A 57671-nucleotide genomic window follows, 5' to 3' on the forward strand; every position below is an offset into this window, starting at 1 on the left:
CGACTGGACCTCCTGGTGGGCCAGCGAACAGGACTCCCACCCCACCGCCCGGCTGCGCTACCGCCAGGAGGCGCTGGACTGGTACACCGCCTTCCTCGACCTCGGCGTACGGGTCGACGTACTCCCGGTCGCCGCCCCGCTCGACGGGTACGACGTGGTGGTCGCGCCGGTGCTGCACGTCGTGCCGGCCGACCTGGCCAAGCGGCTGACCATGTACGTCGAGGGTGGCGGCCACCTGGTCACCACGTACTTCTCCGGCATCGTCGACGAGAACGACCACGTCTGGCTCGGCGGCTACCCCGGTGCCCTGCGTGACCTGCTCGGCATCCGGATCGAGGAGTTCGGGCCGCTGCTCGACAACGAGCGGGTGGAACTGGACAACGGCACCACCGGCACGGTCTGGACCGACCGGATCGACGTCACCGGAAGCGACGTCGAGGTGCTCGCCCGCTACCGCACCGGCACCCTCGCCGGACGGCCGGCGCTCACCCGCCGGGCCACCGACACCGGTTCGGCGAGTTACCTCTCGACCCGACTCGGCCCGGCCGGGCTGCGTCCGGTGCTGGCCGGGCTGCTCGACGCGGCCGGTGTGGGCAGCGAACTGCCCGAGGCGCTTCGTGGCCGGGTCGAGCTGACGGTTCGCGGCGGCGACGAGGCCGAGTTCTGGTTCCTGGTCAACCGGACCGACGAGCCGGTCGAGCTGTCGCAGGTCGACGGCGAGGCGGTGGGCGTACCGGACGACGCGGTGACCCCACCGGTCCTCGCGGCACGGTCGGTCGCCGTGCTGCGCCGACCGGCCAGCTAGGCCGGGCGCCGCGCGACGACGGACCATCCGTCGCCGCGCGGCCTTGTCCGGGTCGGGCGGGCCGGCGGCAGCGGGGTCGTCACAGCGCGCGGCCGACGGCCAGGGCGACCGTACGGACGGCCGGACCCATCGCGCGCAGGTCCAGCCGGCCGACCGGCCCGGAGAGGCAGATCGCCGCTGCCGCCGCCCGGTCGGCGCGTAGTACCGGGCTGGCGACGGAACCGAAACCGGCTTGGCACTCCTCGTCCTCGTAGGCCAGTCCGGACTCCCGGATCCGAGCGAGCTGCCGCCGTAGCAGGTCGGGCGCGGTGACCGTGCGGGGGCCGACCGCCTCCAGCGGCCGACCGCAGACGAGCGCGACGGCGGCCTCGCCGCCGTACGCCAGCAGTGCCTTGCCGGCCGCGCAGGCGTGCGCGGGCAACCGGCCGTCCACGTGGGACGGCTCGGGCCGCGCGTCGTGAGCGCGTACGGTCTCCAGGTAGACCACCTCGGTTCCGCGCAGGACGGCGAGGTGCGCGGTCCGGGTCGTCGCCGCGCACAGGTCCGCCAGGTACGGCCGCGCGACCGCCCGCAGGTCGCGCCCCCGGACGGCGAGCTCGCCGAACTCGACCAGGCGGCCCCCCACCCGAAGCAGCGGCCCGTCCCGTTCCAACAGGCCGTACGTCACCAGGTCGGCGACCAGTCGGGAGGTTGTCGACTTCGGCAGCCCGGCGCGGCGGGCGAGTTCGCAGACCCGTAACTCGCGATGTTGCTCGTCGAACGCGTCGAGCAGCGCGGACACCCGGGCGACGGCCATGTGGGGGATGTTCCGCTCAGCGGTACGCACGGTCGTTACTCCTTGACAGGTTCACGGCGTCGTAGCTTACTAACGTACCAGTTCGTACATTAACCGTCGTGGATCACGCGGGTGAGCGGACAGGGACGGGAGCTCACGACCATGCAACCTTGTCGTTACGGCCTGATCGGTGCGGGCATCGGGGCGTCGCTCTCACCGGCGCTGCACGAGGCCGAGGGGCGCCACCACGGCCTCGACCTCTCCTACCGGCTGATCGACGTCACCGAACCGGGAACGCCGACCGACCTGGACCGGCTGCTCGACGACGCGCAGGCCGAGGGGCTGGTCGGCCTGAACATCACCCACCCGTTCAAGCAGCGGGTGGTCGACCTGCTCGACGGCCTCTCCACCCAGGCACGCGACATCGGCGCGGTCAACACCGTCGTGTTCCGCGACGGCAGGCGCCTCGGGTTCAACACCGACGCCTACGGCTTCGCCGAGTCGTTCCGCCGGAGCCTGCCGGACGCGGCGGTCGACCGGGTGGTGCAACTCGGTGCCGGCGGCGCGGGCGCGGCCTGCGCGTACGCCCAACTCGACGCGGGCGTCGGACACCTGACCGTGGTCGATCCCGACACCGAGCGGCGCGGCGCGCTGGGGGAGGCGCTGGGCACCCGGTTCGAGATCGACCGGGTCGCCGTCGCCTCCCCCGACGAACTGGCCGAGCTGCTCGAACACGCCGACGGGCTGGTCAACGCCAGTCCGGTCGGCATGCGCGCCAACCCGGGGCTGCCGCTGCCGGCCGGAATGCTGCGACCGGGCCTGTGGCTGGTGGACGTGATCTACATGCCGGTCGAGACCGAACTACTGCTCGCCGCGCGGGCGAGGGGCGTACGCGCCGTCGGCGGCGCGGCGATGTGCGTGTTCCAGGCAGCGGCGGCGTTCGAACTCTTCACCGGCCGGACCCCGGACACCGAACGGATGCTCGGGCACCTCGACCGGTTGCTCACCGCCCGCTAGCGCGCGCCGCCCACCTGCCCGGGTAGCGCACGGCCAACCGCCGGTCGGCCGCCTACACCACCCGCACCGCCCCGGCGCCGGTCACCCCCGACCCATCGGCCGGCACCGGGGATCCGTCCAACCACCACCCCCCGATGGAGCACCCCATGAGTCAACCAGCGACAAGAGCGGACCGGACCGTCCCGCCCGGCGGCGCGCTCACCAGGGACCTACCCGAACCCATGCCGCTGCGGCGGATGGTCGGCCCCGGCGTCGTCGCCGTCGGCATCGGCCTGGCCGCGGGCGAGATCATCCTCTGGCCGTACCTCACCGCGATCGGCGGGCTCGGCCTGCTCTGGCTGGCGTTCGCCACCCTCGCCGTCCAGTTCGTCATCAACATGGAGATCGAGCGCTACACCCTCGCCACCGGCCAGAGCGTCGTCGCCGGCTTCTCCCGGTGGTGGAAGGGCTGGGGCGTCATCATCTGCCTGGCCGGCGCGTTCCAGTACGTCTGGCCGGGCTGGGCCACCGGCGGTTCGACCGTCTTCACCTACCTCGTCGGCGGCGGCGACGCGGTCTGGATCACCGTCGCGGTCCTCGTTGTCATCGGTGTGCTGCTGTCGCTGTCCCGCGTCATCTACCAGACCGTCGAGCGGGTCGAGGTCGTGAAGGTCGCCCTCACCCTGTTCTTCCTCGTGGTCGTCGTGCTCTTTGTCATCTCCGCCGGGAGCTGGGGCGAGGGCGCCCGGCAGACCGTCGTCGGGTTCGGCCAGATCCCCGCCGGCATCACCTTCACCATGCTGCTCAGCGCGATCGGCGCGGCCGGTGCCGGCGGCGTGCACAACCTGGTCCTGAGCAACTGGATCCGGGACAAGCGGTACGGCATGGGCGCGCACGTGCCACGCCTGATCTCGCCGATCACCGGGCGGGAGGAGGCCAGCGGTGGCGACCGCTACACCTTCCCCCAGGACGAGCCGAATCTCGGCCGGTGGCGGATCTGGTGGAAGCGGGCCAACGTGGAGCACTTCTTCGCGTTCCTGCTGGTCTGCTTCGTCACCATCACGATCATGAGCCTGCTCGCGTACGACACGCTGTTCGGCCGCGACGACCTGAAGTCCGACCCCTCCTTCCTGCTGATCGAGGGCGACATCCTCGCGTCCCAGGTCGGCGAGTGGCTCAAGCTGCTCTTCTTCGCGGTCGCCGCGGTCTCCCTCTGGGCCGCCGCGATGGGACTGCTCGACGTCATCGGTCGGGTCGCCAGCGACTTCCTGCGCCGTAACTACCTGGCCGACTCCGCCCGCTGGACCGAGGCCCGGCTCTACCTGGTGGTGGTCTGGGGCGAGATCGTGCTCGGCTCGGTGATCCTGCTCGCCGGCTTCACCCAGCCGATCGCCCTGCTGCTGGTCAGCACCTGTGCCGCGTCCGTGGTGACGCTGCTCTACAGCGTCCTGCTCATCCGGCTCAACGTCCGCGACCTGCCGGCCGCGATCCGGATGCGTGGGTGGCGGCTCGGCGGCATGGTGGCGGCGGTCGCCTTCTACGGGTTCTTCGCCGTCGCCATGGTGGTGACCCAGATCCAGAAGCTCTGACCCCACCCTGACCGGCCGGGGCGCACCGCGACCGGCCGGGACCGACGACGTCGGCCCCGGCCGGTCAGCCGTTGGCGAGCCGAAGGTGGCGGTGGGCGGCCATCCGGACCGGCGCGTTGGTCTCGCCGAAACCGTCGTGTCCGCCGACGCGCTGCACGATCTCGAAGAACACCCGCCCGCCGTAGACCGGGGTGTAGAGATGCAGCAACTCGCCGCCGTGCTGGTCCCGGTCGTAGAGGATGCCGTGCCGGCGCAGGCGTTCGGCCAGCGGCTCCGGCAGGGCGAAGCGGGCGACCAGGTCGGCGTAGTAGTTGTCCGGTACGTGCAGCGTCGCGCCGCCGAGCCGGACGATCGCCGCCGTGGTGGCGAAGATGTCCTCGGTGCGGAACGCCACGTGTTGCGGCTCGACCACCGCCGGGGCCCAGTCGCCGCGACGCAGCAGGGCGACGGTCAACGCGAGCCGTACGCTGCGCTCCGGGTTGGCGTACGCGCGCGAGCGCATCAGCCCGAACGGGGCGGCGTACTCCTCGGTGGCCAGCCGGTCGAGACCGAGCACCGAGCGGTAGAAGAGCCCCGCCTCGTCGAAGTGGTCGAAGGGCTGGGTCAGTCCGACGTGGTCGGTCCCGGTCAGCCCGGTGCCGGCGCCGGGCGCCGAGCCGGTCGGCAGGAAGTCGGCCCGCCAGTCGTCGTCGACCCGGCTGAAGAACACCGACGTGCCGTCCGGGGCGGCGACGGCGGCGAGGTCGGCCTCCCGTACCCCACGGGCGCGCGGCAGGACCGGTGCGAGCAGCGCCTCGGCGCGTACCCTGGATCGCCGCGGATCGGCGGTGGTGAGCGCGAGGGCGCCGATGGCCGCGGTTCCCGCCGGGTGCGGCGCGGTGACCGCGCTGTTGAGCAGCACCCGGCACGAGCCCTGTTCCCAGAGCGCCACCGGCTTGGACCGGTGCTGACCGGTGTGGGCGAAACCGAGTCCGTGCAGCGCGGCCCGCAGCGCCGGCCCGGACTGCCCGTCCACGACGAACTCGCTGAACGCGTGCCCGGAGAGCGCGGGCGCCTCGGGCAGCCGGCGGACGGCGACCGACGGCTCGACCGCCGGCCGCAGCCCGTCCTCCAGCAGGATCAGCGAGCGCATCGCGTCGACCGCCGTACGCGCCGGATCGGCCTGACGGAAGACGTCGTTGAACACCTCCAGGGAGAGCGGACCCTGGTATCCGGTGGCGAGCACCCGGCGGACGAAGTCGGTGAGATCGAACGATCCCTGCCCGGGGAAGAGTCGATGGTGTCGGCTCCACTGGAGTACGTCCATGCTCAGGTGCGGTGCGTCGGCGAGCTGGAGGTAGAAGATTTTGCCCGGGGTGATGTCGGCGATCCCCTCGGGGGAGACCTCCCGGGACAGCACGTGGAACGAGTCGAGGCAGAGCCCGAGCGCCGGGTGACCGGCCCGCTCGACCAGGCGCCAGGAGTGGTCCCAGGTGGAGACGTGGCGTCCCCAGGCCAACGCCTCGTACGCGATCCGCATCCCCCGTGCCTGCGCGCGGTCGGCGAGCAGGGCGAGTTGTTCGGCGGCGAGGTCGTCGTCGTCGATCGCCAGCGGGGAGACCGACGAGCAGACCAGCATCGTGTCGACGCCCAGCTCCGCCATCACGTCGAACTTGCGCTCCGCCCGGGCCAGGTTTGCCGCCAGCACCTCTGGCGGCACCGCCTCGAAGTCACGAAACGGCTGGTAGAGGTCGATGCCCAGGCCGAGGTCGGCGCACCTGGCCCGGATCTCGGCCGGTGACCAGAGCGCCACCACGAGGTCGTTCTCGAACAGTTCGATGCCGTCGAAGCCGGCGCCGGCCGCCGCCGCGATCTTGTTGTCCAGGGTCCCGGAGACGCAAACCGTCGCGATCGACCGGCGCGGCCCGCTGCCCGGGCTCGGGGAACCGCTCATGACTCACCCTCCTCGGCTCGCGTCAACGTCGACCGAGGTAGCCGACAACCATCTCGGCGAGCATGGTCCGGTAGTGCGCGCGGGAGCCCGGGTCGAGCAGGTCGCGGTCGAACAGCGCGTTGAAGGTGTGCCGGTTGGCCACCCGGAAGAAGCAGAAGGCGCTGATCATCATGTGGATGTCGAGGGCGTCGACGTCGTCGCGGAAGGTGCCCTCGCGCCGTCCCCGGGCCAGCACGCCGCGCAGCACGTCGACCGCGGAACTGTTCAGGTCGACCAGCCGGGCGACGTGGGTCATGTGCGCGGCCTGCTGCGCGTTCTCGACGCCGACCAGCTTGATGAAGGCCGGGTGCGCCTCGTGGTGGTCGAAGGTCACGTCCGCGATCCGGCGGATGGCCGCGACCGGGTCGAGCTGGTCGACCTCGACGCCGCGTTCGGCCGCCCGGATCTCGGCGTACGCGCGTTCGAGAACGGCGAGGTAGAGCTGCTCCTTGCCGCCGAAGTAGTAGTAGATCATCCGTTTCGTGGTGCGGGTCCGGGCCGCGATCTCGTCCACCCGCGCCCCGCCGTACCCCCGGTTGGCGAACTCCTCGGTGGCCACGTCGAGGATGTCGGCCCTGGTGCGCTCCGCGTCCCGTCGGCGGTCGACCTCGGCTCGCGCTGGCGCCTGCCCGGTCATGGAGCCTCTTCTCGGGTCGTCCGGTGCCGGCGCGTCGCTGGTGCCCGCCCCGGCTGTCCGCTCCAGGATAACGAACGTACTAGTCCGTACATCACCGTGGATGGATCGGTTCCGGGCCGGGGTGGGCCCTCGTCGGCTATCGCGTTACCGGTGCGCCCCAACCGTCGGGTGTGGCCAGACCGGCCGCGCGGCGGGCCAGCACGGCGGCACCCACCTGCGCGGCCAGGGCACCGAAGACCGAGGTACGCAGCTCCGGCGCGGACCGCCAGGCCAGCGACGCGCGCATGGTCTCGCGTACCGGGTCGAGCAGTTGCGCGCCGGCCTCGGCCAGCCCACCGCCGAGGATGATGCAGGCCGGGTCGAGGGTCAACGTGAGCGTGGTCAGGGCGATCCCCAGCGCGTCGGTGGCGGTGTCCCACACCGAACGGGCGATCGGGTCGGTCGAGGTGGCCTGGGCGATCGCCCGGCTGTCCAGCCCCGGCACGCCGCCCAACCGGGCGTAGCGGCGAGCGATGCCACCGGCCGACGCGTACACCTCGAGGCAGCCGCGCTGCCCGCAACCGCACTGCTCGCCACCGGGATGCACCGGTGTGTGGCCGACCTCCCCGGCCGACCAGGTGGCGCCGGGAACCGCCTCGCCGTTCAGCACCACCGTGGCGGCGATCCCCGTACCGAGCGGCAGGAGCAGGAAGTTCTCCAGACCGCGACCGGCACCGGCGACCGCCTCGGCGACGCCGGCCGCCCGCGCGTCGTGACCGATCGCCACCGGCAGGCCGAGGTCACCCGCGACCAGGTCCCGTAGCGGCACGTCGCGGAACCTGATGTTCGAGGCGTACCGCACCACCCCGGCGGCCTCGTCGACGATGCCCGGGGTGACCACCCCGATGCCGGCGGGTGTGCCGCCGAGCGCCACCGCGTCGTCCCGCAGCCGTAGGCAGAGGGCCCGGACCGCGTCGACCGGTTCGGTGCCGGCCGCCACCCGCGACGGTACGACCAGCGAGTGCAGGATCCGGCCGTCGTCGGCGACCACCGATCCCTTCATGGTGGTGCCGCCCACGTCGACCGCGAGCACACACCGGTCGGCGGAGCCGTTGTCCGGATTCACGCGATCACCCGGTCACCACGACGAGGTCGGCGGTGAAGTCCCGGTCCAGCGGGAAGATCGGCCGGACCAGGTTCCGGTACGGCAACCGCCCGAGGTCCTGGTCGACGCCGCCGGGGGTCAGCGCGAGCAGCCAGTCACCGGCCGCGTCGAACAGCTCGGGCTCCAGGTAGCCGATCTTCACCACCACCAGGTCGACCGAGTCGACCGCGATGCCCAGCCGGGCGTACGACTCCAGCAGGCGGTACTGCATCCGGCGGGAGGTGAGCAGGATGCTCAGCCCGCCGACCCGTACGCTCACGCAGCGTCCGCCGTCGGGGTCCTCGGCGACCGCCTCCAGCGTCCCCCGGACCGGCAGCGGTCCCGGGTCGCGCGGGTCGATCCGGCCGCCGACCCGCAGGTCGACCGGTGCGCCGATCGGCTGGTCGGCGACCTGCGCCACGGCCCGCGGGTCGACCAGTGACGCGTACACCGCCCGGACCGAGCCGTCCCGGATCTCGGGCCGGGCCAGCATCCGGTCGAGGGCGAAGGTGACGTCGTCGGCGCCGCCGGCCCCCGGGTTGTCCCCGGAGTCGCTGACGAAGAACGGGCGTCGGGCGGGGTCGGCCACCGCGACCAGGGCCGCGTCGAGGCACTCGTCCATGGTGCCGGTGGGCGCGACGAACGCGAACTCGTCCCGGGCGGCCCAGAAACGTTCACCGAGGTCACGGGCTGCCTGCTGGGCCGCCTCGGCGCTGGTGCCGGTGACCACCACGGCGGCGCGGCAGCGGGGCTGGTCGGCCCAGGCGAAGCCGATCCAGATCGCCGCGTCGATCACCCCGTCACGGGCCTCGACCTCGGTGATCCCCTCGTACAGGCCCCGGGCGGGCTCGACCCGGGTGCTGGTCATCTCGCCGGGCAGCAGGATCGGTACGTCCACCAGCGCCTTGTCCGGCCGCTGCCCCCGGCGCAGCGCGTCGACCAGGTTGCGGGCCGCCCGCTCGCGGGTCTCCCAGACGTCGACGTGCGGCGCGGTGCGGTAACAGGTGAGCAGGTCACAGCCGTGGAACAGGGTGGGGGAGACGTTGCCGTGCAGGTCCATCGCGGCGGAGACGAACGGCTCCGGCCCGATCACCGCCCGGACGGCGTCGATCAGGTCCCCTTCGGCGTCGTCGCGTCCGACCACGCTCATCGCGCCGTGGATATCGAGCAGCACGCCGTCCAGCGGACCGCTGCGGGCCAACCCGTCCACGATCTCGGCGGACCAGTTGTCGTACGTGGCGGCGTCGACGGCGCCGCCGGGCAGGGCGCGCGCGTGCAGGACGGGTATCCACTCGACGTCGGCCGCCCAGGGCTTTCCGGGGGAGAGCCAGTCGTAGCGGGCCAGCAGCGCGTCCCCACGGGTGACCTCGAAGTCGTCGGCCGTGCTCAGGTGGGGCGTGAAGGTGCTGGACTCGATGTGCAGGCCGCAGATGGCGATGCGGAGGGGACGGGGCACTGGTCGGGGCTCCTCAGGAGGGTCGGGCGTCGACGGCCGTACGCAGCAGGTGTCCGAGGCCGACCAGGGCGGCGTCCGGGCCGGCGATGCTGGCGTCGATGGAGAGTGACTGGGTCATGGAAGGTAGGCAGCGTTCGTAGAGCACCCCCCGGGCCGCGGCCACGTACACGTCGAGACTGGACAGCGCGCCGCCGATCACGACGGCGTCCGGGTTGAGGAAGTTGACCAGGCCGGAGAGGGCCACCCCGACCATTCCGCCGGCCCGGCGTACGGTGGTCACCGCGGTCGGTTCGGCGTTCTCCACCGCGGCGATGACGTCGCGGGTGCCGCTCGTGGGCAGCCCGCGCTCGGTCAACTGGTGGGCCAGGGCGGCGCCGCTGGCGACGGTCTCCAGGCAGCCACGGTTGCCGCAGGAGCAGTGGCGTTCGCCGCTGTCGGCGACGCGTACGTGGGTCACGTCGCCGCTGAGTCCCCGCCCGCCCCGGTAGATCTGGCCGTCGCTGACCAGGCAGCCGCCGATGCCGGTGCCGGCCTTGACGTAGATCATGTCGTCGGTGTCGCGGCCCCGGGTGGTGTACTCGCCGATCGCGGCCGCCTTGGCGTCGTTGTCGACGACCACCGGGACCTCGAAGCGTCGGGTCAGGTCGGCCTGCGCGTCGACGCCGCTCCAGCCGGGCATGCGGGCCGGGCCGACCAACCGTCCCCGGGGGAACTCGACCGGGCCGGGCAGGGCGACGCCGATGCCGAGCAGTGCCTGACCGGGCGTTGTGGTGGCCTGGAGCCGGGTGAACGTCCGGGCGACGGTGTCGAACACCTCCGTCGGGCCGGCGGCGATGTCGATGGCGACCTCCTCGGTCGCGAGCAACCGTCCGTCCGGCGAGCAGAGGCCGACCCGGGCGTGCTGGCCGCCGAGTTCGGAGACGGCGTAGACGCCCTCGGTCTCGCGCAGGCGCAGGATTCTCGGCCGTCGTCCACCGGTCGACCGGCCCACCCCCTCCTCCAGGACGGCGCCCTCTTCGAGCAGGCGCCGCACCACGCTGGTGACGGTCGAGGGGGCGACCCGCAGCGCCTCGACCAGATCGGCGCGGGAGGTTGCCGCACCACTGGCGAGCAGGCTGATGGTCTGCTCGCGCAGGGTGGCGGAGATCGACGGGTCGGACATACCTCTCCTTTTCCGGGCGGATCTTCCGGCGCCCCTGCTGGTACGGGGTCAGCGGTGGCTGGGCGCGCCACGCGAAGAGTATCGGAAGATGCTTCGCCGACTTCGATCGTAGCTTGACAGAAGTCCCCGAAGAAAGGAGGTTAATTTCGTTGACGTGAAACTTTACCCGCTATACATTCTCCGCATTGAGCGCTCGATGAGCACCATGCGGCCGGCACCACCCCCCTAGCGCCGACGACGCGGGGCCCGTGCCATCAATCGAGGAGACCCATGAGACGCAGATTCCACCGGCGTACCCTGCGCGACACCGTGGCCGTGGCCAGTGTGATCGTCATCGGGTTGGGAACGGCCGGCTGCACCGGCGGCGGTTCGTCCAAGGATGGCCAGGGCGGGAGCCAGGGCAAGGACACGGTCACCGTCGCCTTCCGTACCCCGAACTGGATCCTGCCGATCTCCGCGCCGGGGTTCACCCAGGGCGAGAACGCGATCTTCGGCGCGGCCCAGTACCGGCACCTGTACGAGTACAAGCTGGACGGAACGGCCACGGACAACATCGACCCGGACCGGTCGATGGCCCAACCGCCGCAGGTCAGCAACGGTGGCAAGACCATGACCATCACGCTGAAGGAGAACACCTGGTCCGACGGCAAGCCGGTGACCACCCGCGACGTGCGGTTCTGGTACGACCTGGTGTCGGCGAACAAGGACAAGTGGGCGTCGTACCGGGCCGGTGGCTTCCCGGACAACATCGCCGAGTTCGCGGTCAAGGACGACAAGACCTTCTCGCTCACGACGACGCAGGCGTACAACACCGCCTGGTTCGTGGGTAACCAGCTCAACCGCATCGTGCCGATGCCGCAGCACGCCTGGGACAAGGACTCCGCCACCGCGCAGCCGTCCGACCTCTCCACCACGCCGGCCGGCGCGCAGAAGGTGTTCGCCTTCCTCACCGAGGCGGCGAAGGACCCCAAGACGTACGCCACCAACGACCTCTGGAAGGTCAACAGTGGCGCCTGGAAGCTGGACAGGTACGTGCCCAACGGCGAGGTTGTCCTCACCGCCCAGCCGAACTACTCCGGCACCGACAAGCCGAAGCTGTCGAAGGTGGTGCTGCGGCCGTTCACCAGCGACGACGCCGAGTTCAACGTGCTGCGCGCGGGCGAGATCGACTACGGCTACGTACCGGCGTCCAACCTCTCCCAGCAGAGCTACCTCGAGTCCAAGGACTACCGGGTCTCGCCCTGGTACGGCTGGTCGATCACCTACCTCCAGCTCAACTACAACAACCCGAAGACCGGCGCGCTGTTCAAGCAGCCGTACCTGCGCCAGGCGATGCAGATGCTGGTCGACCAGCCGAGCATCAGCAAGGTGATCTGGTCCGGCATGGCCTCACCGACCTGCGGCCCGGTGCCGCCCAAGCCCGGCACCGACGGCGGCGCCGGCTGCGTCTACTCGTTCGACCCGGCCAAAGCCCGGCAACTGCTGGAGAGCCACGGTTGGAAGATCACCCCGGACGGGAAGACCACCTGCCAGAACGCCGGCACCGGTGCCGACCAGTGCGGTGACGGGATCGCCGCCGGCACCCCGCTGGCACTGACCGTGGTCAGCCAGACCGGCTTCGCCGCGACCACCAAGATGTTCGCCGAGATCAAGTCGCAGATGTCGAAGGTCGGCATCGACCTGACGATCAAGGAGGTGCCGGACTCGGTCGCGGTCACCCCGGCCTGCAAGCCGACCGACGCGACCTGCACCTGGGACATGTCCTTCTTCGGCTCGCAGGGAAGCTGGTACTACCCGGCCTTCGCCAGCGGCGAGCGGCTCTTCGCCACCGGCGCCCCGGTCAACCTCGGCAGCTACAGCAACCCCGAGGCGGACAAGCTAATCGAGGCGACCCAGTTCTCCGCCGACGACAGCGCGCTCAAGGCGTACAACGACCTGCTGGCCAAGGACCTGCCGGTGCTCTGGCTGCCCAACCCGGTCTTCCAGATCTCGGCCTACCGGTCCGGCCTGCAGGGGGTCGAGCCGCAGGACCCGATGAACAACATGTTCTTCCAGGACTGGTCCTGGAAGAACTGAGTCACTGACCGTCCCGGCTCCGGCGGCGCCCCCGCGCCGCCGGAGCCCCGACCAGGGAGGGAGTAGCCGGTGGTCAGGTACCTCGTCACACGCCTGGGCCAGGCCCTCGTTGTCGTCGTGCTCGTCACGGTGATCACTTTCATCATCCTGCACCTGCTGCCCGGCGGGGTGGCGCGGGCGACGCTGGGCAAGGAGGCGACGCTCGCGCAACTCGCGGCCTTCGACCACGAGAACGGCTACGACCGGTCCTGGATCGAGCAGTACGCGATGTACGTCCAGCGGCTGCTCCACGGCGACCTGGGCTACTCGTTCCAGCTCAACCAGTCCGTCACCGAGGCGATCGCCCAGCGGATACCGAAGACCATGGTGCTCTCGCTGCTGTCGACCCTGCTCGCCGTCGTGGTGGCCATCCCGCTCGGCGTCATCCAGGCGGTACGCCGCAACCGGTGGCCCGACTACGCGATCACGTCACTGTCGCTGCTCGCGTACGCCACCCCGATCTTCTTTCTCGGCCTGATGATGATCATCCTGTTCTCGCAGGTCTGGCCGATCCTGCCGCCCGAGGCGCCGCAGGGCTACACCCTGGGCGAGGTGCTCGCCGACCCGGCCGGGCTGGTCCTGCCCACCGTCACCCTGGCCATCGTCACCATCGCCGTCTACTCGCGCTACGTACGCTCCTCGATGGTCGACAACCTCAACGAGAACTACGTACGCACCGCGCGCAGCAAGGGCCTCTCCGAGCGGCGGGTGGTCGTCCTGCACACCCTGCGCAACGGGCTCTTCCCGGTCATCACCCTGCTCGGCATGTACCTGCCCGCGCTGTTCAGCGGCGCGCTGGTGGTGGAGTCGCTGTTCAACTTCCCCGGCATGGGGCAACTGTTCTGGCAGGCGGCACTCAAGCGCGACTTCCCGATCCTGCTCGGGGTCACCCTGATCATCTCGGTCGCCACCGTGGTCGGCGCGCTCCTCGCCGACCTGCTCTACGCCGCCGTCGACCCCCGGGTCCGACTTCGAGGGAGGGCGTCGTGACGACCCTGGACGAGACGCCCGGCACCCCCGAACCGGTCGTACCCGCACCCGTCGACGCCGACGACGCGCCCGTACGCGGACTCTGGCGCCAGGGCGTGGCCGTCTTCTGCGAGAACCGGCTGGCCCTGGTCGGGCTCGGGCTCTTCGTCGCGCTCGCCGCGATCTGCTTCCTCGGCCCGCTGCTGCACCGCACCGACCAGGTGCACACCGACCTCGCCGCCGTACACCTGGCACCCGGCACCGCCGGGCACCCGCTCGGCACCGACGGCGTCGGCTACGACCAGCTCGGCCGGCTCATGCTCGGCGGGCAGACCTCCATCATCGTCGGGCTGGCGGCCGGTATCCTCGCCACCGCGCTCGGCACGATCTGGGGCGCCGTCGCCGGCTTCGCCGGTGGCTGGGTCGACGCGGCGATGATGCGGGTGGTCGACGCGATGATGTCGATCCCGGCTCTGTTCCTGTTCATGCTCCTGGCCGCCATCGTCACCCCGAGCGTGCCGATGCTGATCGTCATCATCGGCGCCTTCGCCTGGCTGGGACCGGCCCGGCTGGTCCGGGGCGAGGCACTGAGCCTGCGCTCCCGGGAGTACATCCAGGCGATGCGGGCCATGGGTGGTGGCGGCGGCCGGGCGGTACGCCGGCACATCGTGCCGAACGCCATCGGCACCGTCATCGTCAACGCCACCTTCCAGGTCGCCGACGCCATCCTCTACGTCGCCTACCTGTCCTTCCTCGGCCTCGGCGTCCCGCCACCGGCGGCCAACTGGGGCGGCATGCTCTCCGACGGCCTCGCCGACACCTACAGCGGCCACTGGTGGCTGCTGTACCCGCCCGGAATCGCCATCATCCTCATCGTCCTCGCCTTCAACTTCATCGGCGACGGGCTCAGGGACGCCTTCGAGGTCCGCCTCCGGCGGCGTTAGCAGGAGCAGGAATATGAGCGCACAGACCGATCCGTCCGTCCGCCGCCCCGACGACCCCGCCGAGGGGCCCGGCGAGCCACTGCTGCGGCTGCGCCACGTCGACACCGACATCGCGCTGCGTCGCGGCACCGTACACGCCCTCGACGATGTCAACCTGGAGATCCGGCCGGGCGAGACCCTCGGCATCGTCGGCGAGTCGGGCAGTGGCAAGACCATGACCGCGCTGTCGGTGATGGGACTGCTGCCGGCGGGCGGCGAGGTGGTCCGTGGCCAGATCCTCTTCGAGGGCCGTGACCTGCTGGCCCTCCCACCCGACGAGGTACGGCGGATCCGGGGCGTCCGGATGGGCATGGTCTTCCAGGACCCGCTCACCAGCCTCAACCCGACGATGCGGATCGGCACCCAGGTCGCCGAGCCGCTCCGGGTCCACCAGGGCGTCGGCAAGGCCGAGGCGCGTACCCGGACCATCGAGATGCTGCGCCGGGTCGGCATGCCCCGCCCGGACCGGATCGTGGACAACTACCCGCACGAGCTCTCCGGCGGCATGCGCCAGCGGGTGGCCATCGCGATGGCGCTCGTCTGCTCGCCGCGTCTGCTCATCGCCGACGAGCCGACCACCGCGCTGGACGTCACCACCCAGCGGCAGATCCTCGAACTCATCGACGACCTGCGCGACGAGTTCGGCATGGCGGTCATCCTGGTCACGCACGACCTGGGGGTGATCGCCGGCCGCGCCGACCGGGTCGCGGTGATGTACGCCGGCCGGGTGGTCGAGACGGCCGCCACCGCCGAACTCTTCCGCTCACCCCGGCACCGCTACACCGAGGCACTGCTCGAAGCGCTGCCGGAGTCGGCGATGCGTGACGACAACAGCAGCGAGCGGCTCTACAGCATCCCCGGCCTGCCGCCGGACCTGTCCCGACCACTGACCGGGTGCCGGTTCGCCCCCCGCTGCCGGTTCGTCACCCCGGAGTGCCGCGCCACCGACGTACGACTCACCGACGACCCGCACCAGCACGCCTGCCTGCACCCGGCCCCGCCCTCGGCCCCGGTCACGGTGCAGGTGACCGTACCCGCCGCCCGCGTCCCCGCCGCCTCCGCTCCCGCGGCCCCTGTCCCTGTCGCCTCCGCTCCCGCGGCCCCTGTCCCTGCACCGGAGCCGCTGCTGTCGATCCGGGGGCTGGTCAAGAACTACGAGGCGACCGGCGGCGGCCTGCTGCGGCGGGTCACCGGCCAGGTCAGCGCGGTGGCCGGGGTATCGTTCGACGTCCGGCCCGGCGAGACGTTCGGGCTGGTGGGCGAGTCCGGCTGCGGCAAGTCCACCATCGGGCGGCTGATGGTCGGCCTGGAGCAACCCAGCGACGGGCAGATCGTCCTCGACGGCACCGACATCGCCGGCCTCGACCGGCGCGAACGCCGACGGATGCACCGGCAGGTCCAGTTGATGTTCCAGGACAGCTACGCCGCGATGAACCCGCGCATGCGGGTCGACGCCATCCTCACCGAACCCCTGGAGATCCAACGGGTCGGCGACGGCGCGGCCCGCCGGACCCGGGTCTCCCACCTGCTCGACCAGGTCGGACTCTCCCGGCGGGTGCTGGAGCGTTACCCGCACGAGTTCTCCGGCGGACAACTGCAACGGATCGGGCTGGCCCGGTCGCTGGCCCTGCAACCCCGCCTGATCGTCGGCGACGAGCCGGTCAGCGCCCTGGACGTCTCGATCCAGGCCCAGGTGCTCAACCTGATGCGGGACCTGCAACGCGAGCTGGGCCTGGCGTACGTCTTCATCAGCCACAACCTCTCCGTGGTCGACTACATGGCCGACCGGATCGGGGTCATGTACCTCGGCAAACTCGTCGAGGTCGGACCGGCCCACGACGTGGTACGAGCCGCCCGCCACCCGTACACCCAGGCACTGGTGGACGCCGTACCCACCGCGACCCCCGGCCCGGCGGCGGCCCGGGACAGCGTCACCATCCGGGGCGAACTGCCCAGCGCGGTCAACCCGCCCACCGGCTGCCGGTTCCGGACCCGCTGCCCCCTCGCCCAGCAGATCTGCGAGACGGAGCCCCCGCTCGCCGGTGACCTGCACCGGGTGGCCTGCCACTTCCCGCTGCGCCCGGAGCCGACCCCGGTGACCGTCCGGACCGGGGCCGCCGGATGAGTCCCACCGAGGGTCCGGCTTCCGCCGAAAGACCGACGACGGTGGAGATCTGCGTCGGGGACGTACCCAGCGCGCTGGTGGCCGAGGGCGCCGGTGCCGACCGGGTGGAGCTCTGTGCGGACCTCGGACAGGGCGGCACCACCCCCAGCATCGGTGCGGTCGCGGTGGCCCTGCGCACGCTGCACCGGGTCGGCGTACGGGTGATGGTCCGCCCGCGCGGTGGCGACTTCCGGGTCAGCGAGGCCGAGGAGCAGGTCATGCTCGCCGACATCGCGGCACTGCGGGCCCTGCCCAATCCGCACGACCTGGCCCTCGGGGTGGTCGTCGGCGCGCTGACCGAACAGGGCGACCTCGACCTGCCCCTGCTGCGGCGACTCGTCGACGCGGCGGGACCGCTGCCGGTGACCGTGCACAAGGCGTTCGACGAGGTAGCCGACCAGTTCGGGGCGTTGGAGGAGATCATCGCGCTCGGCGCCGACGCGGTTCTCACCTCCGGCGCGGCACCCACCGCGCTGGGCGGTGCCGACCGCCTCGCCGCGTTGACCGAACAGGCCGCGGGCCGGCTGCGGGTCATCGCCGGAGGCGGCGTCCGCGCCCATAACGTACGCGAGGTGGTCGCCCGTACCCGGGCCCGCGAGGTCCACCTCCGTGCCCCCCTCCACGTGGCCCGCCACGAGTCCACCGACCCCACCCAGATCCGCAACCTCATCACCGCCCTGACCTCCTGACCACGCGTCGATCTAGGGGAAATCAACGCGCCTTGCGGGCTTTGCAGGGGAAATATGCCCTAGATCGCGGATGGTGGCGGGCGGGAAGGGTTACTCGTTGTGTTTGGATCACGACGGGGGGTGGGTGCATTATGGACGGAGGTTCATCTGCGGGCCGCCGTTCGACGGGTCGGCATCGCCCCATCACGGGTGATTGGAGCATGCCACGACCGACGACGCGGGCACTCCGTACGACATCCCTGTGGCCGGCGACGACAGTTCGAGCGGTGCGTGGTCCGGTGGTCGGCAGGTGGATTCGTGTGTGCCAGAAAACGGCGAGTCCTCTCTGGACCATGACTGGCCACCCGAGACCGATCCGGACTGCTGCTGTGGCCGATGTGGCCTGACGTACGGGGAGTGGTCGCTGCGTTAGGTGCCCGGGGTGGCCGGTGGCTCGGGCCGGGGGGCGCGGCGGCGGATCGCGGCGAGCAGTGGTGGCGAGTCCCACCCCGGTTCCCCGCTGAACCAGCGTTGCAGTGCGGGGGATGGCGGGCGGACGCCGCCCAGCACGTACAGCGCGATCGCCAGCAGTGTTCCGCCAGCGGACACACCGAGGCAGATCCAGAGGGCCACCTGGATACCTTCTGCTGGAACATCGCTGACCGTCGCGGCGATGTAGAGCAGAATCGGCGCGATCATGAACGCCGCCACCGCCCGCAGCAGCTCGACGATCGCGAAGACCCGCTGAAGGGCGTTGTTGCGCAGTGAGAAGCCGGCGATGAACAGTGCCGGGGTGACCGAGGCGCCGACACCGATGCCGATCAGCCCCGTCGCGATCAGCGTACGGATGGTGGAGGGTGGGACGCTGGCCGCGACGAGCGCGATACCGGAGATGAGGCAGAGCATCCCCACCAGCGCGAAATAATGCAGCGCCCGGGTGGTGAACAGCCTCGAGAACACGATCGCCGCGACCACCGCCCCACCGAACTCGGGCAGGTAGAGCAGTCCCAGGTCGAGGGGGGAGTACCGGTCCCGGAGCGCGACGCCGGTCAACACGATCGCCGGCACGGAACTCGCGGCCGCCGACATGGCCACCACGATCCCCACCACCGGCATCGTGCTGGTGAGGGGACGCAGGATCAGTAGCGGGCGCTTGGCGTTGTACTGCTGGACCAGGAGGATGACGATCAGCGCCAAGCCGGCGGCCAGCGGTGCCAGCGTACCGGCGTCGAGAGACCGGTTGGGCAGGAACTGGGAGGCTCCGTAGAACGCGGCCACGCAGCCGGCGGTGGCCAGCGTGACGGCGACCGGGGAACGCGTGGCCGTGAGGTCGGCCGGTGGTATGTCGCGGAAAGTCAGCACCGACAACAGCAGCGCGACGATGGCGATCGCCGCGATCACCCAGAACAGCGGTCGCCAGTTGTTCGCCTCGATCTGGATGCCGGCGATCAGCGGGCCCAGCGCGACCCCTCCGAAGATCGACAGGTTCAGGATCACCGCCGTCGGGGTGAGCTTGGACGGGGGAAACCCGGTGACCAGCGGAGGCACCGCGGCGATCAGCAGGAGACTGGTGCACAGGCCCTGGAGTATGTGCCCGACGATGAACAGCACCGGTTCGGTCGCCGCCGCCGCGAACACCGAGCCGACCACGAGGAAAGTCGCGTAGATGACCAGCATCCGGCGCTGGGGCAGGTGCTGCGCGGCCTGTACGGAGAGCACCGTGCCGAGCGCGTACCCGGCGTTGGCCAGGCCCACCCCCAGGTTTGTCTCCGACTCGCTCATGCCGAGTTCGCGCGAGATGATCGGCATGAGCGGGTCCAACGCCACCGAGATCACCAGGTACGGGACCAGCGCCGTGACGACCATCGCCGCCACGGCGGGGTAATGACCGGCCAGTGGGCCTTTCCATGTCATCGCGGCAGCCTCGTCATCCCGGCGGCCTCGCCGACGAACATCGAGCCGGTTGTGCGCGGCTAGGTCGCGCGCCCCAGGCACTGTGATTCGCCAACGGTCCACGGGCAGGGCGAAGCGTCGCCCGACTCGGTGGAGGATGGAGGCCGCTGCACGTCGTTGATCCGTGCTGGCGGCACCGATCGTCCTCACCAAAGCTACCCGGCAAAAGGGTCCTCCGGGCGGAATTACGATCGAATCGACCGCGACCACCTCACGCCGGCGGGCGAGCCTCGGCGGGCATCGGCCGCGAACGAGCGATTGCCCGGGCCGAGTAGCCGACGCAGGATGTCGTGCAGCGCCCACCGCGCCGGCTGCTTCTGGCCCCACGGTGACGATCTAGGCTGTCGCGGTGAACGTGGACGAGTTCTGGTTTCTCCTCGAGGCATCACGTTCTGCTGGGGCGAAGCGGAAGGAGCGTGAGGCGTTCCTGCGGCAGCGCCTGTGGCGTGCCCCCCGTCCTCATCTGCTCGACTTCGTGCAGCACCTCTCCGGGACCCGTGAACCGGCCAACACGTACCGCTTGTGGCGTGCGGCCGACATCATCATGGGCGAGGGCTGCGGTACCGACTCCTTCCACTACTTCCAGATGTGGCTTGTCGGTCTCGGCCGAGACGTCTATGAGGCCGCGATCGCCGACCCCGACAGCCTCGCCACCGCGCCGGAGGTACGGCGGATCGCCGCCCTGCCGAGGCCGTGGCCGGACGACGATTATCCGAGCTGGGAATCGCTGGAGTATGTCGCCTGGGAGATTGGCAACCAGCGCGACGACATCGATGGCGACATCCGCGACGTGTTGACCGACGAGCGTGGCGTACGCCCGCGTATGGATCCAGGCCCCGACGACATCGAGTGGCGCCTGCTGAACACCGAGGACGTGTCCCGCCGGCACCCCCGACTGTGGGCGCTCTTCGGCGAGCGTGGTGTTGACGGATGCTGACGGAATACCAGCGGGAACTGCGTGAACGCTTCCTCTCCGCTCCGGTGATGCCTCCGCCGGGTGCCTGGCGGCCCGTACTCGACCGGCCGGTGCCGGTCGGAGGTCTTGTCGGGATCGGCTTTGCCGTGGATCCCGCGGGCGATGACCTTGTTCTGGTCGTGTCCCACGACGGTCACGGCCTGCTGCACGCCCGGACCGGAGCCAGGATAGCCAGGGACCGCGCGCCGGATTCGGAGTCGGCCTACCCGGACGCGGCTCCCGACCTCACCTGTCCAGGTCTGGGACCGATCGCCGGGACGCGGGTGCGGATCGCGGGTCTTTTTGGTGGGGGCCTGCATACCACGGCCGAGGACGGCTGGACGGTTGACGTGGTCAGCCCGGACTGGCCGAATCATCGAGTCGTGCTTTCGACGGATGGTGGACTGTGTCGTGGGCCGGTGGGTGAGAAGTGGTGGCACATCTTTCACGCCGACTACTCCGAACTGCGCGCTGTGGGTTTCTCTCCGTCGGGGCGTACCTTGGCCGTCGCCACGAGCAGTGATCTGATGCTGTGGAGCAGGTCCGTTACGCCGGACCCGGCGAACCGTCGGCGTTGACCGGTACCAGGCGGAGGATCATGCGCTGGTCCGGGTCGGTGCCGTACTTGTCCTGGAAGCGCTGCCGGATCATTCGCGGCGGCGTCGGGTCGTCGTCGGCGGGCTCGGCGACGGTGAACGTGGCGGGTCCCGCTCCGGTCGCTCTCGACGGAAGGTGGGTGATGAGGGTGACCGCGCCGACCACGTCGTGGGTCAGCCGGAACGAGCGGCAGTCCACGTAGTGGTGGCCGTCGACCACCACGTACGGGACCCGGTCCCGGGCCATGTCGGTGTCGGCGTGGTGCAGCGTCGCCGGTGCGGACCAGTACCTGTCCAGGGTCAGGGTGGCCTGGTGGTGACCCCACAGTTCCTCGAACCGGGCGTGCACGAACTCGCCCCAGGGGCTCGCCATGTCGACTTCGAGCTGCGGCACGTTGAAGGAGAGCTTCCCGATCGGGAAGAACGAGATGAGGGCCTGCCCGTCCCACTGGTAGAGCTGGATGGACGGGGAGGCGTCGTAGACGTGGACCTGCATCCGGGACCGTAGCTGGACGTCGAGTGCGGACCAGAACGCGTACAGGTGCCGCAGGTTCTCCTTGATCTGCCGGGGTACGTCGACCCGCTGCTTCTCCAACTCGTCGGTACGCTGCTGGGCCGCCGCACAGTCGGGGTCGAGCAACAGCACCTGTACCTGGGCGCCCTGTTCCAGGGCCGCGTGGATCGCCCGCAGCGTCTGCTCCCGGTGACGCACCTCCAGCAGGATCGTCCAGGTGTCGAGGATGCGTACCCGCCGGCCGGTGCGTGCCAGCACCTCGATGAAGGCCCGCTGGTCGAAGCTGACGTGCTCCTGCACCCGTGCCTTGCGGGCCTCCTCGAACAGCGGGTCGAAGATGACGTACGAGATGGCCGCCAGCACCACACTGGCACCGAGGTTGAGCAGCAGGTCACTGGCGAAGCCGTCGGTCCGCCAGGCCCAGACCAGCATGACGACGGAGACGAGCAGGAGCAGGCCGCCGCGGGTGTAGGCCCGTCGCTGGCGGCGTACCCGGTCGCCGACCCGCAACCACAGACGAGCCCGGTTCACCCGGTCTCCCTTCGCCGACCCGCTGCCCTGGGGCACCACCGGAGCGCGGGGCGTCCACCGTGCCGGAGCAAGCAGCGTATCTTTCACCCCCAAGCGGGCCGCCGGTCGACGCGGGGCCGCTCGCCGCTCAGCCGAGCAGCAGGGCGACCGCGAGTCCCGTCATCACCAGGGCGATCAGGGCGTCGAGCACCCGCCAGGCGACCGGCCGGGCCAGCAGCGGTGCCAGCCGTCCGGCCCCGGCGCCGAGCGCGCCGAACCAGACCGCGCTGGCCAGTACGGCCCCGGCGCCGAAGAACCAGCGGTGTTCGTGCTGGTGCGCGACGGCGCCGAGGAGCAGCACCGTGTCGAGGTAGACGTGCGGGTTGAGGTAGGTGATCGCGAGGCAGGTCAGCAGGGTCGCGCCGAGGGCGGCCGGTGGCCGTTCGGTCGGGGTGAGCGCGGCCGGGCGTACCACCCGGCGGGCGGCGAGTGTGGCGTAGCCGAGCAGGAACGCGGCGCCGCCGTAGCGGATCGCGTCGAGCAGGAGGGCGTTGCCGGCGACGGCCGCGCCGAGCCCCGCGATGCCGACCGCGATCAGCAGCGCGTCCGAGGTGGCGCAGACCACGACCACCGGCAGTACGTGTTCGCGACGCAGTCCCTGGCGCAGGACAAAGGCGTTCTGCGCGCCGATGGCGACGATCAGGGCGATGGAGACGGAGAAGCCGGCGAGGGCGGAGGTGATCACGACGTCGTTCCGGTGGGGGAGGGCATGCGTCGACGCTAGGGCGGTCGGGTGCCGTACTCCAGCTAATGATTCTTACGCTTGATTAGGATTTCTCAGGTGTCGCTCGACTCGGTACAGCTCACCACGTTCGCCGCCGTCGTCAACGAGGGCAGCTTCGAGGCCGCCGCCCGCACCCTGCACGTGACCTCGTCGGCGGTCAGCCAGCGGATCAAGGCGCTCGAACAGGTCGTCGGGCAGGTGCTGGTCCGCCGCACGAAACCGTGCGAGGCGACCGAGGCCGGGCAGGCGCTGCTCCGGCTCGCCGGTCAGGTCGCGCTCCTCGAACACGAGGCGCTGCGGGCCGCCCGAGGACCGCTCTCCGGTGGACAGGCGTGGACCAGCGTCGCGGTGGTGGTCAACGCGGATTCGCTCGCCACCTGGTTCCTCACCGCCCTGACCGACCTGCCGGCGCACCTCGCCGTCACCTTCGACCTGCGGCAGGACGACCAGGACCACACCGCCGAGTTGCTCCGTGACGGTTCGGTGATGGCGGCGGTGACCGCGCAGAACGTACCGGTGCAGGGGTGCCGGGTCGAACGGCTCGGTGCGATGCGGTACCTGGCGGTCGCCGAGCCCCGGCTCGCCGCCCGGCACTTCGGAGACGGTCCGACGTCGGACGGGTTCAGCGCCGCCCCGATGATCGTGCTGGACCGCAAGGACACCCTGCAACACCGTTTCCTCGCCACGATCACGAAGCGCCGGCTCGACCCGCCGCTGCATTACGTACCGTCGGCCTGGGGTTTTGTCGAGGCGGTCCGGCTCGGGCTCGGTTGGGGCCTGGTGCCCGAGCAGATCGCCCGCGACGACATCGCCGCCGGTCGCCTCGCGGACATCGCTCCCGGTCGCCACCTGGACGTGCCGCTCTACTGGCAGCACTGGCGCCTGGACTCGGCCGTCCTCAACGCGCTCACCCTCGCGGTCAAGACCGCCGCCGCCCGGGCGCTGCGTCGACCGACGCCGACCGGGTCGCCCGCAGACCCGGTCGCAGCGACAGGGTGACGGCGACGGAGAGCAGTCCCATCACCACCATCGCACCGGCGGTCGGCATCCACTCCGCCACGAGCCCGGCCAGCGACGCCCCCACCGCCTGCATGGTGAACATCCCGGCCGAGTGCAGCCCGAGCGCCTGACCGCGCATCTCCTCCGGGGTCAGGTCGACGATGCGCTGTTGCAGCAGCAGGCTGCCGCTGAATCCGGCGGAGGCGGCGGCGACCGCGACCGCGGCCAGCGGCAACGCGGGGGAGAGCGCGAAGATCAGGTACGGTACGCCGAGCAGCAGTTGCACCGGCGTGAGCAGTCCCTCCCGCCACTCCGGACGGACGAACCGCCCCATCGCGGTGTCGCCGACCAGCATGCCCAGCGCACCGCAGACGAACAGCACGGCGGCGGAGTCCGGCCGGTACGCGACAAAGAGGGCCTCGTTGCCGACCACGAGCCCATTGGGCACCCAGGCCGCCAGGTAGGCGAAGCGGCGCCCGGGTGCCGACCACAGCCACGCGTTCACCCGCCAGGTCGTACCCACCGACACTCGGCCCGCAGCCCTGGGCGGGCGGCCGACCAGCCCGAACCGGTTGAGCAGTGCGGCGGCGAGACAGAGCACCGTGGCGAGCACCAGCACCCGGCGGGAACTGGTGAAGGTCAGCAGCACGCCGCCGATCGCGAAGCCGCCGATCTGCATCACCCCGACCGACATATTGAACACCGACCGGCCGAGCAGGTAGTCCCCGCCCGGAAGGATCTCGCCCAGCAGCCCCCAGCGCACCCCGTTGCCGACCGAGCCGAGCAGCCCCAGGACACCGATCACCGCGAACATGCCCCAGATCGGCATCCCCGGTAGGGCGAGGGCGAGGGTGCCCAGTCCGTGCACCGTCGTGAGCGCGACCATCCCCGCCCGGGGTGGTACCCGGTCCGCCAGCGATAGCAGCGTCATCGCGCCGATCACCTGGGCGAAGTGTGATCCGAACAGGCTCAGCGCGGAGAGCAGCGGCGACCCGGTCGCCGTGTAGACCAGGGTGGCCAGCGCGAGCCCCCGCAGGGTGCCCGACGCCACCATGGTGGCGGAGGAGAGGAACAACGGTAGGAACTCAGGGACCCGGAACAACTCCCGATACGTACGCACGCGCAGCAGTGTCGACGGCCGGATCAGGCAACCGTTAGATTTTCGCCTGTACCCGAAACCTGTACCCGAAACCTCCAGCCCGACGGGAGACGCACGTGGGTGTCTGGCTCGTCGACGCGGACGTACTCGCACGAAGCCGGTTCGTCGTCTCACCCCTCGTCGAGACCGTCGCGGCGCTCAAGACACTGGCCGGGCTCAGCCCCGTCCTCCCGGCCCAGCGTGTCTGGCTCGACACCCACCGACCCGGTTACCTGGCCCGGCTGGCCGCCGACCCGTTCACCGAGGCGTTCGTCCGGACGGTGTTCCAGCCGCGTTGGGTGGCCGACTTCGTGGTGACGCCACCGGTCGACAGCGACGGCACGTTCGCGACCGAGCTGCGCCGGGTACGGGGCACTTCGCCCCGGGTCGCCCGCGCCGACCTCGGCTCGGAGCGGAGCAGCCCGCTACCGGTGGAACTGCACGGCGACGACCTGCCGGATCGGGCGGCCGACCTGCTCGACTGGGTCTGGACCCGGACCGTACGGCCGGACTGGTCGCGGCGGCGGCGACTGCTCGAGGCCGACATCGTCTCGCGTACCCATCAGCTCAGCTCCGGCGGGTGGGGCGCCGCGATCGACGGCATGCGTCCCGGTATGCGGTGGCTGGGCAACGGCCGGCTCCAGGTCAACGGGCACGACCTCCCGCCGCAGGACCTCACCGGCGCGCAACTCTCCTTCATCCCGAGCATGTCGAGCTGGGGCTGCGTCGGTTCGGCCGAACCGAACGGGTACACGGTGGTCTACCCCTGTTCCGGTCTGCTCGCCGACCCGGCCGTCGCCGCCCCGCCACGGGCGTTGAGCGCGCTGCTCGGCCCGGTCCGGGCGACCATCCTCACCCAGCTCGCGGCACCGAGGACCCCGACCCAACTGGTCGCCCTGACCGGCTACGGGCTGGGGTCGGTCGGTGGTCACCTCAAGGTCCTGCGTGATGCCCAGCTCGTCCGGCGTCGCCGGTCCGGACGTACCGTGCTGTACTACCGCACCCCCGGTGGCGACCGCCTGGTCGAGATGCGCCCCGGGTGACCGCTACGAGCGGCGCCGTCAGCGGTCGCGGAGGGTGGCGTACTCCCGGGACTCCCGGTCCTGGAAGACCTGGTAGGCGTCGGCGAACGCCTTCTCCGCCGAGGTCACGTCGCCACGCGCGCGGTAGACCAGGGACAGGTCGTACTGGGTACGGGCCCGCCACAGCGGAGCGTCCACCCGGTCCCAGAGGGACAGCGACGCCGCCAGGGTCTCCTCCGCCGTGGCGAGCCGGCCCTCGGACAGGTGCAACTGCCCGAGTACGCGCAGCGCGACGCCCTCCCCCCAGCGGTCCCCGGCGTCCCGGGCCACCGACAGGGCCCACTCCAACCGGGGCAGCGCCTGGTCGGCCCGCCCCATCCGCAGGTGGGTGGTGGCATGGGCGCGTACGGCGTACGAGTGCATCAGGTCGTTGCCGAGTTCGCGGAAGATCTGCGCGGCCTCCGCGCAGACCCGCAACGCCTCCTGGTACTCGCCCCGGGCCCGGTGGTAGAGCCCGAGACTGCGCAGCGTGTACGCGACCCCGCGCCGGCTGCCGGTGTGCCGGTACGCCCGCAGTGACACCGTCAGGTCGTCCAGCGCCCTGGCGAAGTCGCCCTGTTCCAACAGGACCGAGCCGCGCACCCGGTGCACATACCCGATCCCCACCTCGTCGTCGAGGGTACGGATCACCGTCACCGCCTGGTCGAGGAAGTGCAGCGCCTCGGTCAGGTAACCCGGTTCCCGGCAGGCCAGCCCCAGCCCGGCGAGGGCGGCGGCCTGGCCCTGGGTGTCACCCAGCGCACGGAACCGGGTCAGCGCCTCGCCGAAGTAGTGCCGCGACTCGCTGTAGCGGTCCTCGGCGTACCGAAGCTGGGCCAGTTCGGCCAGCATGGTCGCCTCGCCGTGCAGGTAACCGGCCCGCCCGGCGGCCTCGAGTGCGGCGGTCACGATCCGGGACCAGAACGCGAACCGGTTGGCACCTTCGAGCTGTAGCGCCATCCGGGCCGACACGAAGTCGCAGACCAACTCGTGCAGGCCGATCGCGGCGGCCCGTTCGACGCCGACGACCATCACCGGTTCCTCGCGTTGGAGCCAACCGGTGGCGTCGGCGAGCACCCGCTCGGCCAGTTCGTCGGCGACCGGCAGGTCCCGCGTCGGTGGCTTGCGCCAGACCACCTCGGCCGGGGGGAAGGTGGTGGTGATGCGGTCGATCATCGTCTGCCAGTCGCTCACCGCCCGGGCGACCGACGCCCGCAGCACCCCGAGCGGCTCTTCGGCCTCGGCTCGCTCCCGGGCGTAGATGCGGACCAGGTCGTGCAGGCGGTAACGCAGCAACCCGGTCTGGTCCACCCCGGTGAACTCCACCAGGTGCGCGTCCACCAGCACTTCCAGCAGCCGTTCCGCCGAGGTGACGGGCATGTCCAGCAGCGCGCCGAGCACCCAGGCGTCGAACCTCGGCAGGCCGAAGAAGCCGAGCTGACGCAGGGCGGCCCGGGCCGACCCGTCGAGTGCGTGGTAGCTCAGCGCGATGCTCGACCGTACGGCGAGGTCACCGGCGGCGAGTTCGTCGAGGCGTTGCCGTTCGTCGGTGAGCCGTTCGGCGAGCACCCGCATCGGCAGGTGCCGGCGGGTGGCCAGCCGGGCACCGGCGATCCGGATCGCCAGGGGCAGGTTCTCGCAGGCGGCCAGGATCCGATCGGCCGACTCGGCGTCCTGCTCCGCGCGCCGCGCGCCGACGATCCGGTGCAGCAGGGCCCGCGCCTCGTGGTCGGGGAGCACCTCGATCTCGGTGAGCACCGCGCCGGCCAGTCCGGCGAGCCGGTCCCGTGAGGTGACCAGCGCGGCGCAGCGTGCCCCGGCCGGCAGCAGGGGACGGACCTGTTGCTCGTCGGCGGCGTCGTCGAACAGGATCAACAGCCGGCGCCCGGCCACCAGGCTGCGGTACAACTCGGTCCGTTCCCGGATGGACTCCGGCAGTTGCGCCGGGTTCACCCCGAGCGAGCGGAGGAACCCGGCGAGCACCTCGGCGGCCGTGGCGGGCGTGTCGGTCATGCCGCGCAGGTCGGCGTAGAGCTGACCGTCCGGATACGACTCCGTCACCTGCTGGGCGACCCAGGCGGCCAGCGCCGACTTGCCGCTGCCGCCCTGACCGGCCAGGACGTGCGTGCCCGGCGTCGGCCCGCGGAGCGCGTCGACCAGCGCGGCGCGTACGGTCTCGCGTCCGGTGAAGTCGGACGGTCCGAGCGGGACCTGGGCCGGGACGATGACCGGCGGTGCCGTCAGGTGCTCCGGCTGCCCGTCGTCCAACTGGGCACCCCCGCCGCGCAGGATCGTGTCGTGCAGGTCCCGCAGCCGCCGGCCGGGCTCCACCCCCAGCTCCTCGATCAGCGCGGACCTGCCCTCCCGGTAACAGGCGAGCGCGTCGGTCTGGCGGCCCAGCCGGTAGAGGGTGACCATCAGTTGCGCGCGCAGGCGCTCGTCGGTCGGGTGACGGGCCACCAGGCCGGTCAGTTCGGCGAGATGGTCGAGCCGGCCCAGGGCCAGTTCGATCTCGAACCGTTCGGCGAGGGCGGTCAGCAGGAGTTCGTCGAGCCGGCGGGCCTCCGCCGCGAGCGGGGAGTGCTCCAGACCCGACAGGGCCGGTCCTCGGCTGAGCCTGACCGCGCGGTGCAGGAGTTCGGCGGCGTGTTTGCGCTCACCGCGACCGGCCTGCTCCTTCGCCTCGTCGAGGAGCGTGGCGAGCAGGTCGGCGTCGACCGTGGCGCCGTCGAGCCGGGCCAGGTAGCCGGGGGAGTGGGTGCCAATGACCTCCGGGTGGCCGTGCCGGGCGAACGACTTGCGCAGGGTGGAGACGTACGTCTGGATGAGCGCTCGGGCCCGGTCCGGCGGATTGTCCGGCCAGAGCACGTCGACCAGTCGGCTCGCCGGCACCACCCGGCCCTGTTCGAGCACGAGTGCCGCGAAGAGTGCTCGGGGTTTGCCGCCGCCCAGGGGTATCGGCTCGGCGGAGGAGTAGACCGCGACCGGGCCGAGTAGTCGGACCTCCAGCACCACGACCTCCAGCCACTACCCCCACCCCAAGACTAGGCGATGGTAGTGGTCACGGCTCGGCGCCAGCCGGGCATGGCAGCCGTCAGGGCCGGCGAGCCGCTGGTCGATCCGCAACGCCGCGACGTTGCGCAGATCCACCAGCGGCTCGCCGGACTCCCGATCCGGAGTCGCCATCACCCCGGGTCGGGGAGCAGCACCTTGCTCACGTTCGGCATTCGATGCGCGACGTGCTGTTTCCGCGACCGGGCGGCGACTCCCCCCGATGCGGTCAGCATGCCGGACCCCACTGCAATTTCTCTTCAACGCGTCGGCTCCTCTTCAGCGCGTCGGCTTCGCTCCAAAACGTCGGCTCCTCTCCATTGCGTCGGCTCCTCTCCATTGCGTCGGCTCCTTCTCAGGGCCTCGGCGAAGGCTGGACAGAGAACGGCGGGGTCGCGGGTGGGCGCGGCCCGGCGGTGGGCCGCAGCACGTCGGCGGCGAGGCGGGCGATGTTGTCGAGGGTCGCCGCCCGGCCGCCGCCGGCCTCGACCATCAGCAGCAGATGACGTACGCCGGTGAGGGCGGTCGCCTCCGCGAGCCGTTCCCGGCAGTACGCCGGAGCGCCGACCGGGTGGATCCGTAGCAGTTTCTCGACGTACCGGTGGTGGTCGCGTCGCGCCGGTGGAGCCCCGTCGATCCGGACGTAGTCGTCCACGCCGCGCAGCAGTGCGGGCAGGTTCGCCCGGACAGCGGAGCGCGCGGTCTCGTCGGTGTCGGCGACGTGGGCCAGGTGGGCACTGGCGTGTTCCACCGTGGACGGGTCGTGGCCGTGGCGGGCGGCGGTGTGGTGGTAGCGGTCGAGCAACTCGGACTTCTCCGTGACGGAGGCGTGCAGGCCGAGCAGGAGTGGCAGCCCGTGCCGGGCGGCCAGGTCGACGGTGCCGGCGGAGGTGGCCGCGATCCAGGTCGGGACCGGTCGGCGGGGGCGGGGGACCACCGGCACCGGGCGGAACGGGAAGTGGGCGTTGCCGGCCACCCGTTCGGCGCCGGAGAGCCAGGCGGTGAGCAGGTCGACCGATGCGGCGAAGCCGTCGGTGTAGCGGTCCAGGCCGGTGCCGAAGACCTCCAGGTCGACCCAGGGCCCGCCCCGGCCGACGCCGAGCGCGAAGCGGCCGTCGGAAAGTTCGTCGAGCAGCACCGCCTCCTCGGCCAGCGCGACCGGGTGCCGGTTGGACAGCACGCAGGCGGCGGTGCCGACGGTGATCCGGCTGGTGGCGCCGAGCAGGTGGGCGGCGAAGGCCAGCGCGGAGGGGCAGGTCCCGTACGGGATGAAGTGGTGTTCGGCGATCCACACCCCGGCGTACCGGGCCGCCTCGCCGGCCAGCGCGTACTCCCGGGCGGCGGCGAGCGTCTGTGCGTGGGTGGTGCCGGGGTACTGCCCGGCGAGCAGGAACAGATGGGGCTGGGCGGGGGACATGCTCCTCCTGCGGTGGGACGGCTCGGCAAGCGTTAACGCACATGGTTGTCGTTGTCGTTGGTCGTCGCAACTCCCGGCGGGGTGTGTCGGGCGGCGGGGCGTGCCAAAATCTTGACGACTTTCATACACTTTCCAACTTTCATGATTTCGTGAAATCTCTGTAGCGTGGATGGCATGACAACAGCTATCTCGGTCGCCGGCCTGGTGAAGTCGTTCGGCCGCAGCCGCGCCCTGGACGGGCTCGACCTCTCCGTCGAGGCCGGTGAGGTGCACGGCTTCCTGGGCCCCAACGGGGCCGGAAAATCAACCACCATCCGGGTCCTGCTCGGGCTGCTGCGCGCCGACTCGGGACAGGTCGGCCTCCTCGGCGGCGATCCCTGGCGGGACGCGGTGCGCCTGCACCGCCGCCTGGCGTACGTGCCGGGTGACGTGAACCTCTGGCCGAACCTGACCGGCGGTGAGGCGATCGACCTGTTCGGAGCGCTACGTGGCGGACTGGACAAGCGACGGCGCGACGACCTGGTGGAGAAGTTCCAGCTCGACCCGTCCAAGCGGGCTCGGACCTACTCGAAGGGGAACCGCCAGAAGGTGGCGGTGATCGCCGCCTTCGCCTCCGACGTCGAGCTGTACATCCTGGACGAGCCGACCTCCGGGCTCGACCCGCTGATGGAGGCCGTCTTCCAGGAGTGCGTACGCGACGTCAAGCGGCGGGGCCGGACCGTCTTGCTCTCCAGCCACATCTTCTCCGAGGTGGAGGCGCTCTGCGACCGGGTCAGCATCATCCGCCAGGGTCGTACGGTGGAGAGCGGCACGCTCACCGAACTGCGCCACCTGACCCGTACCACCATCTCGGTGGAGACCGCCCGACCCGTCACCGGGCTGCGCGAACTGCACGGGGTGCACGACGCCGACGTCGAGACCACCCGGGCCAGGTTCGACGTGGACACCGCCGAGCTGGACCACGTACTGCGTCACCTGACCCAGTTCGAGGTCCGTACGCTGACCAGCGCCCCGCCGTCGCTGGAGGAGCTCTTCCTGCGGCACTACGGCGACGAGCTGGCGGGTGCGCGGTGAGCGCCTTCACCGGGACCGCCCGGCTGACCCGGCTCGCGTTGCGCCGCGACCGCTGGCAACTGCCGATCTGGATCCTCAGTACGGTCCTGCTCGCCGCCTTCTCCATCTCCGCCACGAACGAGCAGTACCCGACCGACGCGGAACGGATGGCGATCCTGCGTACCGCCGTCGACACCCCGGCCCTGCTGATGCTCCGCGCCGCCCCCACCGGGGCCAGCACCGGCGCGATGGCGATGTTCCAGATCCTCGCCTTCCTGGCCGTGATGGCGGCGTTCATGAGCACGCTCGCCGTCGTACGGCACACCCGGCAGAACGAGGAGACCGGCCGGACCGAGATGATCGGGGCCACCGTGGTCGGCCGGCAGGCCAGCCTCACCGCCGCGCTGCTGGTGACGGTGATCGCCAACACCGTCCTGGCCGGGCTGCTCGCCCTGACCCTCGTCGGCGGCGGCGAGGCCACCACCGGCGCCCTCGCCGCGGGCGTGGCGGTCGGTGCCGCCGGCCTCGTCTTCGCCGCCGTCGCGGCCGTCGCCGCGCAGGTCGCGCAGACCTCCCGGGGCGCCAACGGCCTCGCCGCCGCCGTGATCGGCGCCGCCTACCTGATCCGGGGGCTCGGCGACGCGTTCGGCGAGATCCAGCCCTCCGGATACACCATGACCAGCGCCTGGCCGTCCTGGCTCTCCCCGATCGGCTGGGCCAGCCAGGTCCGGCCGTTTGCCGGCGAGCGGTGGTGGGTGCTCGGGCTGTCGCTGGCGACCGTCGTCGTCGTGATCGCCGCCGCCTTCGCCCTGACTGCCCGCCGGGACGTGGGCCAGGGCCTGGTCGCTCCCCGGCCGGGCCGGGCGACCGCCACCTCGGTCCTGCTCAGCCCGCTCGGCCTGGCCTGGCGGCTGCAACGCGGCACCCTGCTCGGCTGGGCCGTGACGGTGGCCGTGCTCGGTCTCGCCGTCGGCTCGATCGGCAACGCCGTCCAGGAAGGCTTCGCCACCAACGAGCGGGCGGCCGAGACGATCGGCAGCCTGAGCGGTGCCGGCGGCGCGGGCGACCTGGTCGACTCCTTCATGGCGGCGATGATGGCGATCATCGGGGCGATGGTCGCCGGCTACCTGGTCCAGGCGCTGCTCCGACTGCGCGCGGAGGAGGCGAGCGGTCGGGCCGAGGTGGTGCTCGCGACCGCCACCAGCCGGCTGCGCTGGCTCACCAGCCACCTGGTCGTCGTGGTGTCGGGCGCCGTGGTCCTGCTCCTGCTCGCCGGGGTCTCGGTCGGCCTGGTGTACGGGGCGAGCACCGGCGCCCTCGCCGAGCAGTTGGCCGACCTCTCCGGCGCGGCCATGGTGCAACTGCCGTCGGCACTGATCCTGGCCGGCTTCGTGGTGGCCGCGTTCGGTTTGGTGCCCCGGCTCGCCGTGGGCCTGGGCTGGCTCGGCTTCACCTTCAGCCTGGTCCTCGGACAACTCGGCGGCCTGCTGGGCCTGCCGGCGGCGGTACGCGACATCTCACCGTTCAGCCACGTACCGGCGCTGCCGGCCGTCGAGGCCGCCGCGACGCCGTTGCTGGTGATGTCCGCCGTCGCCCTGACCCTGGGGGTCGCCGGTCTGGCGCTGTTCCGGCGACGCGACCTGGCGGCGTGACCGCCACCCCTGCCCGAACACGCAGCGCGACCGGTCGCCCGACCGGCCGCGCTGCCGGTTTCCGTACCGGTGACCCGGCCACCCTTGACGCCCATTACCCGTGTTGTCGCTGGTCGTGCGATCGGAGGCGGGGCCGGGCGGCTCCCCGACCGATCGGGCCCAGACGTACACGATCTTCAGAGAATAGTGAAGGATGACCAGATGCAACCTGACGGCCGACGCGACGAGGAAGCGGTCCGACGCTTCGTCGAGCACTTCGCTCTCACCCTCAACGACATGGGCATGGCCCGGATGCCGGCGCGGGTGCTCGCGGTGCTCATGGTCGCCGAGCAGGCCGGGCTCACCGCGAGCGAGATCAGCGAACGACTCGGCGTCAGCCCGGCGGCCGTCTCCGGGGCGGTCCGTTACCTGATCCAGGTCGGCATGGCGGCCCGTGAGCCGGCCCCCGGGTCGCGCCGCGACGTCTACAAGGTGCCCCCCACCTCCTGGTATTCCGGGAGCGTCCGCCGCGGGGTCTACGAGCGGATCGCCACCGTGGTGCAGGAGGGGGTGGACGCGGTCGGGGACGAGACCTCGCTCGCCGGCACCCGGCTCGCCGAGATGCGGGACTTCTTCCGCTTCATCCAGCAGGGAATGATCGAGAACATCGATCGCTGGGAGAAGAGCCGACAGGAACAGGGCACGACGCCGTAGCGGCGCTATCGCGGATCACGGCGAGACCCGGACACCGGCGAGACCGGCCGGCGGGACGGGGAAGTTGCGGTTGAACACGTTGTCCGGGTCGTAGCTGGCCTTCACCGCGCGGAGCCGGCCCAGGGTCGGTTCGGGAAAGGCGTCGAGCAGCCGTCGCGGGCTGGTGTCGCTCTCGAAGCTGAGATACATCCCGTCCAGGTGCTGGTAGAGGTCGGCCCAGAGCTGGTCGAGTCGGGCCCGGCGGTCCGGGACCGTGGCGGCGAGCACCGAGAAGTTCTGCGTGCGGTGCGGGTACGCGGTCGAGTCCCGGGCGACGTCGTTGACCGCACCGCCGACCGAGCGGAACTGGACCACCGTCACGTCCCCGGAACGGATCATCACCTGGATCGACTCCGCCGCCTCCGGGGTGACGTGCGGCAGCAGCCCACTGCGTACGTCGTCCAGCCCCTGCCCGTGGTGCGGGCTGTGGGACGGGGCGACGATCGCCGGGTACGGCACCAACCGCGCCTGCTGGTCCAGGACCGGACCGATCTCCAGGAACGGGGTGAGCGCCGTCTGGGCCGCGTCCACGTCGTCACCGGCGTAGACCAGGGTCACCCGGGCCATCGGCGGCTGCTGGCGCCGCCCGGGGAAGAGCATGAGGAAGCTGGTGACCTCGCGCGGCGCGTCCTCGACCAGCTTGCCCCAGTTGGTCAGCAGCTCGGCGGTCTCGCTGGCGTCGACCAGGAGCTGGGCGTACGCGACGTCACCGACCTCGTACGCCTCGAGTTCCAGCGCGGTGACCACGCCGAAGTTGCCGCCGGCACCCCGGACCGCCCAGAATAGGTCGGGGTGGTGCTCCTGGTCCACCCGCAGCAGGGTGCCGTCCGCGAGCACGATCTCGGCCGCCACGACGTGGTCGATCGTCAGCCCGAACCTGCGGACCAGGTAGCCGATGCCGGCGGTGGTGGCGAGTCCGCCGACGCCCACGTCGCCGTAGTCGCCGGAGCTCATCGCCAACCCGTGCGGGGCGAGGCTGCGCGCGACGTCACCCCAGCGGGCACCGGGTTCGAGGCGGATCCGTCGGGTCGCCCGGTCGAGCACCTCGACCTGGTCCATCCTGGACAGGTCGATCACGATGCCGCCGTCGTTGGTCGACCGCCCGCTGATGCCGTGGCCCCCGCTGCGCACCGAGAGCGGTACGTCCTGGGTCCGGGCGTACGTCACCGCCTCGGCCACCTCGGCGGCGTTGCCGGGCCGGAGCACCATGGCCGGCGACCCCTGGCGGCTGTAGCTGTGCCGGACCCGGTCGTACTCCGGGTCAGCCGGTTCGACCGCCGTCGCGGCGAGCGACGGTGGCACCGCGTCGTAGTCCACACCGGCTGCCCGGTGGGCCAGCGTCACCGACGGCCGGGTCGGCGCGGCGGCGCTCGCCGCCGTGCCGCGTTCGCGGGCCACGGCCTCGCGCAGCGCGGGCGCCACCTCCTGGCCAAAGGTCTGGATCAGGCGGGCGTCGTCGCGGCCGACGATGAACGCGCTGAATCCCTCCTCCGTCACCAGTGGGAGCAGTTGCTCGACCCACTGCCGTGGCGGCCCCTGGAGGAAGCCCCGGCCGGTCGCGGAGAAGTCGATCTGGAAGAGGTTGAGCAGCCGGCGGATCTGTCGCGGGTCCCGTCCGGCCTCGGTGGCCGCGTCGTCGATCATCCGATTCGCGGTGACCCGGTCCGGTGACTTCAGGTACTCCAGGGTGGGCAGCCAACCGTCGGCCTTGGCCCCGGTCAGCGCCAACATCCGGGGCTTGTACGCGCCCAGCCAGACGCCGATGTCGTGGGCCGGTGCGGGTCCCCGGCGCATCCCCGGCACCGGATAGAGGCCGTCGCGGACCCGCAGCGGTCCCCGGGTGGAGGTGTCCCAGACGGCGCGCAGGATGTCGATCGCCTGACTCAACGCCGTGATGCTCTGCGCCGGGGCGAGCCTGCGCCCACCCATGCCCTCGATGCCGTCCCAGAACGCCCCGGCGCCGAGACCGAGTTCGAACCGCCCGTGCGAGAGCAGGTCGAGGCTGGCGGCGGCGCGGGCCAGCATCGCCGGTGGGCGCAGCGGCAGGTTGAGCACGTTCGCCGAGACCCGGATCCGTTCGGTCCGCGCGGCGACCCAGCTCAGCAGGGTCCAGGTGTCGAGGAACTCCGCGTTGTAGGGGTGGTCCTGGAAGGTCGCCAGGTCCAGTCCGGCGGACTCGGTCAGCTCGGCCAGCGCGACGACCCGGTCCGGGTCGCCGGCGGTCGGTGTGACGAAGGTGCCGAACAGGAGCTCGTGGCCGTAATCGGGCATCGCCCGTCTCTCCTCGCCTCGCGATCAGTGGTGCCACGGCAACTTTAGTTCGTCAATCTTCTGTCTGCCAACTCATCTTGTTAGCAACCTATTGTTCGTCGATCGGCCAGCCGAGCGAGGTCGTCGCCCGGACGCGACGGGCGTCACGCCGGGACGGGGCTGGGGTCCGGGGACCGGCGACGGGCAGATAATTCAACCGCGCCCACCGAGACAGGGAGTCGAGTCAGTGAGCGAGCGACCGTACGTCCTACTGAGCTGTGCCACCTCCATCGACGGCTACCTCGACGATGCCAGCGACCAGCGTCTGCTGCTCTCCAACGACGAGGACTTCGACCGGGTCGACGCGCTGCGGGCCGAGTGCGACGCGATCCTGGTCGGCGCGAACACCGTACGGCTGGACAACCCCCGCCTGCTGGTGCGCTCGCAACAGCGCCGGGACGCCCGGGTCGCCCGTGGCCTGCCGTCGTCACCGACGAAGGTCACCGTGGTCGGCAGCGGCGAACTCGACCCGGCCGCCCGGTTCTTCAGCACCGGGGACGACACCGAGAAGATCGTCTACTGCGCGAGCGCCGCCCTGGCGAAGACCCGGGACCGCCTCGGCGGGGTGGCCACGGTGGTCGACGGGGGCGAGCCGGTGGACCCCGGCCGGGCGCTGGACGACCTCGGTGCCCGGGGCGTACGTCGACTGATGGTCGAGGGTGGCGGGACCATGCACACCCAGTTCCTCACCGCCGGGCTCGCCGACGAGCTGCACCTGGTGGTCGCCCCGTTCTTCGTCGGCGACCGCCGGGCGCCCCGCTTCGTCAACGACGGCCGGTTCCCGTGGCACTCCGAACGCAGGGCCAGGGTCGCGGAGGTCCGACAGATCGGCGACGTCGTGCTGGTGCGCTACGCGCTCTCCGACCGGTGCGTGGCCGCGTGAGCGACGACGACCGGCACTGGCTCGAAACGGCGATCGAGCTGTCGTACAAGAGCCCACCGGTCAACGTCGCGTACGCGGTCGGCGCGGTGGTCGTCGGTGCCGACGGATCGCGGCTGGCCGACGGATTCTCGCGGGAGACCGACCCGTACGTCCACGCCGAGGAGTCGGCGCTGGCCAAACTGGCCGGCACCGACCTCTCCCGGGCCACGATCTACACCTCGATGGAACCGTGCAGCGCCCGCCGCTCCCGACCGAGGACCTGCACCCAGCTCATCCTGGCCGCCGGCATCCGACGGGTCGTGTTCGCCCTGCACGAGCCGCCCCTGCTGGCCGACTGCCACGGGGTGGAACTGCTCGAGGCGGCCGGCGTCGAGGTGGTCGAGTTGGCCGACCTCGCCGACGAGGTCCGGGCGGTCAACGGCCACCTGCTGCTCCCCGAACAGTCGCAGTGACGGCAGCGAACGCGGTGACGGCGGGAACGCGGTGACGGCGGGAACGCGGTGACGCTCTCCGGCGGCCCGCGCCGCGCTCAGCCGACGAACGGCAGCCCGGACGTACGCGCCGCCCGGCTCGCCTTCGCGGCCAGGTAGTCGGCGTTGGCCGGGGACAGGAAGACCCCGGTCGGTACGACCTCGGTCACCTCCACCCCGAGCGCCCCGAGCTGCTGCGCCTTTTCCGGGTTGTTGCTCAGCAGCGAGATCCGGTCCACCGCCAGGGTGGCCAGCATCTGGGCGGCGACGGTGTAGTCGCGTTCGTCCTCCCGGTGGCCGAGCGCCACGTTCGCCTCGAAGGTGTCCAGACCGGCGTCCTGGAGCGCGTACGCGTCCAGCTTGGCGTACAGGCCGATGCCCCGTCCCTCCTGCCGCAGGTAGAGCAGGAAGCCGCCGACGGCCGAGATCCGCTCGACCGCCTCACGTAGTTGCGGGCCACAGTCACACCGTTCGCTGCCGAAGACGTCCCCGGTCAGACACTCGCTGTGCGGCCGGACCAGCGGGGCGGCACCACCGGCCGCGGACCGGCGCAACGCGCCCGCCCAGTCGCCGAGCCCGAACGCGAGATGTTCCCGGGCGTCCACCAGCCCGTTGAAGGAGAACAGGCGCGTGGTCGTGGTGTATCCGTCGGGAAGACGGAGCGGCACCGTGACCTGGGTCCGGACGGTAGCGACAGGGAGTGCTTCGTACATGGGTCTCCTTTGTTGGACGGAGCCGGACCGGGCCGGGGGAGCGATCGGTCCCGGTCTCCCGGCGTGGAAACGCGGCACCGGCACCGGCGTCGACGCGACGGGGGCCGGTGACGCTCAGTTCACCGCGTGCTCCCGGGGCGCCGAGGGCACCCGGACGCGCCGCATCACCAGCACGGCGGCGCCGGGCAGGCTGGAGACGATCACCAGTGCCCCGTACACGATGCCGGTGGCGACGCCCTCGGCGGCGGTCAGGCCGGCGGCGCTGAACGCCCACGCGGCCACCCCCTCGCGTGGCCCGAAGCCGCCGATGTTCGCCGGCACCAGCATGGCCAGCAGGGCCAGCAGGGTCAGCGGCACCAGTTGCGACAGCGGTGCGGTGGAGCCGGCGGTGCGGGCCGCGACCAGGAACGTCGCCAGGTGGCCCGCGACCACCACCGCGGACGCCGCCGCCACTCCCAGCCACCTGCGCTGGGCCAGGAACCCGTCGCGCAGGTCGGCCTCGGCCGCCCGCAGCGTCCGCGCCAACCGTGACGGCCCGCGCCGGGGCAGGACCCGGGCCACCAGTACGGCGACGAGCGCGCCCGTCGCCACCAGCGCGACCGCCACCGGCAGGTGGGACTGGACCGGCGACGGGAGCGCGAGCAGCAGCACCAGCGCGATCACGGCCGTCACCACCTGCCCCGCGGTCCGTTCCCAGACCACGGCACGGATGCCGCGACCGACGTCACCGGCGTCCCGACCGTGGCGCACCGCACGGTGTACGTCACCGACCAGACCGCCGGGGAGCGTCGCGTTCAGGAACACCGCCCGGTAGCAGTGGGCCACGGCCGTGCTCAACGGCAACGAGACACCCAGCCCACCGGCGATCAGGCTCCACCGCCACGCGCAGCAGACCGTGGTCACCACGCCGATGCCGAGCGCCGCCGCGAGCGCCCAACCGTCGATCAGGCGCAGCCCGTCGAGGAACGGACCGCTGCCCAGCCACCAGAGCAGGACGGCGAGGATCGCGGCCCCGCCGAGCAGGCGTACCCAGGCCCAGTTCAGCCGTTTCATCGGGAGACCAGGGGGCGGTGCGGACGATTCCTGGGTCGGGTTACCGCTACCGTCCGCAACGTTCCTCCTTCGAAGGGCCTCTCAGGGGATATACACGTGTCAGGACGGCCGACAGTTCATTCACAGTTCGCGAGCAGATCGTTGTGCTCGACCACGACCCCGAGCCGACCCGATGCCGCCTCGGCCAGCCGCCGACCCGCGTACGCCGCCGCCGGGCCGGTCAGCTCCGGCTCCTGCTCGCACGCCGCGCCCACCCAGCCCTCGAACCACTCGGCGATCAGTTCGGCCCGGTCCGCGCCGAGCCGCCACGGACTGGACCGGACGCGTACGTCGATCCCGTGCCCGCCGAACGCCGTCACCGTGGCGTCCGCCGCGTCCGGCCCGAGCAGCCGCTGCCCGTCGACCGTACGGCGCTGGTGCGCGTTGAACGCCGCCTCGATCCGCGCGTCCAGTGGGTCCGGCGGGTCGAGCCGCACCCGGCCGATCACCGAGATGGTCAGCAGGGTGGGGCAACCGGCGCCCGCGCACGCCGCGACGAACCGTTCGACCTCGTCGGCGGTCAGCATGTCGAGCAGCGCCGAGGCGGTGACCAGACCGGCGCCGTCGAGGTCGTCGGCGGTCAGCCGGGTGATGTCGCGCTGTCGGGTCTCGACGGTCACCGGGGCCCCGTCGGCGGCGACCTCGGGCATCCCGGCGCGGGCCCGCCTCAGCAGCCCCGGATCCCGGTCGTACAGCACCCAGTGTTGCGGGCCGGGCAGCAGGGGAGCCAGCCACCGGCCCATCGAGCCGGTTCCGGTCCCCAGGTCGTGCACCACCGTACGTTCGCCGTCGGCCAGCCGACGACGTACCGGCTCCAGCAGCTCGACCGCGCGGGCCGCCGCGTCGGCCGGCTCCCGCAACCCGAGCCAGGCCGCGAAGGCGTCGGTCTCCTGCGTCATCGTCATGTCGACCTCCCGGATACCGAGGGCGCGCGGTCCAACACGTCCGCCACCCGTTTCACCGTCTTCTCCCAGCCGGTCAGCGTCGTCCGCCGGTCCCGGGCCGACCGGCGCAGTCGTCGGCGCAGGTCGCCGTCGCCGAGCCAGCGCCGCAGCGCGCCGGCCAGCGCGGGCGGGTCACCCGGGGGGACCAGCAGACCGGGCAGGCTGCCGTCGGGCGCCCGGCCGAGCGCCTCGGGCAGCCCCTGCGCCGACGTCGCCAGCACCGGGATCCCGCGCGCCAGCGCCTCGGTGACCACCATCCCGTACGTCTCCCCGTGTGACGGCAGCACCAGCAGGTCGGCGCGGGCGTACGCCGCGTCGAGCGCGTCACCTGTACGCGGACCGGCGAGACGCACCCGGTCGGCGATCCCGTCCCCGCTCATCTGGCGACGCAGTCCCGCCACGAACCCGGGGTCGCGGGTCAGCGCACCGACGCAGACACAGTCCCAGGTCAGTTCCGTCAGTGTCGCCAGGGCGGCGGCCAGCACGTCGTGTCCCTTGTGCGGGGTCACGGCCGCGACGCAGAGCAGCTCCGACCCGGCCGCCGACCCGGCCGCCACCGGGGCCGGCTCCACCCCGGGCAGGGCGACGTGGAGCCGGTCGGCCGGCAGCGCGTACAGGTCGCGCAGCCGCCGCCGGGTCCATTCGCTGGTGGTGACGACGGCGGTGGCGGCGGCCAGGGCCGTGCCCTCGGCGGCACGCTGGTCCGCCGACTCGTCGCCCAACGGCATGTGCACCAGCACCACCAGCCGCAGGCGCTCGGCCTGCGGCACCAGCACCTCCGGTACGGCCGACGCGACCAGACCGTCGACCAGCACGACCGCCCCGTCGGGTACGCCCGCGAGGACCCGGTCCAGGCCGGCGCGTTCGGTGGCGTCGGGCCGGGGCCAGGCACCGGGCACCGGATGCTCCCGCACCGACCACCCCGAGCCGGCCAACCCGCGCAGGACGCGCCGGTCGTAGCTGTTGCCGCCGCTGGGGGTGGCCGGGTCGTCGATGTCGTTCGGGAGCACGACGTGCAGCACGCTCACCGCGTCGTCGTCCGTCCGGTGCCCGGTCTGGTCACAGGGTTCGCTCGTAGCTCGCCCAGGCGATGTGCGACTCGTGCAGGGTGACGCTGATCCCGGCCAGGCCGCGCGCACCCTCGCCGAGCGCACCGGCGTGCACCCGGTCGGCCAGGCGGTCGGCGATCACCTGGGCGAGCGCCTCGGTGGAGGTGTTGATGCCGGCGAACGCGGCCTCGTCGTCGAGGTTGCGGTAGTTGAACTCGGCCAGGATGCCGTTCAACTGCTGCGAGGCGAGCCCGATGTCGACCACGATGTTGTCGTCGTCGAGCGCGGCCCGCTTGAAGGTGGCGTCGACGACAAACGTCGCTCCGTGCAGCCGTTGCGCGGGGCCGAAGACCTCACCCCGGAAACTGTGGGCGATCATTATGTGGTCACGTACGGTGATGCTGAACAAGGTGTCACTTCTTCCCATAGGTAACGAGATGGCACAGTGCGGGCAGGGTGCCTGCGGCCAGTCTGTCAAGTACGTCCGGTAGCTCCTCGAACCGGGAACCACCCGTGATCAACGCGTCGAACGCGGGCTCCCGCAACAGGTCCAGGGCGAGCGCCAGCCGGTCGGCGTAAGTTCGGCTCGACTGGCGGGCCGGCGAGACGGTGCCGACCTGGCTGCTGCGGATGCTCAACCGGCGGGAGTGGAACGCCCCGCCCAGGGAGAGGTTCACCACCCGGTCGCCGTACCAGCTCAGGTCGACGACGGTGCCCTCCGGGCGGAGCAGTTCCAGTGAACGTTGCAGGCCGGCGGAGGACGCGCTCGCGTGCACCACCAGGTCCCGTTCGGTTTCGGCCTCGGCCGGCGACGCGAACTCGACGCCCAGCGCCGAGGCCACGCCCGCGCGGTCCAGGTCGGCGTCGACCAACTGGAGCCGGACCCCGGGGAACCGGGCCAGCAACGCCGCGACGCTCGCCCCGACCATGCCCGCGCCGACCACGGTGATCCGGTCACCGATCAGCGGTGCCGCGTCCCAGAGCGCGTTCACCGCGGTCTCCACGGTGCCGGCCAGGACGGCCCGCTCGGGCGGTACGCCGTCCGGCACCACGGTCACGGCGCTGGCCGGCACGACGTAGGAGGTCTGGTGTGGGTAGAGGCAGAAGACGGTACGCCCGAGCAGTTCCGCCGGACCCCGCTCGACCAGACCGACGTTGAGGTAGCCGTACTTCACCGGGGCGGGGAAGTCGCCCTCCTGGAACGGGGCGCGCATCACGGCGTACTGGTCGGCCGGCACACCGCCCCGGAACACCAGGGTCTCGGTGCCCCGGCTGACGCCGGAGAAGAGGGTCCGGACCAGCACCTCGTCGGGTCCCGGACCGGCGAACGTGGTCGTCCGGATCTCGCCCACACCGGGCGAGCGCAACCAGAAGGCGCGGGCCTCGTACGTCACCTGCTCCCCCTCGTTTGAAGATCCATCGAACTGAACGGCCGCATATTACGTGTTTCCTCATCAAGGTCGTACACACGATAGACACGGAGGCAGGGTGCGCACGGTTCAAAGCGGTCCGGTGATCGGACTGATCGTCCAGGTTCTCCTGCTGGCGGCCCTTGCCGCGACGGTCGGGCTCAGCCCGGCCGGGTGGCTGGCGGGAATCGCGTACGGGGTCGCGCTCTGCGTCCTGCTCCTGCGGGGGTTGAGTCGGTCGGCGGCGACCCGTCTGGGTCCGGCCGACCGGGTGACGCTGACCCGGGCGACCCTCGTCGGGGGAGTGATCGGGCTGGTGGTGGACTCGTTCACCCGACCGACGCCGGTCGCCCTGCTGGTCACACTCACCGTGGTGGCGCTGGCGCTCGACGCGGTCGACGGCAAGGTGGCCCGGCGTACGGGCACCAGCAGCGCGCTCGGCGCGCGTTTCGACATGGAGGTCGACGCGGTACTCCTGCTCGCCCTCAGCGTCTACGTCGTACCGTCGGCGGGTGTCTGGGCACTCGCCATCGGCGGGATGCGGTACGCCTTCGTGTTGGCGATCTGGACCCTGCCCTGGATGCGCGGGACGCTGCCGCCGCGTTACTGGCGCAAGGTGGTCGCCGCGACCCAGGGGGTGACCCTGGTGGTGGCGGCGACGGGACTGCTGCCCCGACCACTGGTCACCGTCGCGCTGGCGTTCGCGCTGGCCCTGCTCGTCGAGTCGTTCGGCCGCGACGTCATCTGGCTGTGGCGACACCGCCCGCTCCGGCCCGGTCACCGTCGACCGGTGGTCGTCCCGACGCGGATCGCCGTGGAGAACGCCGTACGTGCCGGGCACCCGTCGACCACGGTGCCGGGTGTCGTCGTCACCCGTACCACCACGCTCCCCGGACCGGTACGTCCGGTGGTCGCGCCGCGCCGACACGGCGACCCGGCCCGGCCACGACCCACCGGGTACGCCCGATGAACGGGCGAACCATCGACACGATGCATGCTGTCCACGCAGTTTCCGCACCGGACCGAGGAGATGGCGACGTGAGTCAGTTCGAGGCTGTCCTGTTCGACGCGGGTGACACGCTGATCCGACTCTCCGGCAGCGGCGAGACGCTGCTGCACCAGGCTGCCGCCACGCTCGGCGTCGAGCCGCCCGACCCGGACGAGGTCGGTCGGGTCTGGCGGCGGGTGCTGGACCGCAGCAGCACGGCGGAGGAGATGGCCAAGGGACGGGACCTGTCCAGCGCCCGGCACCGCGAGGTGTGGACCGCGCTGTACGACGCGGCCGGGTGCGAGCAGCTCGCCGAGGGGCTCAGCGAGCAGTTGTACGCGCTCACCGTGAGCGCCGACTCGTGGGAGGCGTTCCCGGACAGCCGGCCGACCCTGGAGGCCCTGCGGTCCCGGGGGCTGCGGATCGGGATCGTCAGCGACACCGGCTTCGACCTGCGTCCCGCGATGGACCAGCTCGGTCTCTCCCCGTACTTCGACACCGTCGTGATGTCGTTCGAGTACGGCGCCTGCAAGCCGGCGACCAAGATGTTCCTCACCGCCTGCGACCAGCTCGGGGTGCGCCCGGAGCGGACCCTCATGGTCGGCGACAACCCGCTCACCGACTCCGGTGCGGTGGCCGCCGGAATGTGTGTGTTCCTGCTGCCGCGTCCCGCCGCGACCGGACCGCGCGGGCTCGGCCACGTGCTCTCGCTGACCGGCGCCGGATAGTCGCCGCCCCGACGACCGCGAGCGGCGCGCGCGACCAACCCTGTCCGGCCCCAGAGTATCGAGGTGTTTGGCTTGTCGTTCTTCACGCAGCTCCGGCGCCGGCCGACGGAGGCACCGGCGGCCGACGGGCCGGCGGACCCGGCGGCCGACGACCAACCGGGGACACCGCCGGTCACTGCCGTGGGCGACACCCCCGGTGACGACAACCGGGTACGCGGCCGGTGGCGCCCGGTCCTGGCCCGGGTGACCACCGTGCTCGCCGCCCTGCTCGTGCTCTTCGCCCTGGTCGCACCGGACCGGATCAGCCGGTTCACACCAGGTGCCTTCGCGCGTATCCCGGTCGAGGGGCTGCTCGGCGTCGTGCTGGTGCTGGTCCTCCCGGCCCGGGCACGCCGGATCGTGGCGATCGCCGTCGGCGCCGTGCTCGGCCTGCTGACCGTGGTGAAGCTGCTGGACATGGGCTTTCTCAACGTCTTGGACCGGCCGTTCGACCTGGTGCTCGACTGGGTCCTGTTCGACGACGCCTACAGCGTGCTCACCGACTCGGTCGGCCGGACCGGCGCGATCGGTGCGGCGGTGGTGCTGGTGCTGCTCGTCGTCGCCGTACTCGTCCTGATGGCGCTCTCGGTCCTGCGCCTGGCCGGGGTGGTGGCCCGGCACCGGACCATCTCGACCCGCGCCGTGCTGGTGCTCGGTGCCGTCTGGGCGGTCTGTGCGGTCTTCGGCGCGCAGCTCGCGCCGGGCCTGCCGGTCGCCGCCAGGAGCGCGGCCAACCTCGCCTACGACCGTACCGTCGAGGTGCGCACGGGCCTGCGGGACCAGGAGAACTTCGCGGCGGAGGCCGCCGTCGACGCCTTCCGGGACACCCCGGGCGACCGGTTGCTCACCGCGCTGCGCGGCAAGGACGTCATCCTGTCGTTCGTCGAGAGTTACGGGCGCTCGGCGGTCGACGACCCGGCGATCGCCCCCGGCGTGGGTGCGGTGCTCGACCAGGGCAACCGCCGGTTGGCGGCGGCCGGGTTCGCCTCCCGTAGCGCCTTCCTCACCTCGCCGACGGCGGGCGGCGGGAGCTGGCTCGCCCACGGTACGTTCCTGTCCGGGCTGTGGATCAACAACCAGCAGCGCTACGACAACCTGCTGGCCAGTGACCGGCTGACCCTGAACACCTCCTTCCGGCGGGCCGGCTGGCGTACGGTGGCCGTCATGCCGGCGCTCACCGAGCCGTGGCCGGAGGGGGCGTTCTACGCCAACGAGCGGATCTACGGCGTGGACGACCTGGGATATCACGGCCCGAGGTTCAGCTTCGCGCCAATGCCCGACCAGTACACCCTGTCCGCCTTCGAACGCCTCGAACGGGGCAAGCCGGACCGCCCGCCACTGATGGCCGAGATCCCGCTGGTGTCGAGTCACGGGCCCTGGGCGCCGCTGCCCCGGATGGTCGGCTGGGACGAACTCGGTGACGGCTCGGTCTTCGACCGCATCGCCGATGAGGGTGAGTCGCCGGACGACGTCTGGCGTGACCCGTCCCGGGTACGCACCGAGTACGGCCGTTCGATCCAGTACTCGCTGGAGAGCCTGATCTCCTACGTCGAGCGGTACGGCGACGACAACCTCGTGCTGGTCTTCCTCGGTGACCACCAGCCCGCGCCGATCGTCACCGGCGAGGGTGCCAGCCGGGACGTGCCGATCACCATCGTGACCCGTGACCGGGCCGTGCTGGACCGGATCGCCGGTTGGGGTTGGCAGGAGGGTCTCAAGCCCGGAGGGCCGGCGCCGGTCTGGCCGATGAACGCCTTCCGCGACCGTTTCCTCACCGCCTTCGGCCCGTAGTGCGGGGTCAGAGCGTTGCGGGCACCCACTACCGGCCACCCGTCTGACATGATCAAGCCGGTGGTCCCCGGACCGGACGATCGGATCGTGCGGACCGGTCGGGTGCGAGTGGGGCGGGCAGAATGAGGACGGGTGCGGCGGCGGGTCATCGCGGATACCTCCACGAGGCCGTCTACTACGACTCGGACGAGGAACTCCTCGCGGTCGTGGTGCCGTTCCTGCTCGGCGGCGTGGCGGCCGGCGAGCCGACGCTGGTGGCGCTGGGGGAGCGCAACGCCGCCCTGGTCCGGCGACACCTGCCCGACCGGACGGCGGTCACCTACCTCGCCGGGGACGGCGTCTACGCCAGACCGGCGGCGGCGATCAGGTCCTACCGGCGGCTGCTCGCCGACCACGTGCGGGCCGGCGCCGGGCAGATCCGGATCATCGGTGAGGTGCCACCGGCGGCGCTCGGGGCGACCTGGGACTGGTGGGCCCGGTACGAGTCGGCGATTAACCACGCGTACGACGACTTCCCGCTCTGGAGCATGTGCGCGTACGACCGGCGGGTCACCCCGGCGCCGGTGCTCCGGGACGTCGCGCGTACCCATCCCCGGGTGGCGACGCCGGACGGCAACCACCCGACCAGCGCGGAGTACGTCGACCCGGCGACCTTCCTCGGTGAGTTCCGGCCGGTGCCGGCGGACCCGGTCCAGCGTGGCACACCGGTGGTCGAACTGACCGACCCGACGCCGGCACAGGCCCGGCACGCGGTGCGGTACGCCGATCGTGGCGTGCTGCCGCGCGAGGAGGTCGACGACCTCTCGGTGGCGGTGAGCGAGACGGTCACCAACGCACTGCGGTACGGCCGTCCCCCGGTCCGGGTACGGTTCTGGGCCGGCGTCGACCGGATCGTCGTCACCGTGAGCGACGGGGGGAGCGGGCCGCAGGACCCGTACGCGGGACTGCTCCCGACCGCGGAGGCCGCCCGGGGCGGGCGTGGCCTGTGGCTCGTCCACCAACTCTGCAACCACGTCGTCTTCGAGCGCGGGGAGGGCTTCACCATCCGCCTCACCGTCGGCAATCCCGATCCGGTCGAGCCCACGGCCGGCGGTCCCGGTCCGGTCGAGGTCACCGTCGGCGATGCCGGTCCGGTCGAGCCGGACCCGGAGCCGGCCGCGCCGACGCCGTCGGGGACCCCTTCCTGACCCGTCCACCCCGCTCCGGTCAGCCGGGCGTCCGGCCCGGCCGCGCCTTCCTCGGCGGGATGTCACCGACAAACGGACGGCTCTGGGACCAGGGGTTTCTCGCCCGGTCCCGGAGCGGGTCGGGTTGTGGCCGCCGGGGGGCGACGCCGTCGCGGTGCGCACTGTTGCCACTGCCGCTCGGGTAGGAGCCGAGGGCCGTACCCCAAGCCCCGGTCGACCCACCGCCGCCGCTGCCGCAGCGCTCGTCGCCCAGACTCAGCGGCGCACCGGGTATCCCGGTGATCGTCAGACAGGGTGCGGCGTCGGCGGTCGGCGGCGACGTCGCCCCGGTCGTCGGTCTCGGCCCGGAGCCGCCGGCGTCGGCGGCGCCGACTGTGGACGGTGCGGACCAGGGAAAGACCGGGTACGACACGAGCGCCAGCAGACCGAGGCGAATCGCGAGGACGGACAGGCCCGTTCGCCGTTGTCGGGCTCCCTGCGGCGGTCTGGTCATCCCGGCCTCCGGCGAAAGATCTGCTCGATTCCAGGAGGCGTGCCGCCGCGTCGCGGACCTGCGCCGAGCCCGCCCGGTCCGTTCGCCGGTGAGTTGCGGTGGGTACGGGACCGGGCCGGTTGGAACATCGACCTGCTGCGCAGCATACGCCGTTATTTCAACAGCAATCAATCGTTAGGTGCTTGATAAGGGACAAAAGTCATGGCTCAGCCGGCGCTGATCGCGGGACGGCGACCGTACCGGCGCAGCGCGGCGGGCGCCCGGTCGTCGGCCGGGCACCGGCCGGGAAGCACGTACCGCTCGACGAAGTCGACGACCGAGGCGTGGACGTGCGGCGGGGTGTCGATCCGGGGCAGCGCGTCGACGGCGGCGGTGAAACAGGTGACCGCGGCGGTGTGCAGGCCCGGATTTGCCAGACCCTCGCGAGCGGAGGTCAGCCAGCCCCGGTGCGGGCGCAGTTGCCCGAGATGCGCGGTCGCCTCGGTGGCGGCCCGTGCGGCGGCGGGATCGTCCATCAGGGCCGTCACCACGGCGGCCGGCACCACCCAACCGTCACCCGGTTGCTGGTCGATCATGCGGAACTCCAGGTAACCGCGTGGCCGCACGGGCGGCACCAGCGTGCCGAGGTGACGTTCCAGGTCGTCCAGGGTGACCGGGCGGGGGCCGTGCCCACGCAGCCAGTTACGCATGGTCAGGCCCGCCGGGGCGAGCCACGGCAGGTGCGGCGCCCCGGCGACCATGGCGACCTTCGCGTCCAACGCGTACCGCGCCCACTCGGCCCGGGGCTCGACGCCGGCACGTGGAGCGCGGGTACGACTCGCGTCCGTGCCGAACCGCAGCGCCTGCCGGTACGAGACCCACCGGGTGCCGGACCGGGTGACGTGCGGCGAGTTGGCGAAGGCGGCGAGCAGCACCGGTCCGATCGCGTTCGCCAGTCGCCAGCGGCGGTGGTAGGCGGTCGGTTCGTTCGACTCGTCCCCGGCGTCGACGCACACCTGCACCGAGGCGGTGTTGCACATGACCGTACGGCCACGATTGCCCGAGCGGTCGTGATGGGCGGCCAGCGCCAGGTAACGCGGATGATCGGTGATCAGTCGTGCGGGCCGGTCCTCGTCCAGGCCGGTGGTGTCGAGGTGGAGACCGGCCGTGGCGAGTGCCGTACGCACCAACGCCAGGTCACCGGTGACCGCCCCGACGCAGTCGCGCAGGTCGGTGCCGACCGAGGAGGAGAGTTCGAGCTGGCCACCGGGCTCGATGCTGATCCGACCGCCGCCCGGTAGCGGGTCACCCAGCCCGTCGAGCGCGGCACGCAGCCGGTCGATCGAGGGGCGGTCGAGCGGATCGGCGGGGTCCCGCAGGATGTACTCGAGTTCCACACCGAGCCGGCCGACGGGACCGACCCGAAAGCCGGCGGCGGCGACGTAGGCGGTGGCTGTCGCCTCGGTGAGGGCCGCAGCGTCCACGATGGACTCCGTTTTGGGTACGGGATCCCGGTGTCCGGCGGCACCCGACCGCTTGGGACACGAAGGTTCGGTGGTGAGTGTGGGATGGCTCCCGCCGACCCGGATGCCCAGTGGCTGGAGGTGATCTCCATTAGCGGGCTGGCCGGTCGAGGTGTCCAGGTCGCATCGCGTCAACGACGTGTGAACAGTCGATGGAGCCGGGTGAACAACCGGTCGCTATCCCCCGGTCGCCCGCTCCAACCGGCGCAGGGTCGCCATCGCGGCGATGCTGTAGGCGACGTACGGGAACGCGTCCTCGAACCAGTCCTGCGCTTGCCAACGCCTCGGGTTCGTCGCGCCCAGCGCGGCCATCGGACCGTCCGCGATGATCAGCGCCCCGACACCCACCAGGACGCCGGCCACCGGCGTGGGAGGGCGCCGACGACCGGTGAGCGCCACGAAGAGCGTCACCGCCAGCACCCCGTTGGCGAAGCCCAGCAGCGGCCCGAGACCCGCGCGCCGGTTCGCGGCCGGTTCCGCCGGGCCGAGGCTGACGTCGGCCAGGTCGGCGAGCCGACCCACCGTACGTTGGTGGGTTTCGCTCATCGGGCGCCCGCGAATCGCCACGTCCAGACTGCTGACCAGTTCACGGGCGAGGGTGGCCACCGCGCCGGCCACGATCCCGTTCGCCAGTCGACTGCGTGGGCTGGGTCTCCTCGTGCGGTGGAACGGCTCCCGGGGACGACGCGCCATGTTCCCCCCGTTCCGCTCGTCCTCGCCGGGAGCCGTCAACCTCGGCGCAGGAACGTCGACTACCCGTCCTGCGCCGGAGCATTCCGTCGGGGCGTCAGCCCTGGCGGGACTTCCACTGCGGGTTGCTGCGGTTGACCACGAGCACCTTGCCGTGGCGACGCACGACGACCGAACCCGGCCGCTGCTTCAGGGCCCGTAGCGAGCTGCGCACCTTCATGACTGCCTCCCGGCTTCACGTATGGCTTCTCTGCCTCGATGCCTTTTCGGCCTTCCGGGATCGTCAACGTTGCCGCCGCCGTCGGGATTCCCCGGTCCGCCCGGGGCGGGACCGGTTACCCACCCCGAGTCCGCGCCGCTCGGAATGAGCCCGATCGGCCCCCGTGTCCGGTTCCCCGGCTCGTCGTCGCCGGGACTGCCCCGGGACAGAATCCGGGGCCGGAATGGTGTGGTCCGGTGGCGAGCGCCACAGTGATGTCGGGCGTATCCGACTGGAATTGCGCCGAGTCGATTGAGTAGGCTGACGCAGCCCATCCAGAGCGATTGAGAGACCTGGCTCGTCGATATCGCAGCAACCCCCCGCCGGGTGCGGGTGCTACCGCCAGGATCGATGGAGGTTTGTTCCGTGCGTGGATCACGTGTCGGCCAAGTCGGCCGGCTGCATGTCACCTGGCACTGGTGGCGTCGGCACATCGACCTGTGTCGTACCGGCACGATGCTCTGTCCCCGCCACGGCTGACCATCGTCACCGGCGGTCCTGACGCCGGTATTTCCGAAGAAAACCGAGGCATGACGCGTCGCGTCATGTTCCGTTCCTTGCCGCCCCGGTTCCCATTTCTCGGGGCGCGTGCTGTCGTACGCGAATCAATTTTGGAGTACCCGCACATGCGTATTTCCCGTCCATTCACCCGCCTGCTCTCCGGTGTCGCCGCGATCGCGCTCCTGGGGGTCGCCGCCGCCTGCGGCTCGTCCGCCGACGAGGCCACGGAGAACCCGTACAACCTGCTGCGACCCGGGACCCTGCGGGTCGGGACGCTCAGTGACGCGCCGCCCAACGTGTACCTGAAGGACGGAAAGTTCACCGGCTTCGACAACGACCTGCTGACCGCCGTCGCCGGCAAGGTCGGGCTGAAGGTCGAGTTTGTCGGCACCGAGTTCTCCGCGCTGCTCGCGCAGGTCAACAACCACAAGTTCGACGTCGGCAGCTCGTCGATCACCATCACCGAGGCGCGCAAGAAGACGGTCGACTTCGGCAACGGGTACGACTTCGGCTACTTCGGCCTGGACGTGCCCGCCGGATCGCCGATCAAGAGTTTCGCCCAGCTCAAGGGCGCCCGGGTGGTCGTGGTGCAGGGCACCGTGCAGGACGACTACGCCACCGGGGAGGGCCTCGACCCGGTACGCGTGCCGGACTACAACGGGGCGATCAACCAGCTCAAGGCAAAGACCGCCGACGCCTGGATCGCCCCCGCCGAGATCGGCGAGAAGTCCGCACAGGACAGTGGTGGCAAGATCGTCCTGGCCGAGAAGCAGCTCGGCTCGGCCCCGACCGCCTTCGCCGTGGCGAAGGGGAACGACGCGCTGCGCGAACTGCTGGACAAGGGTCTCGACCAGGTGATCGCCGACGGCACCTGGACCCGGCTCCAGGAGCAGTACTACCCGGGGCGCGCCGTCCCGGACACCTTCAAGCCGGGCAGCGGCAACGTCACCTTCCCACCGGTCAAGGCGGCCGGGTCGACCAACCCGTCGGCCACGCCGTCGACCACCCCGTCGGCCTGACCGACCGCTGACCGCCCGACGGGTCCGAGACAGGTAAGGCGATGGATACCCTCAAGACGCTCTGGGAGACGTTCTTCGACCTCGGGTCGATGCGCGAGGCCCTGCCCGAGATGTTCACGATCGGCCTACGGAACACGCTGCTGCTGGCGCTCGTCTCGGCCGTCCTGGGAACCCTGCTCGGCATGCTGCTGGCCGTCGCCGGCCTGGCTCGGACCCGTTGGCTGCGCTGGCCGGCCCGGATCTACACCGACGTGTTCCGGGGACTGCCGGCGGCGGTGACCATCCTGCTCGTCGGGGTGGGACTCGCCCCGCTCGGCATGGCCTGGTGGGGGCCGAACCCGTACCCGCTGGGGATTCTCGCGTTGTCGCTGATCTCGGCCGCCTACATCGGTGAGATCTTCCGCGCCGGCATCCAGAGCGTCGAGGCCAGCCAACTGGAGGCGAGCCGTGCGCTCGGCCTGTCGCACCGTACGGCGATGCGCCTGGTGATCATCCCGCAGGGCGTACGGCGGATTCTGCCCGCCTGGGTCAACCAGCTCATCGCGCTGATCAAGGATTCCAGCCTGGTCTACTTCCTCGGTCTGCTGGCCAGCGAGCGTGACCTGTTCCGGATCGGCCAGGACTACGCCGCCAACACCGGGAACGAGTCCGCCCTGCTCCTGGCCGGACTCTTCTACCTGGCCATCACGGTGCCACTGACCCACCTGGTCAACCGGATCGACCGGCGGCTGCGCGAGGGCAGGGCGGGTGGTGTCGGCGACGACGAGGCCGATCCGCTCGCCGTGCCGGCCGGGCCGAGCACGATCACCGAAGGGGGAGTACGGCGTGCCTGAGCAACACCAACCGGTGCGGCAACCCGTCGCCGTGACACCGTACGAGTCGGTCAGCCTGGCCGCCCGCGACATCCACCTCGCCTTCGGGGCCAACCAGGTCCTGCGCGGCGTCGACCTGGACGTGGGGCGGGGCGAGACCGCCTGCGTGATCGGGCCGTCCGGGTCCGGGAAGTCCACCCTGCTGCGTACGCTCAACCGGCTGCTCGAGCCGGATCGGGGCGACGTGCTGCTCGACGGCGAGAGTGTGCTGCGACAGGACCCGGACCTGCTACGGCAGCGGATCGGCATGGTCTTCCAGCAGTTCAACCTCTTTCCACACCTGACCGTGTTGCGCAACCTCACCCTGGCGCTGCGGCACCTCAGGCGGCTCGACGCGGACGAGGCGGCGGAGGTGGCGCTGCGCCAGCTCGACGTCGTCGGGTTGCGGCACAAGGCGGACGCCCGACCGGCGCAGCTCTCCGGCGGCCAGCAGCAGCGCGTCGCCATCGCCCGCGCCCTGGCGATGTCTCCTCGGGTCATGCTCTTCGACGAGGCGACCTCGGCGCTCGACCCGGAACTGGTCAAGGGTGTGCTGGCCCTGATGGCCGACCTGGCCACGCAGGGCATGACCATGGTCGTGGTCACCCACGAGATGGGTTTCGCCCGGCAGGTCGCCGACCAGGTGGTCTTCATGGACCGTGGCCGGGTGGTCGAGGCCGGTCCGCCGGCCGAGGTGTTCGAGGACCCGCGCAGCGACCGACTCGCGCGTTTCCTCGCCCAGGTGCTGTGACCGGCCATCGTGCCGTGACCAGCCCGAGTGCTGTGACCGGGCATCGTGCCGTGACCTGCCCGAGTGCTGTGACCAGCGCCTCGCCGGGTGCGGGCTGAACCGATTTCGCGCGGGCTCCGTGTGGATGCCGAAGGGCTTCCGGATGTGCTGGAAGGCCGGGTAGACACTGGAGAAATCAAATGTTGCGCAAGCACCTAGCGCCCCTCGTCGTCCTCGTGGCCGCGGGCGTGGCGATGCTCTCGGCCTGCGGCTCGGACGAGGTGGCGCCAGCCGCGCAGCCGCCCGCGGCCCAGGCCACGACTCAGGCGCCCGCAGCGGGCGAGGGCGCCGGCACCGACCTGTCGCTCCTGTCGGGCACGGCGAAGTCGAACAACTCCCCGGCTGGCACCGGCGACTGGGCGGTGCCCAACGGCGGCACCGCCACCGGCGCGAAGCTGGCCGCGTCGCAGAAGTGGGTGCAGTTGACCGCCAGCAAGGCCGGCGCCCTCGACCCGGTCGTGGTCAACGGCGCCGGGCTGACGCTCTACCGCTTCGACAAGGACACCGCCAAACCGTCCAAGTCGAACTGCGTCGGCGACTGCGCGGTGACCTGGCCGCCCGTCACCGTCGCTCCCGGCGGCAAGATCTTCATCGCCGGCATCAAGAAGTCCGCGATCGGTACGGTCAAGCGCGCCGACGGCACCCGCCAGGTCACCATCGGCGGCTGGCCGGTCTACCGTTTCGCCAAGGACACCAAGCGCGGCGACACCCTCGGGCAGGGCGTGGGCGGGACCTGGTTCGGCGTGACCCCGACCGGCGGCAAGGCGGGTGTCCCCGCCGATCCCTCCGCCGGTGCCGGCAACGACCAGGACGCCGGCTCCCCGTCGGCGACCCCGGCCACCAGCGCGGTCCTCTTCGACGACGCGAGCTTCAGCGACAGCGGTGCCTCGCAGGGCGTCGGCGGCAGGGGCTGCCAAAACCTCAGCCGCCCCAGGATCACCTCGTCGCTGGCCGCGTCCGGCTCGCTCAAGATCTGGTCGGAGCCGAACTGCAAGGGACGGTCGCTGGTGGTCAACGGCGACGTCGCCAACCTCGCCAAGGTCAACTTCGACAACGCCATCGCGTCGGTCTTCCTCGGCTGACCCGGCCTCGACAACGGTCGACCACGTACTCCGCACGGGTGTGCCGGTCTGGCTCTCGCCAGCCGGCACACCCGTCTCCGTACCGGTACCCACACGACGCGACAAGCTCGGGATGGTGTGTGAACATGACGATGTCCGCTCGTCGGACCAGGTGGGGAGCCGCCCTGCTGGTGGTCGCCGCGCTCGCGGGCTGCACCCGTACGGTCGCCGGCACCGGCGGGGTCGAGCGCTGGAGTTCGACCAAGGTCGCCGGGTTGGCGATCACCACCGGGGAGAGCGGTCCCCGGCCGGGTGCCGGTGACTCGCGGCTGACCGCGTCCGGCGGCGATCGGGGCCCGATCGACCGGCTCGCCCTCAACGCCGTCGACGACGTACAGCGCTACTGGTCGGAGCAGCTCCCGGCGAGCTTTGGCAAGCGCTTCGAGCCGGTCGGCCGGCTGGTCTCGTACGACTCCGGTGGCGCCGGGGTGAACGTCTGCCAGGCCAGCACGGCCGGCCTGGTCAACGCGTTCTACTGCGCCTCGGACGACACGGTCGCCTGGGACCGGGGTCGGTTGCTGCCCACCCTGGACGCCTCGTTCGGGCCGATGTCGGTGGTGGCGGTGCTGGCCCACGAACTGGGTCACGCGGTGCAGTTCCGGCTCGGCGCGACCGGCAGCATCACCGCGCGGACCAGCTCGATCGTCAAGGAACAGCAGGCCGACTGTTACGCGGGCGCGTTCTTCCGCTGGGTGGCCGAGGGCAACGCCCCGCACTTCCGGATCTCCACCGGCCCGGGCCTCAACCAGATCCTGTCCACCCTGTTCTTCATCCGCGACTCGGCGGGTACCGGCTTCGACGCCGAGGGGGCGCACGGCAACGCCTTCGACCGGGTGTCGGCGTTCCAGTTCGGGTTCGGCGACGGCCCGGTCCGCTGCGCCCGGATCGACGAGACCGAGGTACGCGGCCGGATCACCCAGCAGGCCAGTGGGGACCAGGACTCCGTCGACGAGGACGCGGGCAACCTGCGGGTGGACGACCGGGAGGCGCTCAGGGCGCTCCAGCGGACGTTGCGTGACGTGTTCGGGGCCGACGGCACCCCACCGCCGACGATCACCGTCGGCACGGCCGCCTGCCCCGACGCCGGGCCCACCTCGCCCGCCTCCTACTGCCCGAGCGGGAACACCATCGGGCTCGACCTCGACAACCTGGTCCGGGTCGGGACCGCGCCAGGGCGGGGGAGCCGGGGCGGCATCGGTGACTTCGCCGCGTTCGCCGAGATCGCCTCCCGGTACGCGTTGGCCCTGCAACAGGCGGCGGGATACCCGCTGCGTGGCCTGGCGGCCGGGCAGCGTACCGCCTGTCTGACCGGGGTCTGGGCGGGCGCCATCGTGGCGGGCCGGGGTGCGGCGCTGACGCTCTCCCCGGGTGACCTGGACGAGGCGGTGGCCGAGATGCTGAGTACGGAGAGCGTGATCGCCGCCGACGTCGACGGCGCCAGCGTCCCCTCCGGCTTCGCCCGGGTGGAGGCGTTCCGCGACGGCTTCTCCGCCGTCGGGCCGACCTCGGCCGGCACCGCCACCTGCCTCGGCAAGTACCGGTAGCGGACACCGGACGGCGGAGGTGCCCGCACCGGTCGGTACGGGCACCTCCGCCGTCTGGTCGTGTTCGGTCAGAGGGTCACGGCGGTGAACCTCTTGCCGGCGACGTTCTCCACCTCGATCCGGGCCACGTTGTCGGGGTGAATCAGCGCGCTGCCGTCGAGGTTGGTGCCCTCGTCCTCGCCCTTCTGCGACACCACCCAACTGCCGGCCAGGATCTCGGTGCCGTCCTTGCCGACCACCAGCAGCTTGCACGGCTCACCGGCGGGGATGCCGGAGACCGCGGCGTTGATCCGCACCCAGCCGGGTGCGGGTTGGATCGCGACGGTGATCCGGGCTCCGGTGGTCGGGTCGGTCGCGGTGGCGAGCCTGGTGCCCGGTGCCACGGTCGAGACCACGGGGGAGGGGGGAAGTGGGGCGGCGACCTGGTCCGCGTCGGCGGTCACCTGGCCGACCACGACGCCGGCCGAGATCGCGGCGGCGACGACCACCACGGCGGCCGAACTCATCAGCGTGTTACGGCGGGTCCGCCTGGTGCCGGACTCGGTCCGGATCTGGCGCAGCGTACGTTGCAGCAGCAGGTCACCGCCTTCGGGCGGCCCGTCCAGCAACATCGCCTCGGGTACGGCCTCGAGTGCCTTCTGCCACTCGCGCAGCGACTCGACCTCGGCCCGGCACTCAGCACAGTCGGCGAGGTGCTTCTCGACGGCCAGGGCCTGCTCCGGTTCGAGCGCGCCCATCAGGTAACCGCCGATGTCCACGTGGTCATCAGCTGTGTTCGTGCTGTCCAGCGTTGTCATGAGGCAGACCGTTCCATCCCGGGGGGGCGCTCCGAGTGAATCTCGCGTAGTGCCCTGAGTGCATAGAAGGAGCGCGATTTCACCGTCCCGGGCGGAATACCGAGCGCCTTGGCGGCTTCCGCGACTGTACTCCCGAGTAGGTATACCTGTTCAAGCACCTCGCGGTGTTCGGGTGAGAGTCGACTGAGCGCGTCGACCACTACCATCGAATTGACCACCTGATCGGCGTGATCGCGCTCGATCGCGACCTCCACCGGGGTCTCGGCGACCTCGGTCGGACGGGCGTTACGCGCCCTGATGTTGTCCGTGACGATGTTACGGACCACGGTGAGCAACCATCCGCGTACCGAGCCCTTGCCGTTGACCAGGCTGTCCGGATGTCGCCAGGCGCGTACCAGCGCCTCCTGGACCACGTCTTCGGCCGCCGCGCGGTCTCGGGTCAACTGTGTGGCGTACGCCAACATCGCCCGGCCGTGCTCCTGAAACAGGGATCGGACCAATGCCTCGTCGGCCACGTCCCGGCGACGATGTGTCCTTAACCCCGCCATATTCCCCCACCCTCCGCGGCCCCCACCAAGCCGACTTCTGCCGGCGCCGGACCAAACAATGAAGCAGTGACGACCGTGAAGTTCGTACGCGGACGATTAGTGTGCCAACCATCACTTCTGGGAC

At 71.5% G+C, this 57671-nt stretch carries 50 protein-coding genes, 1 pseudogene and 1 riboswitch (1 of these 52 only partly in view); of the genes and pseudogenes, 26 read left to right on the forward strand and 25 right to left on the reverse strand.

Features of this window, described 5'->3' with window-relative positions; genetic code table 11:
* Positions 1-805: the 3' portion of a beta-galactosidase gene (locus tag ACI2K4_RS01550; RefSeq protein ID WP_404507905.1), read on the forward strand. It extends 1241 nt beyond the left edge of the window; only the last 805 of its 2046 coding nucleotides appear in the window; the start codon falls outside the window, past its left edge; its stop codon occupies positions 803-805.
* A 79-nt stretch (positions 806-884) separates the two neighbouring features.
* Here the strand turns inward: ACI2K4_RS01550 and ACI2K4_RS01555 are convergent, their stop codons facing one another.
* Entirely contained in the window at positions 885-1631 is a 747-nt protein-coding gene (locus tag ACI2K4_RS01555) for an IclR family transcriptional regulator (protein WP_404507906.1), read from the reverse strand.
* A 111-nt stretch (positions 1632-1742) separates the two neighbouring features.
* Here ACI2K4_RS01555 and ACI2K4_RS01560 point away from each other — a divergent pair, with 111 nt between their 5' ends.
* Positions 1743-2597, forward strand: a complete 855-nt coding sequence (locus ACI2K4_RS01560; RefSeq protein ID WP_404507907.1) for a shikimate dehydrogenase — start codon at positions 1743-1745, stop codon at positions 2595-2597.
* Positions 2598-2743: 146 nt separating this feature from the next.
* Positions 2744-4165 carry an Nramp family divalent metal transporter gene (locus tag ACI2K4_RS01565; protein WP_404507909.1) on the forward strand — a complete coding sequence of 474 codons (1422 nt, stop codon included), beginning with the start codon at positions 2744-2746 and terminating at the stop codon, positions 4163-4165.
* A gap of 64 nt (positions 4166-4229) precedes the next feature.
* Here ACI2K4_RS01565 and ACI2K4_RS01570 read toward each other — a convergent pair whose 3' ends face one another.
* The 5 genes from ACI2K4_RS01570 to ACI2K4_RS01590 all read right to left on the reverse strand — a co-directional run bounded on the left by ACI2K4_RS01570 (position 4230) and on the right by ACI2K4_RS01590 (position 10515).
* Entirely contained in the window at positions 4230-6098 is a 1869-nt protein-coding gene (locus tag ACI2K4_RS01570; protein ID WP_404507910.1) for a bifunctional sugar phosphate isomerase/epimerase/4-hydroxyphenylpyruvate dioxygenase family protein, read from the reverse strand.
* A gap of 22 nt (positions 6099-6120) precedes the next feature.
* Entirely contained in the window at positions 6121-6774 is a 654-nt protein-coding gene (locus ACI2K4_RS01575; protein ID WP_404507912.1) for a TetR/AcrR family transcriptional regulator, read from the reverse strand.
* 136 nt (positions 6775-6910) lie between these two features.
* Positions 6911-7879, reverse strand: a complete 969-nt coding sequence (locus ACI2K4_RS01580; RefSeq protein ID WP_404507913.1) for an ROK family protein — start codon at positions 7877-7879, stop codon at positions 6911-6913.
* A 4-nt stretch (positions 7880-7883) separates the two neighbouring features.
* Positions 7884-9353 (reverse strand): M81 family metallopeptidase, encoded by a 1470-nt coding sequence (locus ACI2K4_RS01585; protein ID WP_404507915.1) that lies wholly within the window; start codon positions 9351-9353, stop codon positions 7884-7886.
* Positions 9354-9366: 13 nt separating this feature from the next.
* Complete coding sequence (locus ACI2K4_RS01590) at positions 9367-10515, reverse strand: ROK family protein (RefSeq protein ID WP_404507916.1); 1149 nt, start codon at positions 10513-10515, stop codon at positions 9367-9369.
* Positions 10516-10785: 270 nt separating this feature from the next.
* Between ACI2K4_RS01590 and ACI2K4_RS01595 the strand changes: the two genes are divergently transcribed.
* The 5 genes from ACI2K4_RS01595 to ACI2K4_RS01615 all read left to right on the forward strand — a co-directional run bounded on the left by ACI2K4_RS01595 (position 10786) and on the right by ACI2K4_RS01615 (position 17435).
* Positions 10786-12591, forward strand: coding sequence for a peptide ABC transporter substrate-binding protein (locus ACI2K4_RS01595; RefSeq protein WP_404507918.1), 1806 nt, complete (start codon positions 10786-10788; stop codon positions 12589-12591).
* A gap of 69 nt (positions 12592-12660) precedes the next feature.
* Entirely contained in the window at positions 12661-13620 is a 960-nt protein-coding gene (locus ACI2K4_RS01600; RefSeq protein ID WP_404507919.1) for an ABC transporter permease, read from the forward strand.
* Entirely contained in the window at positions 13617-14543 is a 927-nt protein-coding gene (locus tag ACI2K4_RS01605; RefSeq protein ID WP_404507921.1) for an ABC transporter permease, read from the forward strand. Before ACI2K4_RS01600 ends, ACI2K4_RS01605 begins: the two co-directional genes overlap by 4 nt.
* 13 nt (positions 14544-14556) lie before the next feature.
* Complete coding sequence (locus ACI2K4_RS01610) at positions 14557-16707, forward strand: dipeptide ABC transporter ATP-binding protein (protein WP_404507923.1); 2151 nt, start codon at positions 14557-14559, stop codon at positions 16705-16707.
* Entirely contained in the window at positions 16704-17435 is a 732-nt protein-coding gene (locus ACI2K4_RS01615) for a copper homeostasis protein CutC (RefSeq protein WP_404507925.1), read from the forward strand. Before ACI2K4_RS01610 ends, ACI2K4_RS01615 begins: the two co-directional genes overlap by 4 nt.
* 408 nt (positions 17436-17843) lie before the next feature.
* Here ACI2K4_RS01615 and ACI2K4_RS01620 read toward each other — a convergent pair whose 3' ends face one another.
* Entirely contained in the window at positions 17844-19328 is a 1485-nt protein-coding gene (locus tag ACI2K4_RS01620; protein ID WP_404507926.1) for an MFS transporter, read from the reverse strand.
* Between the two features lie 388 nt (positions 19329-19716).
* Between ACI2K4_RS01620 and ACI2K4_RS01625 the strand changes: the two genes are divergently transcribed.
* Together ACI2K4_RS01625 and ACI2K4_RS01630 are read left to right on the forward strand one after the other, a co-directional pair.
* Entirely contained in the window at positions 19717-20304 is a 588-nt protein-coding gene (locus ACI2K4_RS01625; protein WP_404507927.1) for a DUF4240 domain-containing protein, read from the forward strand.
* Positions 20298-20900 (forward strand): hypothetical protein, encoded by a 603-nt coding sequence (locus ACI2K4_RS01630; RefSeq protein ID WP_404507928.1) that lies wholly within the window; start codon positions 20298-20300, stop codon positions 20898-20900. Before ACI2K4_RS01625 ends, ACI2K4_RS01630 begins: the two co-directional genes overlap by 7 nt.
* Here the strand turns inward: ACI2K4_RS01630 and ACI2K4_RS01635 are convergent.
* Positions 20869-21963, reverse strand: coding sequence for a DUF5919 domain-containing protein (locus ACI2K4_RS01635; protein ID WP_404507930.1), 1095 nt, complete (start codon positions 21961-21963; stop codon positions 20869-20871). The genes ACI2K4_RS01630 and ACI2K4_RS01635 overlap by 32 nt on opposite strands.
* Before the next feature lie 127 nt (positions 21964-22090).
* Positions 22091-22687, reverse strand: a complete 597-nt coding sequence (locus ACI2K4_RS01640; RefSeq protein ID WP_404507931.1) for a LysE/ArgO family amino acid transporter — start codon at positions 22685-22687, stop codon at positions 22091-22093.
* Positions 22688-22783: 96 nt separating this feature from the next.
* Between ACI2K4_RS01640 and ACI2K4_RS01645 the strand changes: the two genes are divergently transcribed.
* Positions 22784-23725: a LysR family transcriptional regulator ArgP gene (locus tag ACI2K4_RS01645; RefSeq protein ID WP_404507933.1), complete on the forward strand. Its 942-nt coding sequence runs from the start codon at positions 22784-22786 to the stop codon at positions 23723-23725.
* Here the strand turns inward: ACI2K4_RS01645 and ACI2K4_RS01650 are convergent.
* Positions 23646-24845 (reverse strand): MFS transporter, encoded by a 1200-nt coding sequence (locus ACI2K4_RS01650; protein ID WP_404507934.1) that lies wholly within the window; start codon positions 24843-24845, stop codon positions 23646-23648. The two genes, ACI2K4_RS01645 and ACI2K4_RS01650, sit on opposite strands and share 80 nt — an antisense overlap.
* A gap of 95 nt (positions 24846-24940) precedes the next feature.
* On the opposite strand from ACI2K4_RS01650, the gene ACI2K4_RS01655 reads away from it, so the two are divergent.
* On the forward strand, positions 24941-25906 hold the full coding sequence (locus tag ACI2K4_RS01655) for an ArsR/SmtB family transcription factor (protein ID WP_404507936.1): 966 nt from the start codon (positions 24941-24943) through the stop codon (positions 25904-25906).
* A gap of 18 nt (positions 25907-25924) precedes the next feature.
* Here the strand turns inward: ACI2K4_RS01655 and ACI2K4_RS01660 are convergent, their stop codons facing one another.
* Positions 25925-28936 (reverse strand): AfsR/SARP family transcriptional regulator, encoded by a 3012-nt coding sequence (locus ACI2K4_RS01660; protein WP_404507938.1) that lies wholly within the window; start codon positions 28934-28936, stop codon positions 25925-25927.
* A gap of 394 nt (positions 28937-29330) precedes the next feature.
* Positions 29331-30392, reverse strand: a complete 1062-nt coding sequence (locus tag ACI2K4_RS01665; RefSeq protein WP_404507939.1) for an LLM class flavin-dependent oxidoreductase — start codon at positions 30390-30392, stop codon at positions 29331-29333.
* A gap of 174 nt (positions 30393-30566) precedes the next feature.
* Here ACI2K4_RS01665 and ACI2K4_RS01670 point away from each other — a divergent pair, with 174 nt between their 5' ends.
* The 3 genes from ACI2K4_RS01670 to ACI2K4_RS01680 all read left to right on the forward strand — a co-directional run bounded on the left by ACI2K4_RS01670 (position 30567) and on the right by ACI2K4_RS01680 (position 33790).
* Complete coding sequence (locus tag ACI2K4_RS01670; RefSeq protein ID WP_404507941.1) at positions 30567-31466, forward strand: ATP-binding cassette domain-containing protein; 900 nt, start codon at positions 30567-30569, stop codon at positions 31464-31466.
* Positions 31463-33097, forward strand: a complete 1635-nt coding sequence (locus ACI2K4_RS01675; RefSeq protein WP_404507942.1) for an ABC transporter permease — start codon at positions 31463-31465, stop codon at positions 33095-33097. The genes ACI2K4_RS01670 and ACI2K4_RS01675 overlap by 4 nt, the downstream gene beginning before the upstream one ends.
* A 201-nt stretch (positions 33098-33298) precedes the next feature.
* Positions 33299-33790: a GbsR/MarR family transcriptional regulator gene (locus ACI2K4_RS01680; RefSeq protein ID WP_404507943.1), complete on the forward strand. Its 492-nt coding sequence runs from the start codon at positions 33299-33301 to the stop codon at positions 33788-33790.
* A gap of 15 nt (positions 33791-33805) precedes the next feature.
* Here ACI2K4_RS01680 and ACI2K4_RS01685 read toward each other — a convergent pair whose 3' ends face one another.
* A complete protein-coding gene (locus ACI2K4_RS01685) occupies positions 33806-36100 on the reverse strand; it encodes an LLM class flavin-dependent oxidoreductase (protein WP_404507944.1) in 2295 nt (764 codons plus the stop codon).
* A gap of 226 nt (positions 36101-36326) precedes the next feature.
* Between ACI2K4_RS01685 and ACI2K4_RS01690 the strand changes: the two genes are divergently transcribed.
* Together ACI2K4_RS01690 and ACI2K4_RS01695 are read left to right on the forward strand one after the other, a co-directional pair.
* A complete protein-coding gene (locus tag ACI2K4_RS01690) occupies positions 36327-37022 on the forward strand; it encodes a RibD family protein (protein ID WP_404507945.1) in 696 nt (231 codons plus the stop codon).
* On the forward strand, positions 37019-37474 hold the full coding sequence (locus ACI2K4_RS01695) for a dCMP deaminase (RefSeq protein WP_404507946.1): 456 nt from the start codon (positions 37019-37021) through the stop codon (positions 37472-37474). The genes ACI2K4_RS01690 and ACI2K4_RS01695 overlap by 4 nt, the downstream gene beginning before the upstream one ends.
* Before the next feature lie 77 nt (positions 37475-37551).
* Here ACI2K4_RS01695 and ribA read toward each other — a convergent pair whose 3' ends face one another.
* The 6 genes from ribA to ACI2K4_RS01725 all read right to left on the reverse strand — a co-directional run bounded on the left by ribA (position 37552) and on the right by ACI2K4_RS01725 (position 42684).
* Positions 37552-38205 carry a GTP cyclohydrolase II gene (gene ribA / locus ACI2K4_RS01700; protein WP_404507947.1) on the reverse strand — a complete coding sequence of 218 codons (654 nt, stop codon included), beginning with the start codon at positions 38203-38205 and terminating at the stop codon, positions 37552-37554.
* Between the two features lie 114 nt (positions 38206-38319).
* A complete protein-coding gene (locus ACI2K4_RS01705) occupies positions 38320-39258 on the reverse strand; it encodes a YbhN family protein (protein WP_404507948.1) in 939 nt (312 codons plus the stop codon).
* Positions 39259-39374: 116 nt separating this feature from the next.
* The gene (locus tag ACI2K4_RS01710; protein WP_404507949.1) at positions 39375-40202 is read right to left on the reverse strand and encodes a class I SAM-dependent methyltransferase; all 828 of its coding nucleotides are present in this window, start codon (positions 40200-40202) and stop codon (positions 39375-39377) included.
* Complete coding sequence (locus tag ACI2K4_RS01715) at positions 40199-41269, reverse strand: glycosyltransferase family 4 protein (protein WP_404507951.1); 1071 nt, start codon at positions 41267-41269, stop codon at positions 40199-40201. Before ACI2K4_RS01715 ends, ACI2K4_RS01710 begins: the two co-directional genes overlap by 4 nt.
* A 31-nt stretch (positions 41270-41300) precedes the next feature.
* Positions 41301-41699: a 6-pyruvoyl trahydropterin synthase family protein gene (locus ACI2K4_RS01720; protein WP_404507952.1), complete on the reverse strand. Its 399-nt coding sequence runs from the start codon at positions 41697-41699 to the stop codon at positions 41301-41303.
* Positions 41700-41703: 4 nt separating this feature from the next.
* Positions 41704-42684 carry a zinc-binding alcohol dehydrogenase gene (locus tag ACI2K4_RS01725; protein WP_404507953.1) on the reverse strand — a complete coding sequence of 327 codons (981 nt, stop codon included), beginning with the start codon at positions 42682-42684 and terminating at the stop codon, positions 41704-41706.
* 94 nt (positions 42685-42778) lie between these two features.
* Between ACI2K4_RS01725 and ACI2K4_RS01730 the strand changes: the two are divergent.
* The 4 genes and pseudogenes from ACI2K4_RS01730 to ACI2K4_RS01745 all read left to right on the forward strand — a co-directional run.
* Positions 42779-43474 (forward strand): annotated as a pseudogene (locus tag ACI2K4_RS01730) (CDP-alcohol phosphatidyltransferase family protein); the annotation flags it as partial.
* A 263-nt stretch (positions 43475-43737) separates the two neighbouring features.
* A complete protein-coding gene (locus ACI2K4_RS01735) occupies positions 43738-44415 on the forward strand; it encodes an HAD family hydrolase (protein WP_404507954.1) in 678 nt (225 codons plus the stop codon).
* 72 nt (positions 44416-44487) lie between these two features.
* On the forward strand, positions 44488-46245 hold the full coding sequence (locus tag ACI2K4_RS01740) for a sulfatase (RefSeq protein ID WP_404507955.1): 1758 nt from the start codon (positions 44488-44490) through the stop codon (positions 46243-46245).
* Between the two features lie 122 nt (positions 46246-46367).
* Positions 46368-47432 (forward strand): anti-sigma factor RsbA family regulatory protein, encoded by a 1065-nt coding sequence (locus ACI2K4_RS01745; RefSeq protein WP_404507956.1) that lies wholly within the window; start codon positions 46368-46370, stop codon positions 47430-47432.
* Positions 47433-47451: 19 nt separating this feature from the next.
* On the opposite strand, the gene ACI2K4_RS01750 is transcribed toward ACI2K4_RS01745, so the two are convergent.
* The 4 genes from ACI2K4_RS01750 to ACI2K4_RS01765 all read right to left on the reverse strand — a co-directional run bounded on the left by ACI2K4_RS01750 (position 47452) and on the right by ACI2K4_RS01765 (position 50337).
* Positions 47452-47925 (reverse strand): hypothetical protein, encoded by a 474-nt coding sequence (locus ACI2K4_RS01750; protein ID WP_404507957.1) that lies wholly within the window; start codon positions 47923-47925, stop codon positions 47452-47454.
* Positions 47926-48131: 206 nt separating this feature from the next.
* On the reverse strand, positions 48132-49388 hold the full coding sequence (locus ACI2K4_RS01755) for a glutamate-cysteine ligase family protein (RefSeq protein WP_404507958.1): 1257 nt from the start codon (positions 49386-49388) through the stop codon (positions 48132-48134).
* A gap of 216 nt (positions 49389-49604) precedes the next feature.
* On the reverse strand, positions 49605-50120 hold the full coding sequence (locus ACI2K4_RS01760; protein ID WP_404507959.1) for a hypothetical protein: 516 nt from the start codon (positions 50118-50120) through the stop codon (positions 49605-49607).
* 94 nt (positions 50121-50214) lie between these two features.
* Positions 50215-50337 (reverse strand): ribosomal protein bL36, encoded by a 123-nt coding sequence (locus ACI2K4_RS01765; protein WP_396813173.1) that lies wholly within the window; start codon positions 50335-50337, stop codon positions 50215-50217.
* Between the two features lie 307 nt (positions 50338-50644).
* A riboswitch (SAM riboswitch) is annotated at positions 50645-50734 on the forward strand.
* A 268-nt stretch (positions 50735-51002) separates the two neighbouring features.
* On the opposite strand from ACI2K4_RS01765, the gene ACI2K4_RS01770 reads away from it, so the two are divergent.
* The 5 genes from ACI2K4_RS01770 to ACI2K4_RS01790 all read left to right on the forward strand — a co-directional run bounded on the left by ACI2K4_RS01770 (position 51003) and on the right by ACI2K4_RS01790 (position 56202).
* The gene (locus ACI2K4_RS01770) at positions 51003-51896 is read left to right on the forward strand and encodes an ABC transporter substrate-binding protein (protein ID WP_404507961.1); all 894 of its coding nucleotides are present in this window, start codon (positions 51003-51005) and stop codon (positions 51894-51896) included.
* Positions 51897-51937: 41 nt separating this feature from the next.
* Positions 51938-52729, forward strand: a complete 792-nt coding sequence (locus tag ACI2K4_RS01775) for an amino acid ABC transporter permease (protein ID WP_404507962.1) — start codon at positions 51938-51940, stop codon at positions 52727-52729.
* A gap of 31 nt (positions 52730-52760) precedes the next feature.
* Positions 52761-53498, forward strand: coding sequence for an amino acid ABC transporter ATP-binding protein (locus tag ACI2K4_RS01780; RefSeq protein WP_404509148.1), 738 nt, complete (start codon positions 52761-52763; stop codon positions 53496-53498).
* Positions 53499-53677: 179 nt separating this feature from the next.
* Positions 53678-54619, forward strand: coding sequence for a hypothetical protein (locus tag ACI2K4_RS01785; protein WP_404507964.1), 942 nt, complete (start codon positions 53678-53680; stop codon positions 54617-54619).
* Positions 54620-54744: 125 nt separating this feature from the next.
* A complete protein-coding gene (locus ACI2K4_RS01790) occupies positions 54745-56202 on the forward strand; it encodes a neutral zinc metallopeptidase (RefSeq protein ID WP_404507965.1) in 1458 nt (485 codons plus the stop codon).
* A gap of 68 nt (positions 56203-56270) precedes the next feature.
* Here the strand turns inward: ACI2K4_RS01790 and ACI2K4_RS01795 are convergent, their stop codons facing one another.
* Both ACI2K4_RS01795 and ACI2K4_RS01800 read right to left on the reverse strand, forming a co-directional pair.
* A complete protein-coding gene (locus ACI2K4_RS01795) occupies positions 56271-56999 on the reverse strand; it encodes an anti-sigma factor family protein (RefSeq protein ID WP_404507966.1) in 729 nt (242 codons plus the stop codon).
* A complete protein-coding gene (locus ACI2K4_RS01800) occupies positions 56996-57547 on the reverse strand; it encodes a sigma-70 family RNA polymerase sigma factor (RefSeq protein ID WP_404507968.1) in 552 nt (183 codons plus the stop codon). The genes ACI2K4_RS01795 and ACI2K4_RS01800 overlap by 4 nt, the downstream gene beginning before the upstream one ends.
* Positions 57548-57671: the final 124 nt, after the last annotated feature.

Origin of the sequence: Micromonospora sp. NPDC050397, assembly GCF_044901685.1 — a bacterium.
GTDB lineage: Bacteria > Actinomycetota > Actinomycetes > Mycobacteriales > Micromonosporaceae > Micromonospora_G.

What these genes read in the sequence shown, in the direction of transcription:
- ACI2K4_RS01560 (WP_404507907.1), top strand. Translation starts at nt 1,743, where the DNA reads ATGCAACCTTGTCGTTACGGCCTGATCGGTGCGGGCATCGGGGCGTCG.
- ACI2K4_RS01565 (WP_404507909.1), top strand. Translation starts at nt 2,744, where the DNA reads ATGAGTCAACCAGCGACAAGAGCGGACCGGACCGTCCCGCCCGGCGGC.
- ACI2K4_RS01570 (WP_404507910.1), bottom strand. Translation starts at nt 6,098, where the DNA reads ATGAGCGGTTCCCCGAGCCCGGGCAGCGGGCCGCGCCGGTCGATCGCG.
- ACI2K4_RS01575 (WP_404507912.1), bottom strand. Translation starts at nt 6,774, where the DNA reads ATGACCGGGCAGGCGCCAGCGCGAGCCGAGGTCGACCGCCGACGGGAC.
- ACI2K4_RS01590 (WP_404507916.1), bottom strand. Translation starts at nt 10,515, where the DNA reads ATGTCCGACCCGTCGATCTCCGCCACCCTGCGCGAGCAGACCATCAGC.
- ACI2K4_RS01595 (WP_404507918.1), top strand. Translation starts at nt 10,786, where the DNA reads ATGAGACGCAGATTCCACCGGCGTACCCTGCGCGACACCGTGGCCGTG.
- ACI2K4_RS01610 (WP_404507923.1), top strand. Translation starts at nt 14,557, where the DNA reads ATGAGCGCACAGACCGATCCGTCCGTCCGCCGCCCCGACGACCCCGCC.
- ACI2K4_RS01615 (WP_404507925.1), top strand. Translation starts at nt 16,704, where the DNA reads ATGAGTCCCACCGAGGGTCCGGCTTCCGCCGAAAGACCGACGACGGTG.
- ACI2K4_RS01620 (WP_404507926.1), bottom strand. Translation starts at nt 19,328, where the DNA reads ATGACATGGAAAGGCCCACTGGCCGGTCATTACCCCGCCGTGGCGGCG.
- ACI2K4_RS01630 (WP_404507928.1), top strand. Translation starts at nt 20,298, where the DNA reads ATGCTGACGGAATACCAGCGGGAACTGCGTGAACGCTTCCTCTCCGCT.
- ACI2K4_RS01665 (WP_404507939.1), bottom strand. Translation starts at nt 30,392, where the DNA reads ATGTCCCCCGCCCAGCCCCATCTGTTCCTGCTCGCCGGGCAGTACCCC.
- ACI2K4_RS01670 (WP_404507941.1), top strand. Translation starts at nt 30,567, where the DNA reads ATGACAACAGCTATCTCGGTCGCCGGCCTGGTGAAGTCGTTCGGCCGC.
- ACI2K4_RS01680 (WP_404507943.1), top strand. Translation starts at nt 33,299, where the DNA reads ATGCAACCTGACGGCCGACGCGACGAGGAAGCGGTCCGACGCTTCGTC.
- ACI2K4_RS01685 (WP_404507944.1), bottom strand. Translation starts at nt 36,100, where the DNA reads ATGCCCGATTACGGCCACGAGCTCCTGTTCGGCACCTTCGTCACACCG.
- ribA (WP_404507947.1), bottom strand. Translation starts at nt 38,205, where the DNA reads ATGTACGAAGCACTCCCTGTCGCTACCGTCCGGACCCAGGTCACGGTG.
- ACI2K4_RS01705 (WP_404507948.1), bottom strand. Translation starts at nt 39,258, where the DNA reads ATGAAACGGCTGAACTGGGCCTGGGTACGCCTGCTCGGCGGGGCCGCG.
- ACI2K4_RS01710 (WP_404507949.1), bottom strand. Translation starts at nt 40,202, where the DNA reads ATGACGATGACGCAGGAGACCGACGCCTTCGCGGCCTGGCTCGGGTTG.
- ACI2K4_RS01745 (WP_404507956.1), top strand. Translation starts at nt 46,368, where the DNA reads ATGAGGACGGGTGCGGCGGCGGGTCATCGCGGATACCTCCACGAGGCC.
- ACI2K4_RS01750 (WP_404507957.1), bottom strand. Translation starts at nt 47,925, where the DNA reads ATGACCAGACCGCCGCAGGGAGCCCGACAACGGCGAACGGGCCTGTCC.
- ACI2K4_RS01760 (WP_404507959.1), bottom strand. Translation starts at nt 50,120, where the DNA reads ATGGCGCGTCGTCCCCGGGAGCCGTTCCACCGCACGAGGAGACCCAGC.
- ACI2K4_RS01765 (WP_396813173.1), bottom strand. Translation starts at nt 50,337, where the DNA reads ATGAAGGTGCGCAGCTCGCTACGGGCCCTGAAGCAGCGGCCGGGTTCG.
- ACI2K4_RS01770 (WP_404507961.1), top strand. Translation starts at nt 51,003, where the DNA reads ATGCGTATTTCCCGTCCATTCACCCGCCTGCTCTCCGGTGTCGCCGCG.
- ACI2K4_RS01775 (WP_404507962.1), top strand. Translation starts at nt 51,938, where the DNA reads ATGGATACCCTCAAGACGCTCTGGGAGACGTTCTTCGACCTCGGGTCG.
- ACI2K4_RS01785 (WP_404507964.1), top strand. Translation starts at nt 53,678, where the DNA reads ATGTTGCGCAAGCACCTAGCGCCCCTCGTCGTCCTCGTGGCCGCGGGC.
- ACI2K4_RS01790 (WP_404507965.1), top strand. Translation starts at nt 54,745, where the DNA reads ATGACGATGTCCGCTCGTCGGACCAGGTGGGGAGCCGCCCTGCTGGTG.
- ACI2K4_RS01795 (WP_404507966.1), bottom strand. Translation starts at nt 56,999, where the DNA reads ATGACAACGCTGGACAGCACGAACACAGCTGATGACCACGTGGACATC.
- ACI2K4_RS01800 (WP_404507968.1), bottom strand. Translation starts at nt 57,547, where the DNA reads ATGGCGGGGTTAAGGACACATCGTCGCCGGGACGTGGCCGACGAGGCA.